The following is a 44,528-nucleotide window of genomic DNA, read 5'->3' as shown; positions in this document are numbered from 1 at the left end:
CCCCCAAACAAAACAACTCCACCACAACGGGCGGTTGGTGTCGGCGGGTCCCGAGGCGCGCGGTGCCAGTTCTGTGTGGTGCTTCACCGCACGACGGTTTCCCCCGGGGGGGGGCGGTGCAAGTGTGGGACTTCGTCGATATGGGGTGGAGTTCTTATTTTTTTTTGGGGGGGGCGGTGCGGGTGTGGGGCTTCGTCGGTGAGGCGTTGGTTTTTCGGGTGCGCTGGTGTGGGTGTCGGGGTGAGGCGTTCTAGTGTGGTTGTGGTGGTGTTGTAGTAAGCAAGACGGGGTCGGACTGGGTGGGTGGTCGACCCCGTCTTGGGAGTTCATTCATCTAGCCCATGTGTGGGTATCGGTGGTCTGTTGGGGGGACAAAGGTTTCCTTTACCGACCTTGGGCTGACCCACCGCTGCAGGTTGTAGATTGAGCCTGCCTTGTCGTTGGTTCCCGAAGCTCGTGCCCCGCCGAACGGTTGTTGTCCGACTACTGCCCCGGTCGGCTTGTCGTTCACGTAGAAGTTTCCTGCCGAGAAGCGCAGGGCGCGGTGGGCTTCTTCCACGGCTGACCGGTCGGTCGCGAATACTGCGCCGGTCAGGGCGTATGGCGAGGAGGTGTCCACCAACTCCAGTACTTTCGCGTATTCCGCGTCCTCGTAGACGTGTACCGCGAGAATCGGGCCGAAGTATTCGGTTGTGAAAACGTCCTGGAGTGGGTCGCTGCCAACCAATACAGTGGGCTGGACGAAGTAGCCGACGGAGTCGTCCGCTGTCCCACCGGCCAGGATCTCGATTGACGAGTTCGCGGCGGCGGCGGTGAGGGCTTCTTTGTGTTTCGCGAATGCGCGGGCGTCGATGACGGCTCCGCCGAAGTGGGTGAAGTCGGTGACGTCGCCGTAGGACAGGGACGATGTCACGTCGGCGAGTTGGTCGCGGACGCCGCCTTCCCAGAGGGATCGGGCGATGTAGGCGCGGGAGGCGGCTGAGCACTTTTGGCCCTGGTACTCGAAAGCACCGCGGACCAAGCCGATGACGACGGCGGTGGGGTCGGCCGAGGGGTGGGCGACCACGAAGTCCTTGCCGCCGGTCTCGCCCACGATGCGGGGGTATGAGCGGTAGGTGTCGAGGTTCGAGCCGATGAGCTGCCACAGGTGCTTGAAGGTCTTCGTGGAGCCGGTGAAGTGCAGGCCCGCGAAGTCGGGGTCGGTGAGGGCGACCTCGGAGAGCGCGGCGCCGTCGCCGGTGACCAGGTTGATGACGCCGGGGGGCAGGCCCGCGGCTTCCAGCAGTCGCATCGTGTAGTGGGCGGCGAGCTGCTGGGTGGGGGACGGCTTCCAGATGACCGTGTTGCCCATCAGGGCGGGCGCGGTGGGGAGGTTGCCCGCGATGGCGGTGAAGTTGAACGGGGTGATCGCGGTGACGAAGCCGTCCAGCGGGCGGTGGTCGAAACGGTTCCACACGCCGGGGGCGGACTCGGGCTGCTCCTCGAGGACCCGCCTGCCGAAGGCGACGTTGAACCGCCAGAAGTCGATGAGCTCGCAGGCGGCGTCGATCTCGGCCTGCTGGGCCGACTTGGACTGGCCGAGGATGGTGGCGGCGTTGAGGGTGTCGCGCCACGGGCCCGCGAGCAGGTCGGCGGCGCGCAGCAGGACGGCGGCGCGTTCGTCGAAGGGCAGCTCGCGCCAGGCGGGGGCGGCGGCCTTGGCGGCGGCGACCGCGTCGGCGACGTCGCCGGTGGTGGCCTGGGCGGTGACGCCGAGGACGTGCTGGTGGTCGTGCGGCTGGACGACGTTGACCCGGTCACCGGCGGCCAGCCGCTGCCTGCCGCCGATGGTCATGGTGAGGTCGGCCTGCTCGGCCTCCAGCTCGGCGATCCGGCGCCGCAGCGACTCGCGCCGCGGCGTACCGGGCGCGTAGGAGCCGACCGGCTCGTTCAACGGGGGTGGGACGGACGAAACGGCGTCCATTGTGTGGCTCGCCTCCCTGGGCGTTCGGCTCGGACTCTCAGTCGGCGGGTTGGCGTGCTCGTGGCCCGCGCACTCGCGTACATCCTGTCATGGGATGAACTCCGGTTACAGCAGCTCCAGCAGGAAGGGCAGCTCCTGCGGGGCGTACCAGGCCAGCTCGTGGTCCTCGGCGTCGCCGAGGACGAACTCGGCGTCCGGATCGCCCAGGTCGGCGGCGTCCACCGCGGCCACGGCGGCCCGCACCGCGACCACGGCCTCCTCGGTGTCCAAGTGGACCGAGGCGACGACCTTCATCGGCACCGGACCGGTCAGCCGGACCACGGCGTGGTCCAGGTCCGGTCGCAACTGCGCGCCGTCCACATCGGCGGCGACCACGGCGCGGCGCATCGGCACGTCCGGGTCGGTGGCCAGCTCGGCGCCGAGCAGGCGCAGCGAGGCCCGAGCGGCGTCGAGCATCGCCGCGTACTCCAGCTCCTCGTCGCCGCCGGTCGCGTACGACTCGCGCAGGGCCGGGGTGAGCGCGAAGGCGGTGCCGCTCACGGCGGCCAGCTCCCCGGCGGAACTCAACTCGCGCAGCATCGCCACCGTCGCCGGTATGTAAACCCTCAACTCATCACGCTCTCACGGTCGTCACCAGTTCCCGCCGGACTCTGCCGGCTCCCGTCCCATGCTGGCACATCCCAGCCGGTGCGGAGGGGTGAGCGCGGCCCGTGCGATCCTGCTCGGGTGCCCCCCACCCCAGCGGTTTCCCCCAAGGACCGGTTCGTCACGGTGTACGGCCGCAAGCCGGTGCTGGAGGCGTTGGCGGACCCCAGGCTGACGGTGGACAAGGTGGTGCTCGCCGACACCGCGCACGGCCCCGCCGCCCGGGAGATCCTGGACGCCGCCCGCGACCGCGGCGTGCCGGTCCAGCGCGCGTCGGCGCACCGGGTGAAGGTCCTCGCGGGCAACGGCAAGCAAGATCAGGGCGTGCTGGCCGACGTCGTCGCGCCCCGGATGCGCACGCTCACCGAGGCGCTGGCCCGGCGCCCGAAGTCGGTGCTGCTGCTGGACGGGATCACCACGCCCGCGAACGTGGGGATGATCCTGCGAACCGCGACGGCGGCGGGACTCGGCGGGATCGTGGTTCCCCGCCGGGGGGTGGCGGGCATCGATCCGCTGGTGGTCAAGGCGTCGGCCGGGGTCGCGTTCACCGCCCCGGTCCTGCGGTGTGCCACGGCCGCCGACGCCGCCGCCGAACTGCGCGCGGCCGGGTACCCGCTCTACGGGCTCGACGCGGGCGCCCGCCGGACGGTGTTCGACGCGGACCTCCCGGTCCCGGCGGCGTTCGTCCTGGGCAGCGAGACGTCCGGGGTCACCGAGGGGGTGCGGCCGCACGTCAACCGGTGGCTGTCCATCCCGATGGCGGGCGGGGTCGAGTCGCTGAACGTGGCTTCGGCGGCCGCGGTGCTGTGCTTCGAACTGGTGCGGCGCTCACAGTAGGGTCCCCAGCTCACAGCAGGACCGCTAGTTCGTCCACTGTGGACTGGTAGTCGCGGTGGTGGACGCCGACCATGCCCGCCCCCGCCGCGCCGCGGACGTATTCGGCGACGTCGTCGAGGAAAACGCATTCCCGCGGGGCCACACCGAGCCGTTCCGCCGCGCGCCGGTAGATTTCCGCGTTCGGTTTGGCGACCCCTTCCAGTCCGGAGACCAGAACGGCGTCGAAGACGTCCGGGAGATTCGGGACGACGTCCGCGTTGGAGATGAGCGCGGTTTTGAACCCCTTCGCCCGGTACCGCCGGACGAGTTCCGGGATGCCCTCCTCGGTGAACACGCCCGCGTAGTCGACGATCAGTGCCCGCATGGTCGGGGATTGTTCACCACTTGGGGTGAGGGCGGTGCGGTGGGCTCCCGAGCACCCCTTCTGTCCTGGCGCAGTCCGGGATGGAGGGAGACACCGTGCAGGTCAGGGCGCTGGTGGCGTACGAACCCGCGATCGAGGCCGATGAGGAGCGGTGGCGCACGCCGCCCGCGTCACCGGTCCGGTCGCTGGTTTTGCGCGGCGTACCACGGGAGTTCCTGTGGCGGGTGTTGATGTTGCTGCTGGAAGCGTTGGAGGGCAAGCGCGCTTTGGCCCAGTTGCACGGGATTTTGCCCGCGGAGACTTATGAGGCCATGTTGACGCGGCGGCGGGGGCCCCGGGCGCGGTACCGGTTGATGCGGGTGCACACGTGTGAGGTGTCCGCTGGTGTGGTGGAAGTCGCGGCGGTGGTGCGGATCATGCCCGAGGTGGGGAAGTGGTGGGTGCGGGTGATGGCGGGAAGGGTGGAACGGGAAAGCGGGGAATGGCGGTGGCGGGTCCTGCGGTTGGTCGGCTTGTGACCAGACCGGAAACCCCGGGCGGCCCGTTCACCGGTGGACAAAAAAAGGTGGGGATGGTCTTGGTTGACCATCCCCACCCGGTGTCAGTCGTCAGCGGCGGGGCCCCTTGCGGCCCTTCTTGGCCTGGTCGCGGGCGGCCTGGCGGCGTTCGCGGCGGGTGCCGCTCTGCGAGTCGCCGTTGTCGGCGTCGGCGGAGTGGGACTCGACGTCGCCGGACTCGGAGGGGCCGGTGTAGCTGAGCCGCTGCTGGGTGGGGGCGTCGAGGCCCTTGCCGCGCAGGGCGGGCGGGAGGTTCTCGCCTGCGGCCGCGGCGGCGGCCTGCTCCTGGCGGACGCGGTCCTGCACGGCCTGCGCGCGGGCCTGCCGGGCGCGCAACTCGGTCTGGCGGGCCTGCTCCTCCGGGGACAGCGTGGGCTGCGCGACCGACGGGAGGGTGGCGGGCTGCGGCGCGAGCTGCACGGTCTGCGGCTCGGCTGGTTCAACGGGGACGTTGAAGATGAAACCGACCGACTCCTCCTTCAGCGCGTCGAGCATCGCGCTGAACATCTCGAAGCCCTCTTTCTGGTACTCGATGAGCGGGTCGCGCTGGGCCATGGCGCGCAGGCCGATGCCCTCCTTGAGGTAGTCCATCTCGTAGAGGTGCTCGCGCCACTTGCGGTCCAGGACGGACAACATCACGCGGCGTTCGACCTCGCGCATGGCGCCCGAGCCGACCTTGGCGTCGATCTCGGCCTCGCGGGCGGCGTACGCGGATAGGGCGTCGTCGGTGATGGCACGCAGGAGGTAGTCGTGGTCCATGTCGAGGCCCTCGGCCTCGGCCCGGTCGGTCAGCTCCTCCCAGTCGACCGACACGGGGTAGAGCGTCTTGAGCGCGGTCCACAGCTTCGCGTGGTCCCAGTCCTCGGAGTAGCCCTCGGCGGTGGCACCGGTGACGTAGGCGTCGATCACGTCGGTCAGCATGTGCTGGACCTGGTCCTGCATGTCCTCGCCCCGCAGGACGCGCAGCCGCTCGGCGTAGATCACCTTGCGCTGCTTGTTCATCACCTCGTCGTACTTGAGGACGTTCTTGCGGATCTCGTAGTTCTGGCCCTCGACCTGGGTCTGCGCGCTCTTGATCGCCCGGGTGACCATCTTCGCCTCGATCGGCTGGTCCTCCGGCACGTTCATCACGGTCATCACCCGCTCGACCATGGTCGCGTTGAACCGGCGCATCAGTTCGTCGCCCAGCGACAGGTAGAACCGCGACTCGCCCGGGTCGCCCTGGCGGCCGGACCGACCGCGCAACTGGTTGTCGATGCGCCGCGACTCGTGCCGCTCGGTGCCCAGCACGTACAGGCCACCGGCCTTCTGCACCTCGACCTTCTCGGCCTTGACCTCCTCCTGCGCCTTCTCCAGCGCGGCGGGCAGCGCGGCGCGCCACTCCTCGGGGGTCTCGTCCGGGTCGAGGCCGCGGGCGCGGAGCACCTCTTCGGCGATGTGCTCCGGGTTGCCGCCGAGCACGATGTCGGTACCGCGGCCCGCCATGTTGGTCGCCACGGTCACCGCGCCCTTGTGCCCGGCCTGGGCGATGATCGCGGCTTCCTTCTCGTGGTGCTTCGCGTTGAGCACGTTGTGCGGCACACCGGCCTTGACCAGCAGCTTCGACAGGTACTCCGACCGCTCGACGCTGGTGGTGCCGACCAGCACCGGCTGGCCCTTCTCGTGCCGCTCGGCGATGTCCTCGGCGACGGCGAGGAACTTCGCCTCCTCCGTCTTGTAGATCAGGTCGGCCTCGTCGAGGCGGATCATCGGGCGGTTGGTCGGGATCGGCACCACACCCAGCTTGTAGGTGTTGTGGAACTCGGCCGCCTCGGTCTCCGCGGTACCGGTCATCCCGGAGAGCTTCGAGTACAGCCGGAAGTAGTTCTGCAGCGTGATCGTGGCCAGCGTCTGGTTCTCGGCCTTGATCTCCACGTTCTCCTTGGCCTCGATGGCCTGGTGCATGCCCTCGTTGTAGCGGCGGCCCGCCAGCACGCGGCCGGTGAACTCGTCCACGATGAGGACCTCGCCGTTGCGGACGATGTAGTCCTTGTCCCGCTTGTAGAGCTCCTTGGCCTTCAACGCGTTGTTGAGGTACCCGACCAGCGGCGTGTTCGCGGCCTCGTACAGGTTCTCGATGCCCAACTGGTCCTCGACCAGCGCGACACCCTTCTCAGTGACGCCGACGGTGCGCTTGCGCTCGTCGACCTCGTAGTGGGTGTCCTTGCGCAGCATCGGCGAGAGCCGCGCGAACTCCTGGTACCAGCGCGACGACTGGTCGGCCGGGCCGGAGATGATCAGCGGGGTGCGCGCCTCGTCGATCAGGATGGAGTCGACCTCGTCGACGATGGCGAAGTTGTGCCCGCGCTGCACCATGTCGTCGAGCGACCAGGCCATGTTGTCGCGCAGGTAGTCGAAGCCGAACTCGTTGTTCGTGCCGTGCGTGATGTCGCAGGCGTACGCCTCGCGCCGCTCCGCCGGGGTCATGTCGGCCAGGATCACGCCCACGGTCAGGCCGAGGAACCGGTGGATCCGCCCCATCCACTCCGCGTCGCGCTTGGCGAGGTAGTCGTTGGTGGTGATCACGTGCACGCCTTCGCCGGACAGCGCGTTGAGGTACGCGGCCAGCACACCGGTCAGCGTCTTGCCCTCACCGGTGCGCATCTCGGCGACCTGCCCGAGGTGCAGCGCGGCACCGCCCATCAGTTGCACGTCGAAGTGCCGCTGCCCGATCGCCCGCTTCGCGCCCTCCCGGGCCACCGCGAACGCCTCCGGCAGCAGCTCGTCGAGGGACTCGCCGTCGGCGTAGCGCTTCTTGAACTCGGCGGTCTTGTCGCGCAGCTCCTCGTCGGACAGCGCGACGACCTCGTCTTCCAGCGAGTTGATGTGCGCTGCGATGTTGCGCAGCCGCTTGAGCATCTTGCCCTCGCCCGCGCGCAGGATCCGGGACAGCACCATCCGAGTCGACCTCGCTAGCTGATAGTCGTGCGCCCGCTACGGACGCTCCTGTTTCGCCATCGTAGGCAACCGGGCGAACGACGTGCACCGACACCGCCAGACGGCGCCGCGCACGCTACCCGGATGACCTCCACCTCTGGACCAACGGCCCACCGGCTCGGGAGGTTCCGGACAAGGCGGCAGGTGTTAAGTGGGAACACCCCGTCCACCCACCGTTCGCCCCGCCCGAACCGCCCCCTTGACCACCCTTCACCCGGCGGCCACGCAGACCCGGCCACGCGAACCCGCCAGGCAGAGCCGGCCACGAAGACCCGACCCGGCCACGCAGACCCCACCCACCCGGGGGCCGGGGGCCCATTCCTGAACCTACCGCGAACGGCGACCTGTCAAGGCGGGCGGCGGCTGCGCTGTGGGCAACTCGCCGGTATGTGGACAACCCGACCTGCCGGTAGGTGGACAACCCCGTTGGCCTGCCGATTCGGCGGCGGCCTGCCCGCCTCCCCGACTTCGGCGGAGGTCGCGTTGCGGGTATCCGGGCCGAGCGAGGGTCGCGGTGGCCGAGTTCCGGCACGGCGGTCACCTGGGTGCGGTCGCACTGGTCGGCGCCGATATCCGAGTCCTGGCAAGGACTGTGCCGCTCGGGGCGACGGGAGAGCGCCCGCGGTAGGTGCACAAGGCGCAGGCAGGGTGGGCGTCCGGGTGTGGGCGTGCCGGTGCCCCGGGGGTGCCTGGTCCCCCGGGGCATTCGGTTCAGCGGGATCAGACGAGTTTGATGACGCCGTAGTCGAAGGCACGGCGTCGGTAGACGACGCTGGGGGTGCCTGTGTCGGCGTCGGCGAAGAGGTAGAAGTCGTGGCCGACCAGTTCCATCTCGTAGAGGGCCTGGTCGACGGTCATGGGCTTGGCCGGGTGCTCCTTCTCGCGCACCACGCGGCCGGGGAGCGAGTCCCCGTCCAGGGAAGCTTCAGTGGCGTCCGTGGCGTCGTCTTCCCAGCGTTGCCGGGGCAGTGGGACGCCGCCGTACTCGGCGGAGAGATCGGCGTCGAGGTGGTCGCCGTTGGTGGCGCCGCCGCCCTCGTACTCGGGGGTCGCCAGCAGCACGGTCCGCCCGGCGGGTTGCATCCCGTCGACCGCGGTGACGGCCGAGATCGCCTCGCCGACCGACGCGGGGGAGCGCCTGCCGTGGTGGACGCGCCTGCGGTCGTGCAGGCGGCGGAGTCGGTTCTCCAGCTTGCTGACCGCCAAGTCGAGCGCGGCGTAGAAGTCGCCCGCGCAGGCCTCCGCGCGGACGGCGGGTCCGCGGCCCTTCCCGGTGATCTCGACCCGCTGGCAGTTCTTCGACTGCCTGCGGTTGGGCTCGTGGAAAAGCTCGACGTCGAAGCGGATGACCTTGCGGTCGTAGCGCTCCAGTCGGCTCAGCTTCTCCTCGACGTGTGTCCGGTAGTGCTCGGGCACCTCGACGTTCCGGCCCTTAACCACGATGTCCATACACGACCTCCCTCGCTGTCGGCGAGTACTGCTCCAGCGTTGTGCGTGATTGGCACCGGGCTGGTCCGCGGATTCCAAGTCCGGGACTGGGCGCGACCTGCGCGGTCAGCGCTCCACCGGCACCAGGGTCATGGGCTGCTCGCCTCCTCCCTGCCAACCGGGAACGGTGATAGCGCAGCACGTTAGCTCGCGTTCCGGCCCAGCAACAGCCCCCGGGCCGGGCGACATCCGTTCGCGACCGAGCGTGACGGAGCGCGCGGGCCCGACCGCCCGCCGGGTGGGGCGCGTCCCCGTCGCCCGGCACACCGGTTCACCCCGATGGCGCAGAGTGGACGGCCGAGCAGCGCCGGAGGACATTCCGGCGTCCGGAGTCGACCATTGCCCCAACGGGCGGTGAACTCCCGACGCGCTCAGCCTCATGACCGGCCAACGAGCCCGCGCCGCCGCTGGTTCCCGGCCCGGCATCACTCTTTCGGGGGTACCAGGATCTGGGACGCGGCGGCCCTCAGTCGGTCGCCGCGCAGGCGAGCACGGCGAGTACCGGGTGCCCCTCGGCACGCAGCGCCCGCACGCAGGCCGCCGCCGTGGAACCCGTGGTGATCACATCGTCGGTCACTAGGACGGGCGACCCCGATGGAGGTAACGCGGCGCGGTCGACCGCGAGGTGCCGCCGCGCGTTCGCCGCCCGCAGTTCCCGGTCGAGACCGACCGAGTCCCGGGTGCCGCGGCCGTACGCCAACGCGGGCGCCACCCCGGCCCGCACGCCGCGCGCACCGAGCGCGGCCGCCGCGATCCCGGCGACCCGGGCCATGTGGTTCCCGCCGCGCCGCCGGATCGAGGCCGCGGTGGACGGCGCGGGCACCAACCACAGCACGCCGCGCCCGTGCCCCGGTTCAGCGTCACCAACCTCGGCACCCAACAGGGTGACCAAAGCGGGCCACGCGGCCGCGGCCGCCGGGACCAAGGCGGCCAGCCGCGGCAGCGCGGCCGCCAACGCCAAGCCGAGCGGACGGGCCAACGGCCACCGGTTGCGTTCCTTGTAAGCGATGACCGCGCGCCGGACCGCCCCGCCGTACGCCGTCAAAGCCAACACCGGCGCCAATCCACGGGTGGCCGAGCGCTCGACGACGCGCACATCGTCCAGTGTGGCCGCGCAACCGGGGCACCAGACGCCGCCGGGGGCGCCGCAACCCGCGCAGGTCTGGGGAAGCAGGAGGTCCAGGATCTTTCGCATGCGCCCAGGTTGACCGATTTCCGGCCTGCGTGCGCGAAGTTGTCCACAGCCCCCGATCAGGGGACGCGGCTCGGCCACGGCAGCGTGGACCGCGGCTCCTCCGGGTCCAGGCCCGCCGCCATCGCCACCGCCCGGTCCCACTCCGGGTCGGCGGTGTACTCGCTGTGCCGCAACACGCCCGCGATCCAGCGCCGACCGGGGAACGGCCCGCGCATCGGGTCCGGCAACCAGTGGTCGCCGCCCAGCACCAGCGCCCCGGTCGGCGACGGCGTCGCGGCGGGCAGCGGCCCGATCGTGCCGTCCGGCCGGAACCCGGTGCCGAGCAACTGGCCGTCGCAGATCTGCCGGTTCCACGTGGTGACCGCGCCGCCGAGCGGGTCCGTGCCGCGGCACAGCGACCGCCACCGGGTGCCGAGGCGCTGGGCCAGTTCGGCGAGCGACTCGTGCGGCACGGCCGCCGGGAACGCGCGCGGGTACGCCCACTGCAACTGCGACCCGACGGTCACGAGGCCGATCCGTTGCCGCTCCGGCTCGTTGAGCGACTCCATCAACCGCGCCGCGGTGACCGCGACCAGCAGACTGCCCTGGCTGTGCCCGGTCAACACGACGCGCGTGTTCGGGTCCTTCAGGTGTTCGACCACCCGCGCGGCCAGTTCAGGCGCCACTTTCAGCGCGTAACAAGGCGGGACCGTCGGGTGCGCCTCGCGCGGCCAGAACGACGCCAGATCCGCGATCACGCCGAGCCGCCGCCCCACCTTGGCCTCCTGCGCGGCCGTGTACACCGCTCGGACCAAGGTGACGACGAGGGCACCCAAGGTCAAGATTCCCAAGGTGGGCAACGGGTCCATCCACCGCGGCGGGTGCAGTTCGGCGATCCGGGTGGTCACCGAGATGATCGTCCCGGCGGCCAGCACCCCGGCCAGCGCGAGCAGCACCCGGTGCGCGTTGCGCCGCTGCCACCCCGCCATCCGCCAGGCCCGCAGCGCTTTCGCGGCGTCGGCGAACCGGTCCTTGTGCAGCAGCCCGACTTCGACGTACCCGGTGGGCACCAGCAGCAGCCGGATGCCCGCCACGACGCCGAACGGGATCGAGACCGCCAACCCGATCACCGCCGCCGCGCCCCACAGCAGTGTCACCTGCTCGTAGCCCGCGGGCAGCGCGATCCCGGTCGAGCCGACCAGCTTCCGCAGCGAGATGGCCAGTCCCGCGCCGAGCCCGCCGCCGAGCAGCGACCCGATGGTCAGCACCGGGGCGGCCATCCAGCCGCCCGCCCACGGCCGGAGGTCGCGCGGCCTGCCCGCCCAGGTGCGCCGGGCGATCAGCGCCGCCGGGATCAGCAGCAGCCCGAGTAACGCCACGATCGCGATCAGCCCGGCCGCGATCGCCTCCACGGTCGGACCGGTACCCGCCAGGTGGACCGGCAGCGGGTTCGCGATGACCCCGGACGTGATCGCCAAGGCCACCCCGACCAGCAGCATGACCACCCGCGGCAGCGGACCCAGCGCCGCGCGGAACCGCCGACCCGCGGTTGACGGCTCCGCGCCGCGGGGATCGTCCAACAACAACACACACAGCGCGCACGCGCCGACGATGGTCAGGGCCGCCGACCACACCACCCGCGCCAAACCCGTCGAAGGTGGGGTGAACGGACCACCCAACGGCAGCAACGCCACCAAGGCCAACGCGGCGGTGAGGTGCAGCGCGCGCAGCGCGGGGGTGTCCGGATCGGACACCAGGTTCCGGCCGGGCAGCTCCACCTTCAGGTTCGGCTGCGACTCCGGCGGGTTCGGCGCCGCGGGCGTCTCCCACGCGATGGTGGACACCCGGTGCAGCACGAAGATCGCCGCGAACACCGGCGACAACCCCACGACCTGCCGGAACGACGTCGTACCGCGCAGCCAGTCCGGCACCCAGGTCAGGCACCCGCCGCCCGGCGCCAGGCACTGGCCCGCCACCAGGTCCAGGCTCACCACCGCGGCCTGCGCCACCAGCAGCCCGGTCAGCAGCAACGCCGCCAACCGCAGCAGCGACCGGTTCACCGCGCCGAGCAGCCGGGCCGGTCGGTGCCCAGGCGGGACCGGCGGCAGCATCCAGTGCGCCATGTTGACCAGCGAGAACGGGAACAGCAGCGCCCACGTCGCCTTCGCCAGGCCACCCGAGGTCATCGCACCCCACACGTAGCCCTCGACGACCCGGGGCACCGAGCGGCCCTCCGCGCGCAGCACCGGGCCCGGCGCGGGCCGCAGCAGCCGGTCGGCGGGCCGCACGATCCGGCCGACGCCGTCCCCGGCCACGTCGACCGCGGCCACCGCCCCGACCAGGTTGGCGGGCGATGTGCCCATGACGCCGTGCACGCGCAGTTCGACCACGCGGGTTTCCGCGCCGGTCAGCAGCACGTCCCGCCCCGGTCACTCACAGGCACGGATCACTCCTTTTGGTCGCCCCGCGTTCCCGGCCGCGACGGTAGTGTTCGACGGGAACCAGAAGTCTGGAGGATGTTTTCGATGACCGCAGAAGACACGCGGAGCGCGACCGGAGCGAGCTTCGCGCAGACACGGAACGGCATCGACTTCGCCGTGGCGGACCTGTCCCTCGCCGAGTTCGGCCGCAAGGAGATCCGGCTGGCCGAGCACGAGATGCCCGGTCTGATGGCGCTGCGCCGCGAGTACGCCGAGGTGTACCCGCTGCGCGGGGCCCGGATCTCCGGTTCGCTGCACATGACCGTGCAGACCGCGGTGCTGATCGAGACCCTCGTCTCGCTGGGCGCCGAGGTCCGCTGGTGTTCGTGCAACATCTTCTCCACCCAGGACCACGCGGCCGCCGCGGTCGTCGTCGGCCCGCACGGCACCGCCGAGGAGCCCAAGGGCGTCCCGGTGTACGCCTGGAAGGGTGAGACCCTCCCGGAGTACTGGTGGGCCACCGAGAAGATGCTCGCCTGGCCGGACGGCCAGGGCCCGAACATGATCCTCGACGACGGCGGCGACGCGACCCTGCTGGTGCACAAGGGTGTCCAGTACGAGAAGGCCGGTGTGGTGCCCGCCACCGAGGACGACGCCCCGGAGGAGTGGGGGATCATCCTCGACACGCTGCGCGCCTCGCTGGCCGCCGACCCCGGCAAGTGGACGGCGGTCGCGGCCGGGGTGCGCGGGGTCACCGAGGAGACCACCACCGGCGTGCTCCGGCTCTACCAGTTGGCCGCCGCCGGTGACCTGCTGTTCCCGGCGATCAACGTCAACGACTCGGTCACCAAGAGCAAGTTCGACAACCGCTACGGCATCCGGCACTCCCTGGTGGACGGCATCAACCGGGGCACCGACGTGCTGATCGCGGGCAAGGTCGCGGTCATCTGCGGCTACGGCGACGTCGGCAAGGGTTCCGCGGAGAGCCTGCGCGGCCAGGGCGCCCGGGTCGTCGTCACCGAGATCGACCCGATCTGCGCGCTGCAGGCCGCCATGGACGGCTTCGAGGTGCGCACCCTGGACGAGGTCGTCGAGCGCGCCGACATCATCGTCACCACGACCGGCAACAAGGACGTGGTGACCGTCGAGCACATGGCGCGGATGAAGCACCAGACCATCCTGGGCAACGTCGGCCACTTCGACAACGAGTTGGACATGGCCGGTCTTTCCCGTTATCCCGGTATCCGGCGGATCAACATCAAGCCGCAGGTCGACGAGTGGGTGTTCCCGGACGGCCACACGATCATCGTGCTGAGCGAGGGTCGGCTGCTGAACCTGGGCAACGCCACCGGCCACCCCAGCTTCGTGATGTCGAACAGCTTCTCCAACCAGGTCATCGCGCAGGTCGAGCTGTTCACCAAGCGCGAGGAGTACGACAACGAGGTGTACCGGCTGCCCAAGAAGCTGGACGAGAAGGTCGCCCGCATCCACCTGGAGGCCCTCGGCGGCTCGCTCACCAGGCTCAGCAAGGAGCAGGCCGAGTACATCGACGTCGACCCGGACGGTCCGTTCAAGTCCGAGCACTACCGCTACTGAGTGGTAGCGGGTGCCGCGGAGCCCCGGGACGCAACCTGTGTCCCGGGGCTCGCGTCTTTTGTCACCGGAAGGTGTAACAAACCAACCCGGTCGAGCGATCTTGAGTAGTTCTGGCTTGCGCAGGGGGCATGCCAGGGCCAAGGAGCCGCCCCGGGGGGTGGATGGCACCGTGGACGGCGCCGACCCGGAGGGGAGCCGGGCGGCGCCGTCCACGGCTGTCGAACTCGCGTAGGGTTCACCGCCGTGGGACGCCTGATCGTCATCGAGGGCCTCGACGGTGCGGGCAAGCGCACCCTGGCCGAAAAGCTCACCGCCGCTCTTACCTCGCACGGCGCAACAGTGGGCACACGCGCCTTCCCCCGGTACGGCGTGTCCGTCACGGCGGACTTGGTGCAAGACGGCCTCCACGGTCGCCTGGGCGGCCTCGGTGACTCCGCCTACGGCATGGCCGTGTTGTACGCCCTGGACCGCCAGGGAGCTCTCGACGATCTCCAGTCCGACCTGGCCTCTTACGACGTCCTCCTGCTGGACCGCTACGTCGCCTCCAACGCCGCCTACGGCGCCGCCCGCCTGCACGAGTCGGCTACTGGTGAGTTCGTCTCCTGGGTCAAGGCCGTGGAGATCGACCGCTTCGCCCTCCCAACCCCGCACGCCCAACTCCTCCTGCGCGTCACCCCCGAACTGGCCGCCCAACGCTCCACCCACCGCGAATCAGTCGACGCCCGCGCCCGCGACAAGTGGGAATCCGACCACGCCCTCCAAACCCGCGTCGCCAAGCTCTACGACGACCTCGCCGCCACCTCCTGGCTGTCCCCTTGGCACACCATCGACGGCAGCACCGCCCTCGACGTTTTCTCGCTAGCCAAGACCCTCCTCACCTGATCCCAGCTACCGTGATCACGTGCGACGGGACCCGCCGATCACCTTCCGGGGCGCCCTCAAGATCCTCGGCCACCACGACCGCCCCTGGCTCGACCGGCTGAACACACTCCTCGGCGGCGCGATCCTCGCGGCCGGACCCGTTGGCTTGGACGCCGTTTGGCAGATGGTCGACCAGAAGTCCGAGGCGGTGGCCCTGCTCAGCGGTGCCCTCGACTCCTTCAGCGACCGGTTGGCGGGCACCCACGGCCTGCACAGGCAGGACTTGGCGGTCGCCGCCCACTCCACGATCGTGTTGGCCGCCTACTTCGAGGCCGCCGAACACCACCTCGGCACCGAGTTCTCCCACGCCGACCGGATCGCCATCGCCGACGTGCGCCGTCCCGAAGACGATTCGCTGGTGCACGCTCTCTACCAGGTCGAGATCCCGACGCCGTCGATCCACACCTCGTTCGAGATGAACCAGGACCACCTGGTCGCGTGGGCTGATCGGTTGCTGCCCAAGGTGTTGGGCCTGCTCAAGTTCGCCGGGGACCGGGACGCGATCAGGGTGGGGATCCGCCAGGACTTCATCCGGCGGTACCTCTCGAGCTTCATCGACTTGGCCGCGACGATCCCGGAGTTCGGGGTCTGGTCGGACCGGGTCGACCGGGCACACACCCAGCACGCGCTCGCGCACCTGACCGCGCTCTTGGCCGAGGGGCAGGCCGTGGACCTGCGGGATCACCGTGCCCTGGTGGACCAGGCCAACCAGAGCGAGCTGGGCAAACCCGTGGTGAACACCGGCACGGCGGTCCCGGTGTTCCCGACCACCGCGGAGATCTTCCAGACCCCTCGATACCGACTCACTGTCTTCGACTGGAACACCCGCATCGGTGAGGAGAGCTGGTGGGATGAGGTGCCCGTCCACAACGACCTCACCGCCATGCTCGCGCGCCACTTCTGCACACCGTTGGCACTGACTCGTCCGCTGCTGCTGCTCGGTCACCCCGGAGCGGGCAAGAGCCTGCTGATGACCGTTCTCGCTGCGGTGCTGCCATCGGTGAATTACACCGTCGTCCGCGTCCAGTTGAGACACGTGAACGCGGGTACGACGGTGTTGGGTCAAGTCGAGCAAGCCTTGGAACAGGCAACCAACAGGCGGGTCGATTGGCCCTCCCTCGACGACGGTGCCGTGACCGTCCGGGTTGTCCTGCTCGACGGACTCGACGAGCTCCTGCAGGCGACGGCGGCCGACCGCACCGGCTACCTGCGCGACGTCGAGCAGTTCCAGCGCACGGAAGCAGCCATGGGGTACCCGGTGGCCGTCGTGGTCACCTCGCGGACGTTGGTGGCGGACCGGGTCCTGGTCCCACACGGCACGCCCGTGGTGAAGATCGAGGAGTTCGACGATGACCAGATCGAGGGCTGGATCAAGGTCTGGAACGCCGCCAACACCCAGGTCGGGAGCCAGCCGCTTCCGTTGGACACCGCGTTGTCCTTACCCCAGTTCGCTCGACAGCCGTTGTTGTTGATGATGCTCGCGGTCTACTGCGCCGAGCCGGGCGCGGTGCTCCCCGACGCGTCCATGTCATTGGCGGACCTGTATGACCGGCTGCTCACCGGGTTCGCCCGCCGAGAGGTCGTCGAGAAGGGGATGCGGGAGGACGACCCGCCCGCGGCGATCCAACGCCTGCTGCGGCGGCTGTCGGTCGCCGCGCTGGGCATGCTCAACCGCGGGAAGCAGTTCATCGCCGAGGCAGACCTCAGTGCCGACCTCATCGCGCTCGGCGACCGGGAGTTCTCGGGTGACCGCGTGCTCACCAAGTTCTTCTTCATCCACGCGCCCGAGGCGAGGGTGGGCGACAGCGTCGTGCGCGGGTATGAGTTCTTGCACGCCACGTTCGGTGAGTACCTGGTCGCCGACAGGGTCGTGGAAGTTCTGCGGGATGTCGCTGAGAGCGCCTATGGCAGGCGCCACGAGCACGAACCCGACGACGAACTCCTCTACGCCCTGTTGTCCCACCAGCCGCTGACCATCCAACGCCCCACGATCGACTTCATCGTCGACCGGATCGGCGAGCTGGGCGAGCCGGAGCGCGGGAACGTAGTCCGCACGCTCGACCAACTCCTGCGCGATCACCGAAACCGGACTTCCTCCAGCCGCTACCAGCTCTACCAGGTCAACTCCACCGACTTGGTCGCACGGTTGGCTGCCTACTCCGCGAATCTCGTGCTGCTGCGCGTGTACATCACGGGCGGGCTCGACCTCACTGGCCTGGTTCGCCAGGACCAGTCCGCGGATGGGTGGAACGCGACGGTGCGCCTATGGGAAGCCGGGCTGGACCTGTTGGGCGTTCTCGCGATGGTGACCAGCTTGAGGCGAACCAACTGGGTGGTGGTGCCCGGGAACTCGTTCTCCGGTGACCTCGACGTCGCGCTCGGCCTGCTTCGCGACGCCCCGGAGGCGGATCGGCGGTTCCGGGTCGGGATGGCCGCGACCGAACACCGGCACTTCCAGTCTGGCCCCGGCGACCGCGTCTTCCTGCACGGTCTGCTCTTGAGCCTGTTGGTCGGCACCAAGCGAGCCGAGTTGCCGCTGCCGCACGTCGAATTGGGCCCCCGCGATTCCGACCTTGTTCGCCTCGCGGAACTCGTCTTGATCAATCGGGTGGGTGGTTGGGGCTGGCGATCCACCCAGGAGTTCGTGGAGTGGCTGTTGACCCTGTCCGACAACATCGACCCGGTCGTCCTGCTGGTCGTGGACCGGACGTACCCGGGCATGATCGACGACGCCACCCTGACCCGACACGGAGTCGCCGACATCGTCCAAGAGTTGAACCCGTTCGGTGTGGAGGGTGTTGACATCGCGATCCGGATGTTGGCCAAGCGGCGGCGTTAGAGGGCGCCGACGAGGTTGCCCCAGTGGTGGATTTCGGCGTCGATGTCGAGGGGGCGGGGTGGGCCGGACTGTTCCATCTCCGGGGTGACCTTGTCCCGTGGGACGAACCAGGAGACCTCGAACTCGACTCCGTCCGGGTCCTTCGCGTACAGCGACTTCGACACGCCGTGGTCGGACGAGCCGACCAGGGAACCGGCTTCGATCAGCACCCGCTTGTACTCCGCGAGCTCGGTGAGCGTGTGGACGGACCACGCCAGGTGGTAGAGGCCGACGCCGCCGTTGATCTGGCCGGGGGCGTCGGTGCCGACCTGGAAGAGGCCGAGGTCGTGGTCGTTGTCCGAGTCGGGGGCGCGCAGGAAGGCGGCGCCGGGGAACTGGGTGACCGGGCGGAAGCCGAGGACCTTGCCGTAGAAGGCCACGCTGCGGTCGACGTCGCGGACGTAGAGGACGGCGTGGTTGAGCCTGCGGATGCCCATGGGTGCTCCTGCGGTAGCTGCCTGTTCAAGTTTCAACCTTACTCGACGCGGCGACCCGGCGGGTGCTGCGCCGACCTGGCGCGAACAGTGCGACGATGTGCGGCATGAAGGCACGAGTGCTGGTGGTTGACGACGACCCGGCCCTCGCCGAGATGCTCACGATCGTGCTGCGCGGCGAGGGATTCGACACGGCCGTGGTGGCCGACGGCTCCCGGGCGCTGCCCGCGCTGCGCGAGTTGAAACCCGACCTCGTGCTGCTGGACCTGATGCTGCCCGGGATGAACGGCATCGACGTGTGCAAGGCGATCCGCGGCGAGTCCGGGGTGCCGATCGTGATGTTGACGGCCAAGAGCGACACCGTGGACATCGTGCTCGGCCTGGAGTCCGGCGCGGACGACTACGTCGTCAAGCCGTTCAAGCCGAAGGAGTTGGTGGCCAGGGTGCGCGCCCGGCTGCGGCGCACCGAGTCCGAGCCCGCCGAGATGCTGACCATCGGCGACCTGTCCATCGACGTGCCGGGGCACGAGGTGGTCCGCGAGGGCAAGTCGATCCAGCTCACCCCGCTGGAGTTCGACCTGCTGGTGGCGCTGGCCCGCAAGCCGCGCCAGGTGTTCACCCGCGAGGTCCTGCTGGAACAGGTCTGGGGCTACCGGCACGCCGCGGACACCCGGCTGGTCAACGTGCACGTCCAGCGGCTGCGCTCGAAGGTGGAGCGCGACCCCGAGCACCCCGAGGTCGTGCTGACCGTGCGCGGCGTCGGGTACAAGGCGGGCCCTCCGTGATCCGGGCTCTGCGGTGATCCTCCTGTGGCGGCGGGTCGTCGGCGCGGTCCGCGGTCTCGTCGCCACGGGCAGGAGCCGGTCCGCCGCGTTCGGTGACCTGTGGCGGCGCTCGCTGCAGTTGCGGGTGGTGGTCAGCACGCTGGCCCTCGGCTCGGCGGTGATCTTCGTGCTGGGCATGGTGCTGCAGAACCAGATCACCGAGCGGTTGCTGGGCACCAAGGAGGACGCCGCGATCGCGCAGACCAGGACCGCGGTGCAGATCGTCGAGCGGGAGCTGGCCGGGATCAGCCCGTCCGACCCGATCGAGGACCGGCTCAACAGCGCGATCAACAAGCTGACCAGCTCGTCGCCGGACCAGTCCGGCGCGGGGTCGGCGGGCGCGTTCGAGCCGGTGCTGGTCAACGACACCACGTACTCGTCGCCGGGTGACGTCAAGTCGGCGGGGCCGTACGACAGCGTCCCGCAGTCCTTACGCAACTTCGTGCTCAGCTCGCCCAACCGCACGGTCTCGCAGATCTACACGGTGGACCGCAACGGTGAGCGCGTCACGTACCTGATCGTCGGCGTCCCGGTGGCCACTACGAGCCCCGCGCAGTTGTACATGCTCTATCCCCTCGCGGCCGAGCAGCGCACCATCGGCGTCGTTCAGAGCACCTTGGTCGTCGGTGGTTTGGTCCTCTTGTTCCTCTTGGCCGGTATCACCAACCTCGTCACGCGTCAGGTAGTGCTACCGGTGCGCCGCGCCGCCCGCGCCGCCGAGCGGTTCGCCAGCGGTGAGCTGGGTGAGCGCGTGGTCGTCGCGGGTGAGGACGACGTCGCGCGGCTGGCCGAGTCGTACAACGCGATGGCGGCCAGCATCGAGCGGCAGATCCGCCAACTGGAGGACTTCGGCCAGTTGCAGCGCCGGTTCACCTCCGACGTCTCGCACGAGCTGCGCACCCCGCTGACCACCGTCCGGATGGCCGCCGACGTGCTGCACGCCTCGCGCGCCCAGTTCCCGGCGGGCCTGGCCCGCTCCACCGAGCTGCTGGTCGACGAGCTGGACCGGTTCGAGTCGCTGCTCGGCGACCTGCTGGAGATCTCCCGGCTGGACGCGGGGGTGGAGGAGCTGGTCGCCGAGTACACCGACCTGCGCGGCATCGCCCGGCGGGCGGTCGAGTCGGTCCGGGTGATCGCGCGCAACGCGGGCTCGGAGATCGTGCTGGACATGCCCGACCACGACGTGACCGCCGAGGTCGAGTCCCGCCGGGTCGAGCGGATCCTGCGCAACCTGCTGGCCAACGCCATCGACCACGGCGAGGGCAGGCCGGTCGAGCTGCGGATGGTGCCGGACGAGCACGCCGTCGCGGTGACCGTCCGCGACCACGGCGTCGGCCTGCGCACCGGCGAGGCCGACCTGGTGTTCAACCGGTTCTGGCGGGCCGACCCGTCGCGCAACCGGCACACCGGCGGCACCGGCCTCGGCCTGGCCATCAGCCTGGAGGACGCCCGCCTGCACGGCGGCGGCCTGGACGCCTGGGGCGAACCGGGGGAGGGTGCCTGCTTCCGGCTGACGTTGCCGCTGGTCCAGGACGTCGAGTACGGGGAGAGCCCGCTGCCGCTGCCCCCCGCGGACGTCCGCCCGGTCACGCAGCCCGCGCCGTTGCCGCTGTCCGTGGCCGAGGAGGTCTACCCGTGACCAAACCCCTGGCCAGGCTGTTCGTCCTGCTGCTGGGCGCGGGCCTGTTGGCGGGCTGCGCGAACATCCCGGACCGCACGCTGCCGAAGGTCGTCGTCGACAACACCGAGGAGCAGCCCCGGCAGATCGGCAAACCGGCCCCCGGGCTGGACCCGTTCAACCTCGTGCAGGAGTTCATCAAGAACGCGGGCACCCCCGACGCCGCCCGCACGTACCTCACCGACGAGGCCAAGGCGAACTGGAAGAGTGCCGCCGCCCCGCCGACGATCATCCAGGACGAGTTCAAGACCGTCCCGCAGTCGGTGCCGGAGGGCCACGGCTCGGCCGACGAGCAGATCGTGGTCCTGACCGCCACCTCGATCGGCAGCCTGTTCAGCGACCGCTCGTTCGTGCCGCAGGTGCAGAACCTGGAGTACCGGGTGGTCGTGCGCCGCCAGGACGGCCAGTGGCGCATCGCCGAGCCACCGGGCACCCTGCTGATCCGCGAGGCCGACTTCACCAAGAGCTACCGCCGGGTCAACCTGGAGTTCTTCGACCCCGAGCAGCGGGTCCTGGTGCCCGACCCGCGCTACGTCGAGATCGAGCCCCGCCAGGGCCTGTTCGGCCGCGTGGTGGGGCTGTTGCTCGGCGGCCCCTCCGAGTCGCTGAAGGGGGCCGTGCGCAACCAGTTGGAGGGTTTGGAGCTGAGCACCAACGTCCTCCCCGAGGCGGACGGCAGCATCCTGGTCAACCTGGCCAAAGTGGACAAACCGGTTGAGGACCGCCAGCGGATCGCCGCCCAACTGGTGTATTCGCTGCGCGAGGTCACCACCAGCCCCCTGCGCCTGCGCAGCCAGGGCCTCCCCCTGGTCGCCAACCACGACGAGGAGTGGACCGTCGGCGACGTCGGCACCTACGACGCCCTGACCACGCTCAAACCGGACCTCCTCGGCCTCGCCGTCGTCAACGGCCGCCTGCTGTCCCTGCGCGACGGCAAACCCCTCGACGGCCCCACCGGAAACGGCACCTACGACGTCGCCAGCGCCGCCCAGTCCCTCGACGGCAGCCAACTGGCAGTGGTCCAACGGGTCGGCGGCACCATGAAACTCCGCGTCGGCAAGACCGAGGGCGACCTCCCCGAGGTCAGCCTCCCCCCGGCCGTCACCCTGACCCGCCCCACCTGGCTGTTCGCGGGCGCCACCGAAACCGGCCCCAACGAGGTCTGGACCGTCCAGGACGGCTCCCTGGTCGTCCGCGTCGCCCGCACCCCCGACGGCAAATGGGAAGACTTCCCCGTCGACGCCTCCGAGTTCACCAGGAACGGCGGCACCATCACCCAACTCCGCCTCTCCCGCGACGGCGCCCGAGTGGCCGCGGTGGTAAACGGAGAAATCCGCGTCGCCTCAGTAGTCCGCACCAACGACGCGGTCACCCTCCGAGCCAGCCGCACCCTCCAATCAGGAGTGGTAAAGGATGTCATTGGAATCGACTGGCTGGACCGGGTCACGGTAATCGCGGCCACCGACATGGCCACAAGACCAGTGGTAAGCCTCCCCGTAGACGGCTACTCGTATACCGCCTACAACAAAACCAACCTCACCCTCCCCGTCACCGCCGTCACCGCCGCCCCCAGCCGCTCCACAATAGTCACCGACGGCTCAGGCATGTGGGCAACCCAAGAAGCCGGAAAAGTCTGGCAATACCACCAGTTCAACCTGGGCCCCGGCTCCCTCCCCTTCTACCCCGGCTAACCCCAGGAACAACACCCAAGCAACCCCAGCCCACCCACGCCGCGCGCCAAAAAACCCGGCCCAGATCGACGAAGCGCCACACAGGCACCGCACGCCTCAAAAAAAGTCCACGCCACATCGACGAAGCACCACCCCCACCACACGCCCCAAAAAGCCCGCACAAATCGACGAAGCCCACCAACCCACCCCACGCGCCTCGAAACCCGCCGATCCCAACCGCCCGTTGTGGTGGAGTTGTTTTGTTTGGGGGGAGCGGTGGCCTAAGCCGGCTGGCGGGGAAGGCCACGCTTTCCAGTGGCCCCGCCTTTTAGCCTTACCCAGGCTGCCGCTAGGGGCCCCAAACAAAACAACTTCACCACAACGGGCACCCCAGCTTTAATCTGGCGCCCAAGCGCCGGCGTCGCCGCCAGGCGACCAGGCCGACCCCCGAGGCGCAGCCGAGGCCCAGTGCCCCCTCACACCAAGATCAACCGCCAGCAGGCCCCCAAATACACAGCCTAAACGGACCCACCGACAAGATCCGCCCGCCGACCAAGAACCATGATCAACCCGACGAAAAGCCCCCGAATACACAGCCTAAACGCGACCACGGACACCCAGCCCCACCCGCAGCCAGTCCGACCGACAGCCAGCACTACCCGTAGCCAGCCCCACCCACAGCCAGCTCACCCGCGCCAGCCCCCTCCGCCAGCCCCCCGCAAGCCCCCACCTGCGACACCCCATCCGCAGCCCCCAGCCCGCAAGCCCCAGCCCGCAAGCCCCCTCACACCGGCGGCACGATCTCCGCAAAATGCCCATCCGTCCCGCAATACGGACACGGCCGCCCGTTGTCCACTGTCCGCGGTGTCCCCCCGATCACCGCCTGTTTCGGGTCGGCCACCATCCCGCCGCCACCGCAGTACGGACAGATCGTCTGCACCTGCCCAGGAACGTCTTCCGATTCCGCGTCCTCAGGTTCATCGCTCAACGCAGCACCATCCGGTCAGCCAGTGTCGAGGGAATCATGCCGAACGCGCCCCCGCACCACCATTCGGGTGCGGGGGCGCGTCACACCGGTCTCAGCTTCCCGGTAGCGTCGCGACCTCGCTCGCGGGTGGCGCCGTGATGGTCACCGGCTTGCCCCAGTCGCTGTAGTCGGACTGGGTTTTCACTGTCTTGCCCTGCATCGGGATCTCGTTGACCATCCGCACCGGCAGGTTGTCGTGGTTGATCCACATGTCGATGGTGAAGGTCTTCATCCCGGCTTTCCCGGCGGCGGCGATGGCGTCGGCGTCCATGCCGAGGGCGTTGTCCGCCTTGAGCTTGGTGATGTCGATGGTGACCGTGTAGTGCACGGTGTCCTGCCCGTCGACGGGCTCGGATTTCACCCCGGTCAGGTCACCGGCCTCGACGATCTGGGCGATGATCTTGCTCGGGTCGGTCTGCTTGACCGAGTCCATCGACTTGGCCAACGCGTTGTTCGCGCCGAGGTCGAACTTCATCCAGGGTTTGCCGGGGACGATGCTCTGCGGCGACTTCATGTACATGACGTTGCCGACCAGGCGCATGGACATCTCGCCCGCCGAGGTCTTCATCTCGAACTGCATGGCGGTCGGGTCGCCGAACTGGTAGTCGCCCTCGCCGTTGACGGCCTGGCCCGCGATGCCGCCGGTCATCTTCACGTGCACGGTCTTGGCGCTGCCGGTGGTGTGCTGCACGGCGTCGGAGAGGCCGCTCAGCGAGCTGAAGGCCTGGCCCCCGGCCGAGCTGTCGGCGGTGGTGCCGGTGGCCCCGGTGCCGCCGTTGGCGGGTGCGCCGGGTGCCGCGGAATCGTTGCAGGCGGTCAGTGTGAGTGCCGCGGCCGCGGTGGCGGCCAGCAGCGCGGTCTTGCCGAGATACCCCATGGTGGTGCGATCCCCTCAAACGATCGGCTGTGCACCCCAAGAGACGCGTGGCCGCCGCCGGGGTTCAACCGAGCTGGTCCAACGGCCGGAGGATGCGGCCGAGCCACTCCTCGACGGCCCGGGAGATCGTCGGGATGTCCCGCTTGAGCGAGTGGTCGCCGGGCACCCGGACGATGTCCCGCAGGTGACCGGGGGTGGGCTGCCCGAAGGGGTCGCTCTCGCCCTGCACGACCAGGATGGGCGCGGTCACCGCGTCGAGCTCCGGTTGCCGCGTCTTCTCCGGCTTCCCCGGCGGGTGGACGGGGAACGCGAGGCACACCACGCCGACGGCCTCACCCACCTCGGCCGTGCGGCACGCCACCCGGGCGCCGGACGACCGACCACCGAACAGCAGCGGCAGCCCCTCGAACCACAGCGTCGACAGGTGCCGCGCGACCGCGAGCCACGCCGTGTCCAACTGGGCGGCCGGGGCGGGCGCGCGCCTACCCGCGACCCGGTAGGGCTGCTCGACGAGCGCGACGTGCACCCCCGCCGCCGTCGCCCCGCGGCAGGCGGCGACCAGGTCGGGTGCCTTGATGCCGCCGCCCGCGCCGTGGCCGAGGAGCAGACCGGCCCGACCTTCGGCGGCGCTGTGCAACTCGGCGACCGCAGGGCCGTGGGGGGTATCGATTTCAGCGCGCATCGGACTGGATCCACTGGTCGAGCGGGTCGCGGGTGCTGGTGTCGGCGCGCATCGGGTCAGGTCCGGTCGCTGAACAGGTCGGCGTCCAGGTCGGGTTTGAGGGGGTCCAGCAGTTCGGGGCCGTTGTTGCGGACGCTGTTGACCGCCTGGGACACCGGTCGGATCTCCAGCGCGTCGACCAGGTCGAGCGGCGGGGGCGCGAGCAGTTCGGCCACGTCGGTGACATCGGTGGCGTCCGGGTCCAGCCAGGTCGCCCACGACCCCGGGGCGAGCAGCAGGGGCATCCGGTCGTGGATGTCGGCGATCGGGCCGACCGCGTCGGTGGTGAGCACGGCGCAGGTGATGAGGATCGGCGCCTTCGGGTCGGCCCGGTCCCGCCAGGTGGTCCACAGGCCCGCCATCGCCAGGCTGCCGCCGTCGCGCGGGGTCGTGTAGAACGGTTGCTTCGCCGTCTTGTCCCGGCGCCACTCGAACCAGCCGTCGGCGGGGATGATGCAGCGGCGCTCGGCCAGCGACTTGCGGAACGCGGGCTTCTCGGCCGCGCTCTCCGACCGGGCGTTGATCATCTTCGCGCCGCCTGCGGCGTTCTTCGCCCAGGACGGCACCAGACCCCACTTCATCACCCGCAGGGTGCGCTCGGTCCGGCCGGTGTCCACGCCCTCCGGGGTGCGCGGGTGCCGCTGCACGACGGTGACCACGTCCTTGGTCGGCGCGACGTTGTAGTCCAGGTCGGGCGCCGAGTCCCCCATGGTGTCGACCGCGTCGAACTCCGCGGCCAGCGTGGCCGGGTCCTTGGCGGACGCGTACCTCCCGCACACAGCCGATCAGCCTCCCTGTCCACCACCGCCGCGAACCGGTCCACCTTCGCACAACCGGTCGGACGCGCACCGCCACCCACGGTGTGGGCGAATCGTGACATGCCGGGACGACAGTGGCGAGCCGGTCACCCGATGCGGGGCCGGGTGCGGGAGGATTGCGGCATGCCGCAGCCCTGGTCAGCCCCGGTCGCCACGGGGTCCGTGCACGCCACCGTCACCATCCCCGGGTCCAAGTCGATCACCAACCGCGCCCTGGTCCTCGCCGCCCTCAGCGGCCGGGACGTCACCGTCACCGGAGCGCCCGCGAGCCGCGACACGAACCTGATGCTCGGCGCCCTGCGCGCCCTGGGTGTCCGGGCCGACATGGACGGCGCCACGATCACGATCGGCGCGCACGACGGGTTCCGCGGCCCGGCGGAGATCGACTGCGGCCTGGCCGGGACGGTCATGCGGTTCGTGCCGCCCGCCGCGGTGCTGGCCGACGGGGAGATCCGGTTCGACGGGGACCCGCGGGCCCGCGAACGGCCGATGGGGACCGTGCTCGACGCGCTGCGCTCGCTCGGCGCCGTCGTCGAGGGCGACGCGCTGCCGTTCACCGCCGTCGGCACCGGCGGCATCTCCGGTGGCGCGGTGACCATCGACGCGTCCGCCTCCTCGCAGTTCGTCTCCGGCCTGCTGCTCTCCGGCGCCCGGTACGACAAGGGCCTGACCGTGCACCACGACGGCAAACCCGTGCCGTCCATGCCGCACATCGAGATGACCGTCGACATGCTGCGCACCGCCGGTGTCGCCGTCGACGACGCGGAGCCGAACACCTGGCGGATCGAGCCGGGCCCGGTCGGCGCGGTCGACTGGGTCATCGAGCCCGACCTGTCCAACGCCACGCCGTTCCTCGCCGCCGCCGCGGTCACCGGGGGAGCGGTCACCGTGACCGGGTGGCCCGCCGCCACGACCCAGCCCGGCGACGCGATCCGGGACATCCTGACCAGGATGGGCGCCGAGGTGGTGCTCGCCGACGGGTCGCTGACCGTGCGCGGACCGGCCAAACTGTCCGGTGTGGACATTGATCTGCGCGAGTTCGGCGAGCTGACCCCGACCGTGGCGGCGCTGGCCGCGCTGGCCGACGGTCCGTCCCGGCTGCGCGGCGTCGCCCATCTGCGCGGGCACGAGACCGACCGGCTCGCCGCGCTGGCCACCGAGATCACCAACCTCGGCGGCGACGCCACCGAGACCGACGACGGCCTCGCCATCCGCCCGGCGGCGCTGCACGGCGGCACCTGGGGTGTCTACGCCGACCACCGGATGGCGACCGCGGGCGCCATCATCGGCCTCGTCGTGCCGGGTGTCGCGGTGGACGACGTGGCGGCGACGTCGAAAACGCTGCCGGACTTCCCAGCCATGTGGGCCGACATGCTCGGCGAGACGCGCTGACGTGGGGTCCCGGCGCGGCGACTGGAGCAGGCTGGACGAGGCCGACGTCCGCGTCCGGCCGGGCAAGGGGAGCCGCCCGCGCAGCAAGCTCCGCCCGGACCACGCCGACGCGGTCGGCGCGATGGTGGTCGGCAAGGACCGGGGCCGGTGGACCTGCGCGGTCGACCGCGACCCCGGTCACCTCGTGGTCGCGATGCGCGCCCGCGAACTGGGCCGCAACCCGGTCGTCATCGGCGACCAGGTCGACATCGTCGGCGACACGACCGGCGCGCCGGACACGTTGGCGCGCATCGTCCGGGTCGCCGACCGCGCCAGCGTGCTGCGGCGCACCTCGGACGACGTGGACGCCTACGAGCGCGTGGTCGTCGCCAACGCCGAGCAGTTGTTGATCGTGTGCGCGTTGGCGGATCCACCGCCGCGCACGGGTTTCATCGACCGGTGCCTGGTCGCCGCGTTCGCCGGTGGTCTGGAACCGTTGCTGTGCCTGACAAAGGCAGACCTGGGAGACCCGGCCCCGCTCATCGCGCTGTACGAGGAACTGGACCTGACCGTCGTGGTCAGCCGGTTCGACGAGGAGCCGGAAGAGGTGCGCCGGTTGCTCGCGGACCGGCTTTCCGCACTGGTCGGGCACTCCGGGGTCGGCAAGTCCACTTTGGTCAACCGGCTGGTGCCGGACGCGGAGCGCGCGATCGGGGCGGTCAGCGGGATCGGCAAGGGGCGGCACACGTCCACGTCGGCGGTCGCGCTGCCGTTGCCCGGCGGCGGGTGGGTGATCGACACACCGGGGGTGCGGGCGTTCGGGCTGGCGCACATCAAGCCGGACGACATCGTTGCCGCGTTCCCCGAGTTCGTGGCCGCCGCCGAGGAGTGCCCGTCCGGGTGCGGCCACCTCGGCGCCCCGGAGGACCCCGACTGCTACCTGGACACGATGGTCGAGGAGGGTACGGCGACCGGGGGACGGTTGGCGTCGCTGCGCCGCCTGCTGGCGTCCCGCCTGACATGATCCCGGTGTGCAGATCATCCGCTACGCCGCTTTCACGACCGACCCCGCGGGCGGCAACCCGGCCGGGATCGTCCTCGACGCGACCGGGGTGACCGACGCCGACATGCAGGCCGCCGCGGCCGACGTCGGCTACTCGGAGTCCGCGTTCCTGATCCCCCGCGTCGACGGCGACCTGGACGTCCGGTACTTCAGCCCGCTGGCGGAAGTCCCGTTCTGCGGCCACGCCACCGTCGCCGCGTCCGTCGCGCACGCCGCCGCCCACGGGTCGGGGCCGCTGCGGTTGCACACCCGGGTGGGGCTGGTGCAGGTCAGCACCACCGAGACCGACTCCGGTTTCACCGCGACCCTGGTCAGCGTGCCACCGCGAACCGCGGACATCCCCGTCGACCTGCGGGACCGCCTACTAGCCACTCTGCGCTGGTCAGCCGACGACTTGGACGACGCGCTGCCGGTGCGAGCGGCGTACGCCGGGGCCTGGCACCCCGTGATCGCCGCGCGCTCCCGTGCCCGACTCGCCGCCCTGGACTACGACTACCCGGCCTTGGCGGCACTGATGGCCGAACAGGACTGGACCACCATCCAACTGGTACACCGCGAGTCCGATGTGGTGGTCCACTCGCGCAACCCGTTCCCCCCGGGCGGAGTGGTCGAGGACCCGGCCACCGGCGCCGCCGCGGCCGCGTTGGGCGGGTACCTGCGGGAACTGGGCCTGATCTCCTTGCCCGCCGCGCTGACCATCCACCAGGGCGACGACATGGGCCGCCCCGGCGTCATCACGGTCGCCATCCCGAGCGACCTCGGTTCCGGCATCCACGTCACCGGCACCGCCGTCCCGATCTAGCCTGCTCGACCCGGCAGGTCGCCCGAGTCTCGACCTGCCGGGGACAGGCCCATACCCGGTCGACGCTCCAGGTCGAGCCACCGGCCCCTCACTCCGCGGTCTCATCTGATTTGTCCACATCTCCTTGACTTGTCCACAGCCGACCCCGCGTCCCCCTTGACAACCCGCCGAGTTCGCTATCGTCATGGATGGGCGACCGGCCCCCGGGTGGGTGGGGTCTGGCTTGGCACTGGCGGGGGCGATCGGCAAGCGCTGGATCGGTGGAATGTCGGTGAAGTCGCTGGTGGTGAAGTCGCTGGTGGTGGGGGCGCTGGTGGCGGGGCGGTCCGGGGTCTGGCGGGGCAGGTGGGGTGGGGGCCTCGGCGGGAGTTGGGCTAGCGGGTGGCGATGTCGGCGATCTTGGCGTCGGTGAGGGTGGCGAGGTCGGTGCCGGTGAGTTCGATCTCCAGGCCGCGTCGGCCGCCGGAGCAGAACAGGGTGGGGAACGTGGTGGCGGAGGTGTCCAGCACGGTGCGCAAGCGTTTGCGTTGACCGAGTGGGGAGATGCCGCCCGCCACGTAACCGGTGGTGCGCTCGGCGACGGTGACGTCGGCCATCCGCGCCTTCTTCCCGCCGACGGCCGCCGCCAGGGCCTTGAGGTCGAGTTGGGTGTCGACGGGGACGATGCCGACGGTGAGGGTGCCGTCGACCTCGGCCAGCAGGGTCTTGAAGACCCGGGCGGGCTCGACGCCGAGGGCGGCGGCGGCCTCCAGGCCGTAGGACTCGCGCGGGTCGTGCTCGTACGAGTGGACCTGGTGCGTGATCTTGCGCTTCGCCAGCAGCGCGGTTGCCGGGGTTCCCTGACCTGCCACGACGCGCAGCCTAGGGGGTGGGGAATGCCGGGCGCGCGGTCGGTGTTGTGCCGGGTGTGCTGACAGAGCGTGTGTCGAGGCCCAGGCGGCAGGACCGGAGCCGCCCCGGGGATGGCCGCGTAAGCTCGGTGGTGCCGTACGCGCACCTGAACACGGGTGTGCGCGCACCCGAAAGGAGCCCGGTGCCCCGCACCGACGCCGAGTTCATGCCATCCACCGAGCCGGAGTCCGCCGCGATGCGCGCCGACCGGTTCGAGCGCGACGCCATGCCGCTGCTCGACCAGTTGTACTCCGCCGCGCTGCGGATGACCCGCAACCCCGCCGACGCCGAGGACCTGGTCCAGGAGACCTACCTCAAGGCGTTCGCCGCGTTCGCGTCGTTCTCGGCGGGGACGAACCTGAAGGCGTGGCTCTACCGGATCCTCACCAACACCTACATCAACGGGTACCGCAAGCGGCAGCGGCAGCCGGTGCAGGCGCCGACCGAAGAGATCACCGACTGGCAGTTGGCGAAGGCGGAGAACCACAGCCCCACCGGGTTGCGCTCGGCCGAGACCGAGGCGATGGACCTGCTGCCCGACGACGACGTGAAGCAGGCGCTGCAGCAGCTCCCCGAGGAGTTCCGGCTCGCGGTGTACCTGGCCGACGTCGAGGGTTTCGCCTACAAGGAGATCGCGGAGATCATGGGGACGCCGATCGGGACCGTGATGTCCCGGTTGCACCGGGGCAGGCGCCAATTGCGCGACCTGCTCGCCGATGTCGCCCGCGAGCGCGGGTTCGTCCGGGAGGTGAGCGGGGCGTGAGCTGCGGCAACCACCACGAGACCCACTGCGGGGACGTGCTCGCCGAGGTCTGGCAGTTCCTCGACAGCGAATGCGACTCGGTCCGCCGGGAAACCCTGCAGCGCCACCTCGACGAGTGCAGCCCCTGCCTGGAGCAGTACGGCCTGCAGGAGAACCTCAAGGTCCTGCTCGCCCGCAAGTGCGGCGGCGACCTGGCCACCGAGGAGTTCCGCGAACGGGTCCGCGCCTCCATCCGCCGCACCGTCATCGAACACGGCGGCGTCCAGGTCACCGAGGTCACCCAGATCACCGCCATCACCCGCGTCGCCGAACCCACGATCGGCCGCGGCGACGACTGAGCCCGGTCGCCCGACCCCGATCGCGCGAAGGCCCCGGTACCCGCCCAGGTGCCGGGGCCTTCGACGTTCCGGTACTTGGCCGCACCGGTGACCCGCCTTCGAGCCCGCCTCACGCTGGTCTGCTGCCCCGTCTCCGACCTCGGCTCTCACGCTGGTCCGTCTCCGACCTCGGTCCACGCTGGTCGCCGGGCGGCCTTCAGTTCGGCTCATGCTTGTCCTTGGCCCGCCTTCGAGTTCGGTTCACGCTGGTCCCTGGTCCCTGGTCCCTGGTCCCTGGTCCCTGGTCCCTGGTCCCTGGTCCCTGGTCCCTGGTCCCTGGTCCCTGGTCCCTGGTTCGGGTTCGTCTTCGGGTTCGGGTTCGGGTTCGGTTCATGCTGGTCGCCGGGCGGTCTCCAGGTTCGGTTCACGCTGGTCCTCGGGCGGTCTCCGAGTTCGGCTCACGGCGATCCCTGGGCCGTCTCCGAGTTCGGCTTACGCCGGCCGACCGGTTCCGTTCGCCGTCGTCGGATGTAGGCAGGCTTGAGTTGTCCACAACCTTCCCGGTTGCCCACAGCCAACAACACCAACCCCTGTCGATCTTGCCCAGCCGGTAGACTGGCACCGGGGCCGCCCCCCGGGAAGGGTGGGGGCCGCCCGGGGGTGGGTTTGTGCCGGCGGGTGGGAAACAAGCACCGGCGGCGGCCGGTGAGTGACGCATGTCGTGTGGATCGGCGGTCCGTCGCACAGGACCCGCAGGTCAAACGGTGGGTTGGAGGGTTACCCGACCCAATCGGGAAGACGGGGGCGGGGTGTGGAAAGGCCCCGGTCCCTGTCAGGGGTGCCGGGGCCTTCGACGCGTGTGCGGTCCGCTCAGGCGTTGGGGCGCTTGCCGTGGTTCGCGCCACCCCTCTTGCGGTCGCGACGCTTGCGGGCGCGCTTCGACATGGTGCCTCCTGGGTTGAGCGTGGGCTTGAGCGGCTGATTTTGCCACGTCCGGGTTCTCGGGGGCGGCGGTGGGGCGCGGGTCGAGTAGCGTGCGCCCGGTGTCGACGCTCTCCGATCTGCTGGCCGAGCACACGGGGTTGTCCGGTGGGGCGGTTGACCACCTGCAGACCGTGGTCGCGGAGTGGCAGTTGCTCTCCGACCTGTCCTTCGCCGACTTCCTGTTGTGGGTGCCGGAGACCGCGGCCGACGGGACGCCGTTGCCGTCGGGGGTGCAGCGGCGGTACATCTGCGTGGCGCAGGCGCGGCCGACGACGGGGCCGACGGCGCACCCGGAGGACGTGGTCGCCAGCCACACCACCGCGATGGACCACCCGCAGTTGCGGCGGGCCATCGCGGAGCGGCGGATCTGCCGTGAGGAGGACCCGCGCTGGTACCTGGGGGTGCCGGTGCGCCGCGAGGCGATCCCGGTGACGTTCGGTGGTGAGGTCGTCGCCGTGTTGTCGCGGGAGACGAACCTGGCGGTGCCGCGGGTGCCGAGCGCGTTGGAGATCGCCTACCTCGGTATCGCGGGTGACCTGTGCCAGATGGTCGCCGACGGCACGTTCCCCACCACCGAGCCGTCACCGGACGTGCACACCAGTCCGCGGGTCGGTGACGGTCTGCTGCGCCTGGACACCGCGGGCGCCGTGGTCTTCGCCAGCCCGAACGCGTTGTCGGCGTACCACCGGATGGGGCACGCGTCCGACCTGGTCGGAGTTCGGCTCGCCCCGTTGACCCGCACGCTGATCGGCGACCCGTTCGACGCGACCGAGGTGGCGCAGCGGATCGTGGCCGCGTTGGAGGGGCAGCCGGGGATGCGCACCGAGGCCGAGTCCCGGCGTGGCGCCGCCGTGCTGTTCCGCGCGTTGCCGCTGCGGCCGGGGGGCAAGGCGGCGGGGGCGCTGGTGCTGTGCCGGGACGTCACCGAGGTGCGCCGCCGGGACCGGGCGCTGCTGTCCAAGGACGCGACCATCCGGGAGATCCACCACCGGGTGAAGAACAACCTGCAGACGGTGGCCGCGCTGCTGCGCCTGCAGTCCCGGCGGACCAGCAGCCCGGAGGCCAAGGAGGCGCTGGCCGAGTCGGTGCGCCGGGTGTCCGCGATCGCCATGGTGCACGAGACGCTGTCCACGTCCGTAGACGAACGGGTGGACCTGGACGCCTTGGTGGACAAGGTGATCCCGGTGGTCGGGGACGTCGCGGTCGCGGAGAGCCACGTGCAGGTGCGCAAGGACGGCCAGTTCGGCGTGGTGGCGGCCGAGACGGCGACGCCGCTGGTGATGGTCCTGACCGAGCTCATCCAGAACGCCGTCGAGCACGCGTTCCCGCCGGGCAGCTCCGGCTCCGTGGTCGTCTCGGCCACCCGCTCGGCCCGCTGGCTCGACGTCCTGGTCGCCGACGACGGCCGCGGCCTGCCGCCCGGCTTCTCCCTGGAGCGCACCAACGGCCTCGGCCTGCAGATCGTGCGCACCCTCGTCGAGTCGGAGCTGCGCGGCACGCTGTCCCTGCGCCGCCGCGACGAGGCGGGCACCGAGGCGGTCCTGCGCGTCCCCCTCTCGCACCGCCGCTAGTCCCCAACCCACCACCGCGCTTTGACGAAATGTGCCAACCCGGACGCCCGGGGTGAATCCCCGGCAATTCCCCGGCCGACCAACTCATTCGGCGAAGCAATCACCCGCCGCCATACATCGAACACATATAGTCCGGCGTTATACATTCGACCGCTCACCGCTCGGAATTCACCGGTCGTCGCAGCGAAGGTTCGGAGGGCTTGCCGTCCGGCGGCATGGCGCGACCCCGGAAACAGAGAACGCCCCCTGTCCGCGGTCTACAGCGGACAGGGGGCGTTCCCCATCGTTCTAGGCAATCAGGCGTTGCTCCGGGCCCTGGTACGGGCGTTGCGGCGCTTCAGCGCGCGACGCTCGTCCTCACTCATACCGCCCCAAACGCCAGCGTCCTGGCCGCTCTCGAGCGCCCATGACAGGCAGTTGGCAGCGACGGGGCAGCGGTGGCAAACGGCCTTCGCCTCGGAGACCTGCAGGATCGCAGGACCGCTGGTTCCCACCGGGAAGAACAGCTCGGGGTCCTCGTCACGGCAGGCCGCGCGGTGGCGCCAGTCCATTTCTACTTGCTCCTCGCTCGGGCGCGTGTGTGGGCGCGCCTCTAGTCGTGATCCGGTCGTCGGGGTGCTTGTGAATGCTTTCACGAACGCGTGAGATGTCAAGGGTTCATCTCCGCCCGGTGAGTGAACTCACCCGAAAGTGACAGGTCAGCGGCCTGCGGGTGCGGAGAGCAACGATTTGATCACGACGTTCCCGGATCACTTCGTACTCCGGTGAACGGTGTCCACGCCCGATCGGGCGAGGTGATCACCGGTGCGTGCGTGCGGAATTGTGGTCTAGACCACTGCGACGGCCAGCGCCGACGGCACCGACACGAACTCCACCCTGGTGCGCTCGCCGATCAGGTCGCCGTCGCACTGCACCCGCACCGGCGTCGGCGCGCTCACCACCACCCTGGCCGCGTCGTCGCGCCGCACCAGGTGCTTGCCGCGCCGGATTCCCTTGGCGCTCAAGGCTTGTCGCAGGTGCCGCAGCACCACCGTCGCCCGCAGGGTGCGCAGCGCGAAGAAGCCGAGACCGGTCTCGAAGCCGCAGCCGGGGTTGAGGTGGATCGGCCGCGCGCCCATGTAGGTCCACGGATCGGTGTTGGACACGATCGCCAGCCGCAGTCCGGTGATCGGATCTTCCCCCGGCAGCTCCACCGTCAGATCCGGACGTTCGCGCCTCGGCCGGGCGTAGCGGGCGAGCGCGACCCGCGCGTACAGCGACGGCCCGGTGCGCTTGCCGCGTTTGCGGTCCACATCGGCCACCACGTCCGCGTCCCAGCCGACGCCCGCGTTGAAGGTGAACCACCGCCGCTCGCCGTCCGGGTCGACCAGCCCCAGCCCGACCCGGCGACTGCGGCCCTGCTCGATCGCCCGCAGCAGCACGTGCGTCGCCTCGACCGGATGTCTGGGCAGGCCGAGGGCGCGGGCGAACACGTTCGCCGACCCGCCGGGCACCACGCCCAGCATCGGCGTCGCGCCGGATGGCCCGCGCGCCAGCAGACCGTTGACGACCTCGTTGACCGTTCCGTCACCACCGTGCGCGACGACGAGGTCGACCCCGTCCTCGGCGGCCCTGGCGGCCGCGGCGAGGGCGTGGCCCCGGTAGTCGGTCTCGACGACCTCCAGCTTCACCTGGCTCGCCAGGGCGTGCGCCAGCACGTCCCGACCGGCCGGGGTGGTGGCGGTCGCTTGCGGGTTCACCACGAGGACAGCGCGCATCACCCGAGCGTAAGCGAGGTGCACGGGGGTTCCGGGTCGTGAGAGTCACCACATCCTGCCCGAGGACCGGCTCCTTTCGCCGCGTTTACCCCGGGTTCGGCAGGTGCACCCAGACGACCGTCTGTCCCGTCGATCCGCGAGGAGTTGACACCGCCGATCTTGCCCGGCCCGCTCGCGGCAGACGACCGGCCGTCCGGGTGGCATACCATCGGTTCCGTGCACGCAGGGTCATCGTGCGCGCCCACCGACCCCCGGAAGGCCACCGTGCGACTGTCCCCCGCCGCCCCGCGCACCGTCGTCGCCGCCGGGGCGCTGGTCTGCCTGCAGGGCCTCACCGCCGTGGTGTTCATGGTGTTGCTGCTGGTCCGGGGCTTGTCGGGGGCGTCGGAGCTGGGGGTGAACGTGTTCGGCGAGGCGGCGTACTTCGCGGTGCTCGCGGCCGGGGTCATCGGCTGCGGCGCGGGCCTCGTCCTCGGCAAGCGCGGCGCCCGCGGCCCGTCGATCGCGCTGCAACTGCTGCTGCTCGGCGTCGCCTGGTACGCGATTGGTCCATCCGGCCGCCCCGCATACGGAGTACCGGTGGCGGTGCTCTGCGTGGTGGTCCTGGTCCTGCTGTTCCACGCCACCACCAACCGCTGGGCGCAGGGCGAGGAATGATCACCCGCCTGGCCACCGCCGACGACTGGGACTCGATCTGGCCGCTGTGGCACCGCGTCGTGTCCACCGGCGCGACCTACATGTGGGACCCGGCGACGGATTACGACACCGCGCGCCGTGCCTGGATGCCCGAGTCCGGCGAGGTCTTCGTCGTGCTCGACGGTGCCGACGTGGTCGGCACCGCGCTGCTCAAGCCCAACCAGCCGGGGCTGGGCGACCACATCGCCAACGCGGGCTTCATGGTCGACCCCTCACGCGCGGGTCAGGGCATCGGACGCGGGCTGGCTGTCGCGGTACTCGACCACGCGCGAGCACGCGGTTACACGGGGATGCAGTTCAACGCCGTCGTGTCCACCAACACCGGGGCGGTGGCGCTGTGGAAGTCCCTCGGCTTCGAGGTGGTCGCCACCATCCCCGGCGCGTTCCGGCACGCGGAGTCGGGTCCCGTGCCGATCCACGTCATGTACCGAGAGCTGTGAGCGCGTCGTCGGTCAACCGGTACACGGTCCACTCGTCCAGCGGGACCGCGCCGAGGGACTTGTAGAACCCGATCGCGGGCTCGTTCCAGTCGAGCACCGACCACTCCAACCGGTGGTACCCGTTGCGCACGCACTCCCGCGCCAGCTCGGTCAGCAACGCCTTACCCAATCCCTGCCCACGCGCGGTCGGCCGCACGACCAAGTCCTCCAGGTAGATCCCGTGCGTCCCGCGCCACGTGGAGAAGTTCAAGAACCACAACGCACATCCGACTACTTGACCGTCCACTTCGGCCACATGTGCGAACAGCTTGGGGCTGTCGCCGAACAACGCCGCGAGTAGTTGCTCGGCGGTCAGGTGGCACTCGGGCAACGCCCGTTCGTAGTCGGCCAGCTCGTACACCAACCGGACAATGGCGTCCACATCGGACTCAGTGGCGCGACGGACGGACAACGGCTCCTCCTGTGTTCAACTCGGCCACCTGCGGCACCCCGCGCTCGTCGTCGAGCACGGTGACCCGGGCCGGATCTTGTCTGAAGTGGACACCGAACCGCGCGTCCTGCCCAATCCACACGGCGGTGAAGACCCGGCTGAAATGCCCGTGCCCGACCAAGACCACGTCCTCGTCCTTGACCTGGTCTTTGAGCTCCCGCGCCCGCTCGGTCACCTCGTCCGCCGTCTCACCGTTCGGACAGGGATGGGTCCACACGGTCCACCCCGGCACCCGCTCCCGAATCTCCGGCGTGGTTAGCCCCTCGTAATCCCCGTAATCCCACTCCGCGAGAGCCTCACTCACCTCGTCCACACGCAACCCCGCCAACTCCGCCGTCCGCCGAGCCCGCTGCCGAGGACTGGTGATCACCCTGAGCCCCGCAGGCAACAACACCCCAACCCGCTCCGCGGCCCGCTCCCCCTCAGCCGTCAACGGAACATCGGTGCGCCCGGTGTGCCTGCCGGACTCCGACCACTCAGTGGCCCCGTGGCGCAGCAGGTAAACAGTCATACCAACGATCTAAGCACCCACCGCCACCCTGCGCTCCCCACCTGTGGCCGGTGGTACAAACCCAAATAGACGACCCCAGGAACGCCGAACGGCGCCAACCGGCGGAATCGGAGTCCACCGGCGGGCGCCGCCAGAGCGCGGTGGCTCAGGCCTTCTTGGTTTCCCAGAAGATCGTGTCGATCTCGGCGATCAGGTCGAGGAGGGCCTGGCCGGTGGCCGGGTCCATCGAGCCCTTGGTGCCGGACGCGCCGGCGGCCTTGGTGGCGCGGTTGAACAGGTCGTGCAGGTGGGGGTACTTCTCGAAGTGCGGGGGCTTGAAGTAGTCGGTCCACAGGACCCACAGGTGGTGCTTGACCAGTTCGCTGCGCTGTTCGGCGATGAGGATGGCCCTGGTGCGGAACTCGGGGTCCTCGTTGTCCTGGTATTTCTGCTGGACTGCCTTGACCGACTCGGCCTCGATGCGGGCCTGGGCGGGGTCGTAAACGCCGCAGGGGAGGTCGCAGTGGGCGGTGGCCTCCAGGCGTGGGGCGAGCAAGCGCGACAGCAGTCGCATTGTTCCTCCATGGGCAGGATGCTCCGACGGGACCGACCCTACTCCCGGCATGATGGGGTGGCAGGCGGGAGGTGATCGGGGTGCGCAGGGTGCGGGTGCGGGGGCCGTCGATGGCGCCCACCCTGAAGGACGGCGACATCGTGGTCGTCTTCGGTCGGGCGCCGCGGCCGGGGGATGTCGTGTTGGTGACGTGGGGGCACCGGCCGGGGCAACTGTCGGTGAAGCGCGCGGTGCGGCCGGACGGCGGCGGGTGGCACGTGGAGGGGGACAACCGGTTCGGGTCGACGGACTCCCGGGAGTTGGGGCCCGCCAACGTCGAAGCGGTTGTCCGGTGGCGGTTGTGGCCGAACCCGCGGCGGCTCTAGGAGCTCTGCGCGCGCAACGCGGCGTAGCGGGCCTGGCAATCGGCGTAACTGGGCAGGATTCCGGCGGCCTCGGCCTCGGCGAGGGTGGGCGCGGCGGTGTCCTTGTCCGACATGAGGGGTGCCAGCTCAGACGCCCACGGCAGCGCCAGGTCGGGGTCGAGCGGGTTGATGCCGCGTTCGGCGGACGGGTTGTAGCCGGTGGAGCACAGGTACGAGATCACCGTGTCCTCCTCCAGCGCGACGAACCCGTGCCCGACGCCCTCGGGGACGTAGACGGCGCGGAAGTCGACCGGGTCGAGGCGCACCACGTCCCACTGGCCGAACGTCGGCGAGCCGACCCGGATGTCGACGACGTAGTCGAGCAGGGCACCCTGCGGGCAGTACACGTACTTGGCCTGACCGGGCGGCACGTCGGCGAAGTGCAGGCCGCGGATGGAGCCCTTGCGGGAGCGGCTGTGGTTGGTCTGCGCCACCGGCAGCGGGTGCCCGACGGCCTTGGTGAAGGCCTCGCCCTGGAACGGGGAGACGAACACGCCGCGGGCGTCGGGGAAGGTGCGTGGGGTGAACTCGACAGCGTCGGGGACGCGCAGTTCTCGTGCCTGCATGGCTAGCAGGGTAGGTGTCCGCGGTGCCGCCCCGGCGCGGCTACCCCGGTCAGGTCTGAGCCGTACTCACTTTGTTGGTTACGCAGCGAAAACGTTAGCCGGCGCTAGCACGGTCCTAGAAAACCGGACGGACGTCTTGGGAAACCGGCTCTGACCTGCGGAAAAAGACCGTCCACGATGTGATCCCCACCGCAGACAGCGCCCCCGATGGCCGGCACACTGTGCCCACCGAAGCGCCACACTGTCGTGCGCCCCACACCCTCGGGTCGCTCGGTCGTGGCCAGGCCAGACCGCGTGCCAGACCCCGTGTCCGACCCGTTCAGTCCGACTCAGTGTCCGACCCGCAGTCCGACCCGCTGTCGAACGTCCGCGGGCGCCCCCCACCCCGGTGGTCGGCGCGCGCCCGCGTGTCCCCGCTCCGCGCCTGCCCTGCGTCGAGCACTCGAGCGAGATCTCAGGAGGACGCATGACCGCCGTGAACGAGAGGACCACGTCTCCCGTCACCGACGAGGAGATCTTCGCCGCGCACGAGGGCGGCAAGCTCGGCATCGCGGTGACGAAACCGCTGGCGGACCCGCGGTCGCTCTCGATCGCCTACACCCCGGGCGTGGCGAAGGTGAGCCGCGCGATCGCCGAGGACTCCGCCCTGGCCGCCAAGTACACGTGGGCCTCGCGGCTGGTCGCGGTCGTGTCCGACGGCACCGCCGTGCTCGGCCTCGGCGACATCGGCGCCAGCGCGTCCCTGCCGGTCATGGAGGGCAAGGCCGCGCTGTTCAAGACCTTCGGCGGGCTGGACTCGATCCCGCTGGTGCTGGACACGACCGACGTGGACGAGATCGTGGAGACGCTGGTGCGGCTGCGCCCCAGCTTCGGCGCGGTCAACCTGGAGGACGTGTCGGCGCCGCGCTGCTTCGAACTGGAGCGGCGGCTGATCGAGGCGCTGGACTGCCCGGTGATGCACGACGACCAGCACGGTACGGCGATCGTGCTGCTGGCCGCGCTGCGCGGCGCGAACACCGTGCTGGCCAAGGACATCGCGAACCAGCGGGTGGTCATCGCGGGCGCGGGCGCGGCCGGGGTGGCCTGCGCGAAGATCCTGATCGCGGCGGGCGCGGGCGAGGTGACGCTGCTGGACTCGCGCGGCATCATCCACTCCGGTCGCGACCACCTGAACCCGGTCAAGGCGGAACTGGCCGAGGTCACCAACGCGTCCGGGTTGCGCGGCGGGCAGGCCGAGGCGCTGCGCGGGGCGGACGTGTTCGTCGGCCTGTCCGCGGGCACCGTCCCCGAGGAACTGGTGGCCACCATGGCCGACGAGTCCATCGTGTTCGCGCTGTCGAACCCGGACCCGGAGATCCACCCGGAGGTCGCCGCCCGGCACGCCGCGATCGTCGCCACCGGCCGCAGCGACTTCCCGAACCAGATCAACAACGTGCTGGCCTTCCCCGGCATCTTCCGCGGCGCGCTGGACGCGGGCGCGGTGCGGATCACCGAGGCGATGAAGTTGGCCGCCGCCGACGCCATCGCCGCGGTCGCCGCCGACGACCTCGGGCCGGACAAGATCGTGCCGAGCGCGCTGGACCCGAGGGTCGCCCCCGAGGTCGCGGCGGCTGTCGCACGGGCCGCGCGGGTGGACGGGGTAGCCTGAGAGCCGGCGGGATGCTCGGCAGCGGTGCCCCACCCGCCTACTCGAGGGTGGAGGGATCGCGCCGTGGCCGAGCATGTCGTGCGCGCCGGACTACCCCGGGTCGGGCTGCCGCCCGGCGGTTTCGACGTTGACGCCGGTCGGGTGCTCGCGCCCGACCCGGCGCCACCCGGCGGAGTCGTCGAGTCCACCGACGACCCGTCGGCGGAGCGCGCGCTGCTGCGGGAGGCGCAACTCATCGCCCGGATGGGCAGTTGGACCCTCGACGTGGCCACCGGCCAGGCGTACCTGTCGCAGGGGCTGCGCCGGTTGTGCGGGCTGCCGGGACACGCCACGCTGGCCGACCTGATCGCGCTGGTGCACCCGGACGACGGGCCGGTGCTCGACGACTTCCAGGCCGCGCTGCGGTCCCGGCGCACGTCGCAGCCGCTGGAGCTGGAAGTCCGCGACGACAGCGGGGAACGCGCGTACCTGGTGCGCGCCCGGCCGGAGTTCGAGTCGGACGGCCGGGTCGTGCGGGTGCACGGGACGGTGCAGGACTTCACCCGGTTCCGCGCGCTGGAACGGCAACTGAGCCAGGACGGCCGGTTGTTCCGCGAGGCGCAGCGGGTGGCGCGGCTGGGCACCTGGGAGTGGAACACGACGACCGGCGACTGCCTCTGGTCGTCCATGCTCTACGAGCTGTTCGGCATCGAGCCGGGTGTGCGGATCACCTACGGCGACTACCTGCACCTGGTCCACCCGGACGACCGCGGTTGGGTCGACCAGCGGTGGCAGGAGTTGGCGAGCACCCGGCGACCGGTCGAGTGCGAGCACCGGGTCATCCGGCCGGACGGCAAGCGCCGGGTGTTCCGGGTGCGCGGCGAGGCGGCGGGCGCGGACAACGACCACGGCGTGATGATCGGCACCGCGCAGGACGTCACCGAGCAGCGGTCCACCGAGACCCGGATGCAGCGCTCCAGCAAGCGGTTCACCGACCTGGTGGCGATCACCCCGGTCGGCATCGCGCTGTTCGACGACGCGGAACGGCTGGTCGACGCGAACGACGCGCTGTGCTCACTGCTCGGCCAGGACCTGGAGCGGTTGCGCGGGATGACGGCCGAGCAACTGACCCACCCGGACGACCGGGAGGCGCGCCGCGGCCGGGAAGCGCACTCCTTCCACAGCGGGCAGCGGGTCCTGGTGACCGCGACCGGGAAACCCGTGTACTGCGAGCTGAACGCGACCGTGTCGGTCGCCGACGACGGTCAGCGGTTCTGGCTGGTGGTGTTCGCCGACGTCACCGACCGCCGCCGGGCGGCTGAACGCCTGCGTTACCAGGCGACTCATGACGAGCTGACCGGGCTGCCCGGCCGTGCCGCGGTCAAGGAGTTGCTCGGCAAGCTGCTCGGCGGCCGCGACTACGAGCGGATCGCGCTGCTGTTCTGCGATGTGGACAACTTCAAGCGGGTCAACGACTCGCTGGGCCACGACGTCGGCGATGAGTTGATCACCGCGCTGGCCCGCCGGTTGGAGCGCGGCCTGCCGCCCAGTTGCACGGTGGCCCGGATGTCCGGCGACGAGTACGTGATCATCTGCTCCGATGTGGAAGAGGCGGGCGGCGTCGAGGCGCTGGCCAACCTGGCGGCCGGTCTGCTGCGCACCGCGGTCCCGGTTCGCGACCAGTTGTTGCGGGTGTCGGCGTGCATCGGCGCCGCCGTGCCGAGCGGCCCGGAGACCAGCGGTGCCGACCTGCTGCGCTACGCGGACGCGGCCATGTTCGCCGCGAAGGCCCGCGGCACCGGCCGGGTCTCCATCGCGTCGGACACGCTGATCGCGTCGGCCAACAGCCAGATGCTGCTGGAAGGCCAGTTGCGCGAGGCCATCACGCACGACCAGTTGGTGCTGCACTACCAGCCGGTGGTCGGCCCGGACGGCACGGTGCTCTCGGCCGAGGCGCTGGTGCGGTGGCCGCACCCGGAACGCGGCCTGCTCAACCCGGGCGACTTCCTCCCGGTGGCCGAACAGGGCGACCTGCTCGGCGAGCTGGACCGGTGGGTGCTGCGCGCGGCGTTCACCGAGGCGGCGGAGTGGCCGCAGTTGTGCGGGGGCGTCCTCGGCGGCGGGGTCGGCATCGCGGTCAACCTGTCCGGTCTGGTGCCGGGCGACCCGGAGTTCGTCGACGTCGTGTCGGCCACGGTCGCCGCCACCGGGATCGCGTGGGACCGGGTGGTGCTGGAACTGGTGGAGACCAGCCTGATCGACCTCCCGTCCCGCAGCCGCGAGGCGATGGCCGAGCTGGTGGAGCGCGGCGTCCGGTTCGCGGTGGACGACTTCGGCACCGGGTACTCGTCGCTGGCGCGGCTCAAGGAGCTGCCCGCGCAGATCATCAAGATCGACCGCCGGTTCGTCTCCGGGGTGGCCACCGACGCCTCGGACTTCGCCGTGGCCCGCGCCCTGGTCGACATGGCCCGCGCGATGGGCCGCAGTTGCGTCGCCGAGGGCGTGGAGAACGCCACCCAGTTCCACGTGCTACGCGGGGTGGGCGTGGACGCCTACCAGGGCTGGTTGCTGTCGAAACCGTTGCCGGCCAAGGAATTCCGCGAGATCCTGCGCCTCGGCCCGGTGCACATCCCACGCGGCGCCTGATTTTCGTTCGGGACAAGTCCGCCGACGCACCACTCGACGTTTTCCGGTGGTTCCGCGTTGCTCACTCTTTCGGGTGGTCATCTCGTGCGCGGTGTCCACGTTTTGTCGGGGTTTATCGCTCAAGAGTCCACCTTATCGGGTGAAGCTGCGGCCCTTTTCCCGAGGTTCCCGGCCGGTACGCTGAGCGCCAAGGGAAGCGCTCGGCGATTCTCCAACCGGTCCCGCAACCTGGCCCCCAGATTCGGTTCTGGTGCCCGCCGCAGCCCGTGCCGCGGTGTTGTTGTCCTCCCTGGTTGGTTTTGTCGCGCTGCCCGGCACAACAGTGGGCGCGATTAGTCGCGAGAGCGGGAGGGGCATTCCCGCTCGCCCCACGCCATTTCACGAAATGGAAACACAATGGAACAACAAGTGGTGATCCTGCAGGTGCACTGCGGATCGCAGACCACAACCGAGTCCGACGCCCGCGCGACCCGCACCACCCACGAGATAGTCGTGGTGCTCGCCACGCGGCCCTACCCCACCCCCACCGCCTCCCCGGACGCCACCCGTCGGGCCGCCGCCAAGGCCTGGTTGCGCCGGATGGCCTCGGCGACCCGACAGCCGTCGCCCACCAGGCACTTCGTCGGGACGATGCTGGTGATGTCCGGCCTGCTGGCGGGCATCCTGGTGCTGTACTGCGTGGTCGCCCCCGGTGTCCTCCCGGTGGTCGGCCCCCTCCTCGCGGCGGCGTTCGTCGGGGAGTTCGTCCAGCAGTTCCGGCAGCGGCGCCGGTCGTAGCGGGAGCGGGAGGCTGGTGGTCTTGACACCAGCCTCCCCTCCCTGTCCGAGACGGCGGCCTGCCTGCCCGACACCCCGCGCGGGCCCGCCGCCGATCCCGCAGCCGCACGACTGTGTGCATGTGCATCCGCGCGGCCACAGACGCCAACGAGCATGCCGCACCCCGGCTACGCCGCGCTACACCTTCGAGTGGACAACGGCAGCGCCCCTTGCCTCAGGCCGGTTCACCCGCAGCCCAACGACCGCTGGACATCGGCAGTGCGTCTTGTCTCGCGGTTGGTTCGCCGCAGCCGAACGACCACTGGACAACGGTGGCACGCCTTGTCTCAGAGGCTGGTCCACCCGCAACCGAACCACCGCTGGACATCGGCAGCACCCCTTGCCTCAGCGCAGGTTCACCCGCAGCGGAACGACCGCTGGACATCGGCAGC

At 70.5% G+C, this 44,528-nt stretch carries 39 protein-coding genes; 20 read left to right on the top strand and 19 right to left on the bottom strand.

The genetic code is table 11. The features are described from left to right. Nucleotides 1-334 precede the first annotated feature (334 nt). The gene (gene pruA, locus H504_RS0121705; RefSeq protein ID WP_026424493.1) at nt 335-1,963 is read right to left on the bottom strand and encodes an L-glutamate gamma-semialdehyde dehydrogenase; all 1,629 of its coding nucleotides are present in this window, start codon (nt 1,961-1,963) and stop codon (nt 335-337) included. Nucleotides 1,964-2,068: 105 nt separating this feature from the next. Further along, nucleotides 2,069-2,572, bottom strand: coding sequence for a DUF6912 family protein (locus H504_RS0121700; RefSeq protein WP_026424492.1), 504 nt, complete (start codon nt 2,570-2,572; stop codon nt 2,069-2,071). 117 nt (nt 2,573-2,689) lie between these two features. Here H504_RS0121700 and H504_RS0121695 point away from each other — a divergent pair, with 117 nt between their 5' ends. Then, nucleotides 2,690-3,445 carry a TrmH family RNA methyltransferase gene (locus H504_RS0121695; protein WP_026424491.1) on the top strand — a complete coding sequence of 252 codons (756 nt, stop codon included), beginning with the start codon at nt 2,690-2,692 and terminating at the stop codon, nt 3,443-3,445. Nucleotides 3,446-3,455: 10 nt separating this feature from the next. Here H504_RS0121695 and H504_RS0121690 read toward each other — a convergent pair whose 3' ends face one another. Further along, nucleotides 3,456-3,809 (bottom strand): HAD-IA family hydrolase, encoded by a 354-nt coding sequence (locus H504_RS0121690; RefSeq protein ID WP_026424490.1) that lies wholly within the window; start codon nt 3,807-3,809, stop codon nt 3,456-3,458. Nucleotides 3,810-3,904: 95 nt separating this feature from the next. On the opposite strand from H504_RS0121690, the gene H504_RS0121685 reads away from it, so the two are divergent. Then, nucleotides 3,905-4,327: an Rv3235 family protein gene (locus H504_RS0121685; protein WP_026424489.1), complete on the top strand. Its 423-nt coding sequence runs from the start codon at nt 3,905-3,907 to the stop codon at nt 4,325-4,327. A gap of 90 nt (nt 4,328-4,417) precedes the next feature. On the opposite strand, the gene secA is transcribed toward H504_RS0121685, so the two are convergent. The 4 genes from secA to H504_RS0121665 form a co-directional block, all read right to left on the bottom strand. After that, the gene (secA, locus tag H504_RS0121680; protein ID WP_026424488.1) at nt 4,418-7,303 is read right to left on the bottom strand and encodes a preprotein translocase subunit SecA; all 2,886 of its coding nucleotides are present in this window, start codon (nt 7,301-7,303) and stop codon (nt 4,418-4,420) included. A gap of 759 nt (nt 7,304-8,062) precedes the next feature. Continuing rightward, on the bottom strand, nt 8,063-8,791 hold the full coding sequence (hpf, locus tag H504_RS0121675; protein ID WP_026424487.1) for a ribosome hibernation-promoting factor, HPF/YfiA family: 729 nt from the start codon (nt 8,789-8,791) through the stop codon (nt 8,063-8,065). A gap of 505 nt (nt 8,792-9,296) precedes the next feature. Further along, nucleotides 9,297-10,025, bottom strand: a complete 729-nt coding sequence (locus tag H504_RS0121670; protein WP_035305253.1) for a ComF family protein — start codon at nt 10,023-10,025, stop codon at nt 9,297-9,299. A 56-nt stretch (nt 10,026-10,081) separates the two neighbouring features. Further along, nucleotides 10,082-12,421, bottom strand: coding sequence for an alpha/beta hydrolase family protein (locus tag H504_RS0121665; protein WP_026424485.1), 2,340 nt, complete (start codon nt 12,419-12,421; stop codon nt 10,082-10,084). Nucleotides 12,422-12,529: 108 nt separating this feature from the next. Here H504_RS0121665 and ahcY point away from each other — a divergent pair, with 108 nt between their 5' ends. The 3 genes from ahcY (at nt 12,530) to H504_RS0121650 (ending at nt 17,780) form a co-directional block, all read left to right on the top strand. Next, nucleotides 12,530-14,020, top strand: coding sequence for an adenosylhomocysteinase (ahcY, locus tag H504_RS0121660; RefSeq protein ID WP_026424484.1), 1,491 nt, complete (start codon nt 12,530-12,532; stop codon nt 14,018-14,020). Between the two features lie 243 nt (nt 14,021-14,263). Continuing rightward, nucleotides 14,264-14,902, top strand: a complete 639-nt coding sequence (locus H504_RS0121655) for a dTMP kinase (RefSeq protein ID WP_026424483.1) — start codon at nt 14,264-14,266, stop codon at nt 14,900-14,902. 19 nt (nt 14,903-14,921) lie between these two features. After that, entirely contained in the window at nt 14,922-17,780 is a 2,859-nt protein-coding gene (locus H504_RS0121650) for an NACHT domain-containing protein (protein ID WP_026424482.1), read from the top strand. On the opposite strand, the gene H504_RS0121645 is transcribed toward H504_RS0121650, so the two are convergent. Continuing rightward, complete coding sequence (locus H504_RS0121645; protein ID WP_026424481.1) at nt 17,777-18,256, bottom strand: VOC family protein; 480 nt, start codon at nt 18,254-18,256, stop codon at nt 17,777-17,779. The two genes, H504_RS0121650 and H504_RS0121645, sit on opposite strands and share 4 nt — an antisense overlap. Before the next feature lie 104 nt (nt 18,257-18,360). Between H504_RS0121645 and mtrA the strand changes: the two genes are divergently transcribed. The 3 genes from mtrA to H504_RS0121630 are packed head-to-tail and all read left to right on the top strand — an operon-like array spanning nt 18,361 to nt 22,446. Next, entirely contained in the window at nt 18,361-19,038 is a 678-nt protein-coding gene (mtrA, locus tag H504_RS0121640) for an MtrAB system response regulator MtrA (protein ID WP_026424480.1), read from the top strand. A gap of 13 nt (nt 19,039-19,051) precedes the next feature. Then, complete coding sequence (gene mtrB / locus H504_RS36275) at nt 19,052-20,716, top strand: MtrAB system histidine kinase MtrB (RefSeq protein WP_051386108.1); 1,665 nt, start codon at nt 19,052-19,054, stop codon at nt 20,714-20,716. Then, a complete protein-coding gene (locus H504_RS0121630) occupies nt 20,713-22,446 on the top strand; it encodes an LpqB family beta-propeller domain-containing protein (protein WP_051386107.1) in 1,734 nt (577 codons plus the stop codon). Before mtrB ends, H504_RS0121630 begins: the two co-directional genes overlap by 4 nt. Nucleotides 22,447-23,504: 1,058 nt before the next feature. On the opposite strand, the gene H504_RS0121625 is transcribed toward H504_RS0121630, so the two are convergent. The 3 genes from H504_RS0121625 to H504_RS0121615 all read right to left on the bottom strand — a co-directional run bounded on the left by H504_RS0121625 (nt 23,505) and on the right by H504_RS0121615 (nt 25,829). Next, nucleotides 23,505-24,329: an SCO4651 family lipoprotein gene (locus H504_RS0121625; RefSeq protein WP_026424478.1), complete on the bottom strand. Its 825-nt coding sequence runs from the start codon at nt 24,327-24,329 to the stop codon at nt 23,505-23,507. A 64-nt stretch (nt 24,330-24,393) separates the two neighbouring features. Next, nucleotides 24,394-25,011, bottom strand: coding sequence for an alpha/beta hydrolase family protein (locus H504_RS0121620; RefSeq protein WP_026424477.1), 618 nt, complete (start codon nt 25,009-25,011; stop codon nt 24,394-24,396). A gap of 56 nt (nt 25,012-25,067) precedes the next feature. Next, nucleotides 25,068-25,829: an SOS response-associated peptidase gene (locus tag H504_RS0121615; RefSeq protein WP_026424476.1), complete on the bottom strand. Its 762-nt coding sequence runs from the start codon at nt 25,827-25,829 to the stop codon at nt 25,068-25,070. A gap of 162 nt (nt 25,830-25,991) precedes the next feature. Between H504_RS0121615 and aroA the strand changes: the two genes are divergently transcribed. The 3 genes from aroA to H504_RS0121600 are packed head-to-tail and all read left to right on the top strand — an operon-like array spanning nt 25,992 to nt 29,104. Beyond that, entirely contained in the window at nt 25,992-27,260 is a 1,269-nt protein-coding gene (aroA, locus tag H504_RS0121610) for a 3-phosphoshikimate 1-carboxyvinyltransferase (protein ID WP_026424475.1), read from the top strand. Between the two features lies 1 nt (nt 27,261). Continuing rightward, entirely contained in the window at nt 27,262-28,263 is a 1,002-nt protein-coding gene (rsgA, locus tag H504_RS0121605) for a ribosome small subunit-dependent GTPase A (protein WP_026424474.1), read from the top strand. A gap of 7 nt (nt 28,264-28,270) precedes the next feature. Continuing rightward, nucleotides 28,271-29,104, top strand: a complete 834-nt coding sequence (locus H504_RS0121600; protein WP_026424473.1) for a PhzF family phenazine biosynthesis protein — start codon at nt 28,271-28,273, stop codon at nt 29,102-29,104. A gap of 374 nt (nt 29,105-29,478) precedes the next feature. On the opposite strand, the gene ybaK is transcribed toward H504_RS0121600, so the two are convergent. Next, nucleotides 29,479-29,955: a Cys-tRNA(Pro) deacylase gene (ybaK, locus tag H504_RS0121595; RefSeq protein ID WP_026424472.1), complete on the bottom strand. Its 477-nt coding sequence runs from the start codon at nt 29,953-29,955 to the stop codon at nt 29,479-29,481. 206 nt (nt 29,956-30,161) lie between these two features. Here ybaK and H504_RS0121590 point away from each other — a divergent pair, with 206 nt between their 5' ends. Both H504_RS0121590 and rsrA read left to right on the top strand, forming a co-directional pair. Further along, nucleotides 30,162-30,758, top strand: coding sequence for a sigma-70 family RNA polymerase sigma factor (locus H504_RS0121590; protein WP_026424471.1), 597 nt, complete (start codon nt 30,162-30,164; stop codon nt 30,756-30,758). Further along, a complete protein-coding gene (gene rsrA, locus H504_RS36270) occupies nt 30,755-31,096 on the top strand; it encodes a mycothiol system anti-sigma-R factor (protein WP_051386106.1) in 342 nt (113 codons plus the stop codon). Before H504_RS0121590 ends, rsrA begins: the two co-directional genes overlap by 4 nt. An 849-nt stretch (nt 31,097-31,945) precedes the next feature. Here rsrA and H504_RS44100 read toward each other — a convergent pair. Then, entirely contained in the window at nt 31,946-32,020 is a 75-nt protein-coding gene (locus H504_RS44100) for a 50S ribosomal protein bL37 (protein ID WP_104061284.1), read from the bottom strand. A gap of 98 nt (nt 32,021-32,118) precedes the next feature. On the opposite strand from H504_RS44100, the gene H504_RS0121580 reads away from it, so the two are divergent. Further along, complete coding sequence (locus H504_RS0121580) at nt 32,119-33,630, top strand: sensor histidine kinase (protein ID WP_026424470.1); 1,512 nt, start codon at nt 32,119-32,121, stop codon at nt 33,628-33,630. A 296-nt stretch (nt 33,631-33,926) separates the two neighbouring features. Here the strand turns inward: H504_RS0121580 and H504_RS0121575 are convergent, their stop codons facing one another. Beyond that, nucleotides 33,927-34,181 (bottom strand): WhiB family transcriptional regulator, encoded by a 255-nt coding sequence (locus H504_RS0121575; protein ID WP_018682293.1) that lies wholly within the window; start codon nt 34,179-34,181, stop codon nt 33,927-33,929. A 276-nt stretch (nt 34,182-34,457) separates the two neighbouring features. Further along, entirely contained in the window at nt 34,458-35,387 is a 930-nt protein-coding gene (locus H504_RS0121570; RefSeq protein ID WP_026424469.1) for a diacylglycerol/lipid kinase family protein, read from the bottom strand. Nucleotides 35,388-35,603: 216 nt separating this feature from the next. On the opposite strand from H504_RS0121570, the gene H504_RS0121565 reads away from it, so the two are divergent. After that, entirely contained in the window at nt 35,604-36,044 is a 441-nt protein-coding gene (locus H504_RS0121565) for a hypothetical protein (protein ID WP_245614402.1), read from the top strand. Then, the gene (locus H504_RS0121560; RefSeq protein WP_026424467.1) at nt 36,041-36,523 is read left to right on the top strand and encodes a GNAT family N-acetyltransferase; all 483 of its coding nucleotides are present in this window, start codon (nt 36,041-36,043) and stop codon (nt 36,521-36,523) included. Before H504_RS0121565 ends, H504_RS0121560 begins: the two co-directional genes overlap by 4 nt. Here the strand turns inward: H504_RS0121560 and H504_RS0121555 are convergent. From H504_RS0121555 to sodN, 3 genes are all read right to left on the bottom strand, one after another. Beyond that, nucleotides 36,504-36,974, bottom strand: a complete 471-nt coding sequence (locus H504_RS0121555) for a GNAT family N-acetyltransferase (RefSeq protein WP_026424466.1) — start codon at nt 36,972-36,974, stop codon at nt 36,504-36,506. The two genes, H504_RS0121560 and H504_RS0121555, sit on opposite strands and share 20 nt — an antisense overlap. Continuing rightward, nucleotides 36,952-37,524, bottom strand: coding sequence for a histidine phosphatase family protein (locus tag H504_RS36265; RefSeq protein ID WP_035305246.1), 573 nt, complete (start codon nt 37,522-37,524; stop codon nt 36,952-36,954). Before H504_RS36265 ends, H504_RS0121555 begins: the two co-directional genes overlap by 23 nt. 145 nt (nt 37,525-37,669) lie before the next feature. Further along, nucleotides 37,670-38,077 carry a superoxide dismutase, Ni gene (gene sodN / locus H504_RS0121545; RefSeq protein WP_026424465.1) on the bottom strand — a complete coding sequence of 136 codons (408 nt, stop codon included), beginning with the start codon at nt 38,075-38,077 and terminating at the stop codon, nt 37,670-37,672. Nucleotides 38,078-38,157: 80 nt separating this feature from the next. Here sodN and H504_RS0121540 point away from each other — a divergent pair, with 80 nt between their 5' ends. Then, nucleotides 38,158-38,442: a S26 family signal peptidase gene (locus H504_RS0121540; RefSeq protein WP_026424464.1), complete on the top strand. Its 285-nt coding sequence runs from the start codon at nt 38,158-38,160 to the stop codon at nt 38,440-38,442. Here H504_RS0121540 and H504_RS0121535 read toward each other — a convergent pair. After that, nucleotides 38,439-39,047, bottom strand: a complete 609-nt coding sequence (locus H504_RS0121535) for a dTDP-4-dehydrorhamnose 3,5-epimerase family protein (RefSeq protein WP_026424463.1) — start codon at nt 39,045-39,047, stop codon at nt 38,439-38,441. The two genes, H504_RS0121540 and H504_RS0121535, sit on opposite strands and share 4 nt — an antisense overlap. 466 nt (nt 39,048-39,513) lie before the next feature. Here H504_RS0121535 and H504_RS0121525 point away from each other — a divergent pair, with 466 nt between their 5' ends. The 3 genes from H504_RS0121525 to H504_RS0121515 all read left to right on the top strand — a co-directional run bounded on the left by H504_RS0121525 (nt 39,514) and on the right by H504_RS0121515 (nt 44,097). Beyond that, entirely contained in the window at nt 39,514-40,695 is a 1,182-nt protein-coding gene (locus tag H504_RS0121525) for an NAD(P)-dependent malic enzyme (RefSeq protein WP_026424462.1), read from the top strand. A 63-nt stretch (nt 40,696-40,758) separates the two neighbouring features. After that, nucleotides 40,759-43,320 (top strand): sensor domain-containing protein, encoded by a 2,562-nt coding sequence (locus tag H504_RS0121520; RefSeq protein ID WP_026424461.1) that lies wholly within the window; start codon nt 40,759-40,761, stop codon nt 43,318-43,320. A gap of 396 nt (nt 43,321-43,716) precedes the next feature. After that, nucleotides 43,717-44,097, top strand: a complete 381-nt coding sequence (locus H504_RS0121515; RefSeq protein ID WP_026424460.1) for a hypothetical protein — start codon at nt 43,717-43,719, stop codon at nt 44,095-44,097. Nucleotides 44,098-44,528: the final 431 nt, after the last annotated feature.

Source organism: Actinokineospora inagensis DSM 44258 (genome assembly GCF_000482865.1).
Classification (GTDB): Bacteria; Actinomycetota; Actinomycetes; order Mycobacteriales; family Pseudonocardiaceae; genus Actinokineospora; species Actinokineospora inagensis.
Note: the sequence above shows the minus strand (reverse complement) of the source record. Positions and strands in the feature narration are given on the sequence as shown.

Bases quoted from the DNA above. Each gene is read 5' to 3' on its own strand.
- H504_RS0121670 (WP_035305253.1), bottom strand. From the start codon at position 10,025: ATGCGAAAGATCCTGGACCTCCTGCTTCCCCAGACCTGCGCGGGTTGC.
- H504_RS0121645 (WP_026424481.1), bottom strand. From the start codon at position 18,256: ATGGGCATCCGCAGGCTCAACCACGCCGTCCTCTACGTCCGCGACGTC.
- H504_RS0121535 (WP_026424463.1), bottom strand. From the start codon at position 39,047: ATGCAGGCACGAGAACTGCGCGTCCCCGACGCTGTCGAGTTCACCCCA.
- H504_RS0121590 (WP_026424471.1), top strand. From the start codon at position 30,162: ATGCCATCCACCGAGCCGGAGTCCGCCGCGATGCGCGCCGACCGGTTC.
- ahcY (WP_026424484.1), top strand. From the start codon at position 12,530: ATGACCGCAGAAGACACGCGGAGCGCGACCGGAGCGAGCTTCGCGCAG.
- pruA (WP_026424493.1), bottom strand. From the start codon at position 1,963: ATGGACGCCGTTTCGTCCGTCCCACCCCCGTTGAACGAGCCGGTCGGC.
- aroA (WP_026424475.1), top strand. From the start codon at position 25,992: ATGCCGCAGCCCTGGTCAGCCCCGGTCGCCACGGGGTCCGTGCACGCC.
- H504_RS0121575 (WP_018682293.1), bottom strand. From the start codon at position 34,181: ATGGACTGGCGCCACCGCGCGGCCTGCCGTGACGAGGACCCCGAGCTG.
- H504_RS0121570 (WP_026424469.1), bottom strand. From the start codon at position 35,387: ATGCGCGCTGTCCTCGTGGTGAACCCGCAAGCGACCGCCACCACCCCG.
- H504_RS0121515 (WP_026424460.1), top strand. From the start codon at position 43,717: ATGGAACAACAAGTGGTGATCCTGCAGGTGCACTGCGGATCGCAGACC.
- H504_RS0121690 (WP_026424490.1), bottom strand. From the start codon at position 3,809: ATGCGGGCACTGATCGTCGACTACGCGGGCGTGTTCACCGAGGAGGGC.
- secA (WP_026424488.1), bottom strand. From the start codon at position 7,303: ATGGTGCTGTCCCGGATCCTGCGCGCGGGCGAGGGCAAGATGCTCAAG.
- H504_RS0121525 (WP_026424462.1), top strand. From the start codon at position 39,514: ATGACCGCCGTGAACGAGAGGACCACGTCTCCCGTCACCGACGAGGAG.
- H504_RS0121625 (WP_026424478.1), bottom strand. From the start codon at position 24,329: ATGGGGTATCTCGGCAAGACCGCGCTGCTGGCCGCCACCGCGGCCGCG.
- sodN (WP_026424465.1), bottom strand. From the start codon at position 38,077: ATGCGACTGCTGTCGCGCTTGCTCGCCCCACGCCTGGAGGCCACCGCC.
- H504_RS0121560 (WP_026424467.1), top strand. From the start codon at position 36,041: ATGATCACCCGCCTGGCCACCGCCGACGACTGGGACTCGATCTGGCCG.
- mtrA (WP_026424480.1), top strand. From the start codon at position 18,361: ATGAAGGCACGAGTGCTGGTGGTTGACGACGACCCGGCCCTCGCCGAG.
- H504_RS36265 (WP_035305246.1), bottom strand. From the start codon at position 37,524: ATGACTGTTTACCTGCTGCGCCACGGGGCCACTGAGTGGTCGGAGTCC.
- hpf (WP_026424487.1), bottom strand. From the start codon at position 8,791: ATGGACATCGTGGTTAAGGGCCGGAACGTCGAGGTGCCCGAGCACTAC.
- H504_RS0121620 (WP_026424477.1), bottom strand. From the start codon at position 25,011: ATGCGCGCTGAAATCGATACCCCCCACGGCCCTGCGGTCGCCGAGTTG.